The 57,083-nt window shown below is 53.2% G+C and carries 51 protein-coding genes, 1 tRNA gene and 4 pseudogenes (1 of these 56 running past the window's edge); 19 read left to right on the top strand and 37 right to left on the bottom strand.

The window, feature by feature from the left end; translation table 11 throughout:
- The 6 genes from ACK4IR_RS01260 to ACK4IR_RS01235 form a co-directional block, all read right to left on the bottom strand.
- Positions 1–705, bottom strand: partial view of a glycosyltransferase family 2 protein gene (locus tag ACK4IR_RS01260; RefSeq protein WP_409871537.1) — the 5' portion only. It extends 252 nt beyond the left edge of the window; the window shows 705 of its 957 coding nt (coding positions 1–705); its start codon is at positions 703–705; its stop codon lies off the left edge, out of view.
- A gap of 34 nt (positions 706–739) precedes the next feature.
- Positions 740–1,627 carry a glycosyltransferase family 2 protein gene (locus ACK4IR_RS01255; protein ID WP_409871535.1) on the bottom strand — a complete coding sequence of 296 codons (888 nt, stop codon included), beginning with the start codon at positions 1,625–1,627 and terminating at the stop codon, positions 740–742.
- A 25-nt stretch (positions 1,628–1,652) separates the two neighbouring features.
- Entirely contained in the window at positions 1,653–2,534 is an 882-nt protein-coding gene (locus tag ACK4IR_RS01250; RefSeq protein WP_409871533.1) for an alpha-1,2-fucosyltransferase, read from the bottom strand.
- A gap of 14 nt (positions 2,535–2,548) precedes the next feature.
- Positions 2,549–3,619: a glycosyltransferase family 10 domain-containing protein gene (locus tag ACK4IR_RS01245; RefSeq protein ID WP_409871530.1), complete on the bottom strand. Its 1,071-nt coding sequence runs from the start codon at positions 3,617–3,619 to the stop codon at positions 2,549–2,551.
- Positions 3,589–4,245 (bottom strand): FkbM family methyltransferase, encoded by a 657-nt coding sequence (locus ACK4IR_RS01240; protein WP_409871527.1) that lies wholly within the window; start codon positions 4,243–4,245, stop codon positions 3,589–3,591. Before ACK4IR_RS01240 ends, ACK4IR_RS01245 begins: the two co-directional genes overlap by 31 nt.
- Before the next feature lie 81 nt (positions 4,246–4,326).
- Entirely contained in the window at positions 4,327–5,109 is a 783-nt protein-coding gene (locus tag ACK4IR_RS01235; protein ID WP_409871525.1) for a TIGR00297 family protein, read from the bottom strand.
- 26 nt (positions 5,110–5,135) lie between these two features.
- Between ACK4IR_RS01235 and ACK4IR_RS01230 the strand changes: the two genes are divergently transcribed.
- Together ACK4IR_RS01230 and ftsZ are read left to right on the top strand one after the other, a co-directional pair.
- On the top strand, positions 5,136–5,978 hold the full coding sequence (locus ACK4IR_RS01230; protein WP_409871523.1) for a metal ABC transporter permease: 843 nt from the start codon (positions 5,136–5,138) through the stop codon (positions 5,976–5,978).
- 211 nt (positions 5,979–6,189) lie between these two features.
- Positions 6,190–7,314 carry a cell division protein FtsZ gene (gene ftsZ / locus ACK4IR_RS01225; RefSeq protein ID WP_409871704.1) on the top strand — a complete coding sequence of 375 codons (1,125 nt, stop codon included), beginning with the start codon at positions 6,190–6,192 and terminating at the stop codon, positions 7,312–7,314.
- A gap of 42 nt (positions 7,315–7,356) precedes the next feature.
- Here ftsZ and ACK4IR_RS01220 read toward each other — a convergent pair whose 3' ends face one another.
- The 3 genes and pseudogenes from ACK4IR_RS01220 to ACK4IR_RS01210 form a co-directional block, all read right to left on the bottom strand.
- Positions 7,357–8,217: an SDR family oxidoreductase gene (locus ACK4IR_RS01220; RefSeq protein WP_409871520.1), complete on the bottom strand. Its 861-nt coding sequence runs from the start codon at positions 8,215–8,217 to the stop codon at positions 7,357–7,359.
- A gap of 6 nt (positions 8,218–8,223) precedes the next feature.
- The gene (locus ACK4IR_RS01215; protein WP_409871517.1) at positions 8,224–9,057 is read right to left on the bottom strand and encodes an acyl-CoA desaturase; all 834 of its coding nucleotides are present in this window, start codon (positions 9,055–9,057) and stop codon (positions 8,224–8,226) included.
- Between the two features lie 62 nt (positions 9,058–9,119).
- Positions 9,120–9,584: pseudogene (locus tag ACK4IR_RS01210) on the bottom strand (RNA-guided endonuclease InsQ/TnpB family protein); the annotation flags it as partial.
- Between the two features lie 380 nt (positions 9,585–9,964).
- On the opposite strand from ACK4IR_RS01210, the gene ACK4IR_RS01205 reads away from it, so the two are divergent.
- Positions 9,965–10,162, top strand: a complete 198-nt coding sequence (locus ACK4IR_RS01205) for a DUF2949 domain-containing protein (RefSeq protein WP_409871515.1) — start codon at positions 9,965–9,967, stop codon at positions 10,160–10,162.
- Between the two features lie 29 nt (positions 10,163–10,191).
- On the opposite strand, the gene ACK4IR_RS01200 is transcribed toward ACK4IR_RS01205, so the two are convergent.
- From ACK4IR_RS01200 to ACK4IR_RS01180, 5 genes are all read right to left on the bottom strand, one after another.
- Positions 10,192–10,647 carry a hypothetical protein gene (locus ACK4IR_RS01200; RefSeq protein ID WP_409871512.1) on the bottom strand — a complete coding sequence of 152 codons (456 nt, stop codon included), beginning with the start codon at positions 10,645–10,647 and terminating at the stop codon, positions 10,192–10,194.
- A 102-nt stretch (positions 10,648–10,749) separates the two neighbouring features.
- Positions 10,750–11,745, bottom strand: a complete 996-nt coding sequence (gene cbiB / locus ACK4IR_RS01195) for an adenosylcobinamide-phosphate synthase CbiB (protein WP_409871510.1) — start codon at positions 11,743–11,745, stop codon at positions 10,750–10,752.
- 38 nt (positions 11,746–11,783) lie between these two features.
- Complete coding sequence (locus ACK4IR_RS01190) at positions 11,784–12,854, bottom strand: Fe(3+) ABC transporter substrate-binding protein (protein WP_409871507.1); 1,071 nt, start codon at positions 12,852–12,854, stop codon at positions 11,784–11,786.
- Between the two features lie 85 nt (positions 12,855–12,939).
- Positions 12,940–13,236 (bottom strand): hypothetical protein, encoded by a 297-nt coding sequence (locus ACK4IR_RS01185; protein WP_409871504.1) that lies wholly within the window; start codon positions 13,234–13,236, stop codon positions 12,940–12,942.
- An 89-nt stretch (positions 13,237–13,325) separates the two neighbouring features.
- Positions 13,326–13,658 (bottom strand): hypothetical protein, encoded by a 333-nt coding sequence (locus tag ACK4IR_RS01180; RefSeq protein WP_409871501.1) that lies wholly within the window; start codon positions 13,656–13,658, stop codon positions 13,326–13,328.
- 378 nt (positions 13,659–14,036) lie between these two features.
- Between ACK4IR_RS01180 and ACK4IR_RS01175 the strand changes: the two genes are divergently transcribed.
- Complete coding sequence (locus ACK4IR_RS01175; protein WP_409871500.1) at positions 14,037–15,545, top strand: pyruvate kinase; 1,509 nt, start codon at positions 14,037–14,039, stop codon at positions 15,543–15,545.
- A gap of 8 nt (positions 15,546–15,553) precedes the next feature.
- Here the strand turns inward: ACK4IR_RS01175 and ACK4IR_RS01170 are convergent, their stop codons facing one another.
- The 6 genes from ACK4IR_RS01170 to ACK4IR_RS01145 form a co-directional block, all read right to left on the bottom strand.
- Positions 15,554–16,792, bottom strand: a complete 1,239-nt coding sequence (locus ACK4IR_RS01170) for an efflux RND transporter periplasmic adaptor subunit (RefSeq protein WP_409871498.1) — start codon at positions 16,790–16,792, stop codon at positions 15,554–15,556.
- 40 nt (positions 16,793–16,832) lie between these two features.
- Positions 16,833–17,768 carry a DNA polymerase III subunit delta' gene (locus ACK4IR_RS01165; protein WP_409871495.1) on the bottom strand — a complete coding sequence of 312 codons (936 nt, stop codon included), beginning with the start codon at positions 17,766–17,768 and terminating at the stop codon, positions 16,833–16,835.
- Positions 17,765–20,488, bottom strand: a complete 2,724-nt coding sequence (locus ACK4IR_RS01160; RefSeq protein ID WP_409871492.1) for a CBS domain-containing protein — start codon at positions 20,486–20,488, stop codon at positions 17,765–17,767. The genes ACK4IR_RS01165 and ACK4IR_RS01160 overlap by 4 nt, the downstream gene beginning before the upstream one ends.
- Before the next feature lie 88 nt (positions 20,489–20,576).
- Complete coding sequence (locus ACK4IR_RS01155; protein WP_409871489.1) at positions 20,577–21,071, bottom strand: methyltransferase family protein; 495 nt, start codon at positions 21,069–21,071, stop codon at positions 20,577–20,579.
- 98 nt (positions 21,072–21,169) lie between these two features.
- On the bottom strand, positions 21,170–21,703 hold the full coding sequence (locus tag ACK4IR_RS01150) for a 4Fe-4S binding protein (RefSeq protein ID WP_409871486.1): 534 nt from the start codon (positions 21,701–21,703) through the stop codon (positions 21,170–21,172).
- Positions 21,704–21,808: 105 nt separating this feature from the next.
- Entirely contained in the window at positions 21,809–22,840 is a 1,032-nt protein-coding gene (locus tag ACK4IR_RS01145; RefSeq protein WP_409871484.1) for a D-alanine--D-alanine ligase family protein, read from the bottom strand.
- Positions 22,841–22,912: 72 nt separating this feature from the next.
- Between ACK4IR_RS01145 and ACK4IR_RS01140 the strand changes: the two genes are divergently transcribed.
- The 3 genes from ACK4IR_RS01140 (at position 22,913) to atpC (ending at position 25,268) form a co-directional block, all read left to right on the top strand.
- Positions 22,913–23,107, top strand: coding sequence for a DUF2862 domain-containing protein (locus ACK4IR_RS01140; RefSeq protein WP_409871481.1), 195 nt, complete (start codon positions 22,913–22,915; stop codon positions 23,105–23,107).
- Between the two features lie 228 nt (positions 23,108–23,335).
- Positions 23,336–24,784, top strand: a complete 1,449-nt coding sequence (atpD, locus tag ACK4IR_RS01135; RefSeq protein ID WP_409871478.1) for a F0F1 ATP synthase subunit beta — start codon at positions 23,336–23,338, stop codon at positions 24,782–24,784.
- 67 nt (positions 24,785–24,851) lie between these two features.
- Positions 24,852–25,268 (top strand): ATP synthase F1 subunit epsilon, encoded by a 417-nt coding sequence (gene atpC, locus ACK4IR_RS01130; RefSeq protein ID WP_409871475.1) that lies wholly within the window; start codon positions 24,852–24,854, stop codon positions 25,266–25,268.
- Positions 25,269–25,338: 70 nt separating this feature from the next.
- On the opposite strand, the gene prfB is transcribed toward atpC, so the two are convergent.
- Positions 25,339–26,452 (bottom strand): peptide chain release factor 2 gene (prfB, locus tag ACK4IR_RS01125; protein ID WP_409871472.1). Its coding sequence is split into 2 segments (ribosomal slippage): positions 25,339–26,376 and positions 26,378–26,452, totalling 1,113 coding nucleotides; the frame shifts between segments, so codons are not numbered across the junction.
- Positions 26,453–26,650: 198 nt separating this feature from the next.
- Between prfB and ftsH4 the strand changes: the two genes are divergently transcribed.
- Complete coding sequence (gene ftsH4, locus ACK4IR_RS01120) at positions 26,651–28,507, top strand: ATP-dependent zinc metalloprotease FtsH4 (protein ID WP_409871469.1); 1,857 nt, start codon at positions 26,651–26,653, stop codon at positions 28,505–28,507.
- 233 nt (positions 28,508–28,740) lie between these two features.
- On the opposite strand, the gene ACK4IR_RS01115 is transcribed toward ftsH4, so the two are convergent.
- Genes ACK4IR_RS01115 through ACK4IR_RS01105 form a run of 3 tightly spaced genes read right to left on the bottom strand, consistent with a single transcriptional unit; the run spans position 28,741 to position 31,923 of the window.
- A complete protein-coding gene (locus tag ACK4IR_RS01115; RefSeq protein WP_409871465.1) occupies positions 28,741–30,207 on the bottom strand; it encodes a TldD/PmbA family protein in 1,467 nt (488 codons plus the stop codon).
- Between the two features lie 52 nt (positions 30,208–30,259).
- Positions 30,260–30,565, bottom strand: coding sequence for a 50S ribosomal protein L25 (rplY, locus tag ACK4IR_RS01110; protein ID WP_409871463.1), 306 nt, complete (start codon positions 30,563–30,565; stop codon positions 30,260–30,262).
- 14 nt (positions 30,566–30,579) lie between these two features.
- Positions 30,580–31,923 (bottom strand): adenylosuccinate synthase, encoded by a 1,344-nt coding sequence (locus ACK4IR_RS01105; RefSeq protein ID WP_409871461.1) that lies wholly within the window; start codon positions 31,921–31,923, stop codon positions 30,580–30,582.
- Positions 31,924–32,065: 142 nt separating this feature from the next.
- Here ACK4IR_RS01105 and ACK4IR_RS01100 point away from each other — a divergent pair.
- From ACK4IR_RS01100 to dcm, 3 genes and pseudogenes are all read left to right on the top strand, one after another.
- Positions 32,066–32,137 (top strand) — tRNA-Thr (locus tag ACK4IR_RS01100).
- Positions 32,138–32,178: 41 nt separating this feature from the next.
- Positions 32,179–32,811, top strand: coding sequence for a Holliday junction branch migration protein RuvA (gene ruvA / locus ACK4IR_RS01095; RefSeq protein WP_409871458.1), 633 nt, complete (start codon positions 32,179–32,181; stop codon positions 32,809–32,811).
- Positions 32,812–32,851: 40 nt separating this feature from the next.
- Positions 32,852–33,631: pseudogene (dcm, locus tag ACK4IR_RS01090) on the top strand (DNA (cytosine-5-)-methyltransferase).
- Between the two features lie 332 nt (positions 33,632–33,963).
- Here dcm and ACK4IR_RS01085 read toward each other — a convergent pair.
- Positions 33,964–34,776 (bottom strand): hypothetical protein, encoded by an 813-nt coding sequence (locus tag ACK4IR_RS01085; protein ID WP_409871455.1) that lies wholly within the window; start codon positions 34,774–34,776, stop codon positions 33,964–33,966.
- Between the two features lie 292 nt (positions 34,777–35,068).
- Here ACK4IR_RS01085 and ACK4IR_RS01080 point away from each other — a divergent pair, with 292 nt between their 5' ends.
- A complete protein-coding gene (locus ACK4IR_RS01080) occupies positions 35,069–35,359 on the top strand; it encodes a YggT family protein (protein WP_149817300.1) in 291 nt (96 codons plus the stop codon).
- 40 nt (positions 35,360–35,399) lie between these two features.
- A complete protein-coding gene (gene mnmG, locus ACK4IR_RS01075; protein ID WP_409871452.1) occupies positions 35,400–37,313 on the top strand; it encodes a tRNA uridine-5-carboxymethylaminomethyl(34) synthesis enzyme MnmG in 1,914 nt (637 codons plus the stop codon).
- A gap of 206 nt (positions 37,314–37,519) precedes the next feature.
- On the opposite strand, the gene ACK4IR_RS01070 is transcribed toward mnmG, so the two are convergent.
- From ACK4IR_RS01070 to ACK4IR_RS01045, 6 genes are all read right to left on the bottom strand, one after another.
- Positions 37,520–38,602 (bottom strand): hypothetical protein, encoded by a 1,083-nt coding sequence (locus ACK4IR_RS01070; RefSeq protein ID WP_409871449.1) that lies wholly within the window; start codon positions 38,600–38,602, stop codon positions 37,520–37,522.
- Between the two features lie 182 nt (positions 38,603–38,784).
- On the bottom strand, positions 38,785–41,034 hold the full coding sequence (locus ACK4IR_RS01065) for a cation:proton antiporter (RefSeq protein WP_409871446.1): 2,250 nt from the start codon (positions 41,032–41,034) through the stop codon (positions 38,785–38,787).
- A 12-nt stretch (positions 41,035–41,046) separates the two neighbouring features.
- Positions 41,047–42,381 carry a glucose-6-phosphate dehydrogenase assembly protein OpcA gene (opcA, locus tag ACK4IR_RS01060; protein ID WP_409871443.1) on the bottom strand — a complete coding sequence of 445 codons (1,335 nt, stop codon included), beginning with the start codon at positions 42,379–42,381 and terminating at the stop codon, positions 41,047–41,049.
- 69 nt (positions 42,382–42,450) lie between these two features.
- Positions 42,451–43,980, bottom strand: coding sequence for a glucose-6-phosphate dehydrogenase (gene zwf / locus ACK4IR_RS01055; RefSeq protein ID WP_409871441.1), 1,530 nt, complete (start codon positions 43,978–43,980; stop codon positions 42,451–42,453).
- Positions 43,981–43,983: 3 nt separating this feature from the next.
- Complete coding sequence (gene fbp / locus ACK4IR_RS01050) at positions 43,984–45,030, bottom strand: class 1 fructose-bisphosphatase (protein ID WP_409871438.1); 1,047 nt, start codon at positions 45,028–45,030, stop codon at positions 43,984–43,986.
- Positions 45,031–45,107: 77 nt separating this feature from the next.
- Positions 45,108–46,118, bottom strand: a complete 1,011-nt coding sequence (locus ACK4IR_RS01045) for an isochorismatase (RefSeq protein ID WP_409871436.1) — start codon at positions 46,116–46,118, stop codon at positions 45,108–45,110.
- Between the two features lie 165 nt (positions 46,119–46,283).
- Here ACK4IR_RS01045 and ACK4IR_RS01040 point away from each other — a divergent pair, with 165 nt between their 5' ends.
- Genes ACK4IR_RS01040 through ACK4IR_RS01020 form a run of 5 tightly spaced genes read left to right on the top strand, consistent with a single transcriptional unit; the run spans position 46,284 to position 49,887 of the window.
- Complete coding sequence (locus ACK4IR_RS01040) at positions 46,284–46,892, top strand: hypothetical protein (protein WP_409871434.1); 609 nt, start codon at positions 46,284–46,286, stop codon at positions 46,890–46,892.
- A gap of 48 nt (positions 46,893–46,940) precedes the next feature.
- On the top strand, positions 46,941–48,182 hold the full coding sequence (locus ACK4IR_RS01035; RefSeq protein WP_409871431.1) for a hypothetical protein: 1,242 nt from the start codon (positions 46,941–46,943) through the stop codon (positions 48,180–48,182).
- Positions 48,183–48,196: 14 nt separating this feature from the next.
- Entirely contained in the window at positions 48,197–48,493 is a 297-nt protein-coding gene (locus ACK4IR_RS01030) for a hypothetical protein (RefSeq protein ID WP_409871428.1), read from the top strand.
- Positions 48,494–48,501: 8 nt separating this feature from the next.
- Positions 48,502–49,446 carry a branched-chain amino acid ABC transporter permease gene (locus ACK4IR_RS01025; protein WP_409871425.1) on the top strand — a complete coding sequence of 315 codons (945 nt, stop codon included), beginning with the start codon at positions 48,502–48,504 and terminating at the stop codon, positions 49,444–49,446.
- Between the two features lie 3 nt (positions 49,447–49,449).
- Positions 49,450–49,887, top strand: a complete 438-nt coding sequence (locus tag ACK4IR_RS01020; protein ID WP_409871423.1) for an ATP-binding protein — start codon at positions 49,450–49,452, stop codon at positions 49,885–49,887.
- 2 nt (positions 49,888–49,889) lie between these two features.
- Here ACK4IR_RS01020 and ACK4IR_RS01015 read toward each other — a convergent pair whose 3' ends face one another.
- From ACK4IR_RS01015 to ACK4IR_RS01000, 4 genes are all read right to left on the bottom strand, one after another.
- Positions 49,890–50,714 (bottom strand): FAD-binding domain-containing protein, encoded by an 825-nt coding sequence (locus tag ACK4IR_RS01015; protein ID WP_409871420.1) that lies wholly within the window; start codon positions 50,712–50,714, stop codon positions 49,890–49,892.
- 4 nt (positions 50,715–50,718) lie between these two features.
- Positions 50,719–51,447, bottom strand: coding sequence for a circadian clock KaiB family protein (locus ACK4IR_RS01010; protein ID WP_409871417.1), 729 nt, complete (start codon positions 51,445–51,447; stop codon positions 50,719–50,721).
- 4 nt (positions 51,448–51,451) lie between these two features.
- On the bottom strand, positions 51,452–52,807 hold the full coding sequence (locus tag ACK4IR_RS01005; RefSeq protein WP_409871415.1) for a type IV pilus twitching motility protein PilT: 1,356 nt from the start codon (positions 52,805–52,807) through the stop codon (positions 51,452–51,454).
- Between the two features lie 82 nt (positions 52,808–52,889).
- On the bottom strand, positions 52,890–53,873 hold the full coding sequence (locus tag ACK4IR_RS01000) for an AEC family transporter (protein ID WP_409871413.1): 984 nt from the start codon (positions 53,871–53,873) through the stop codon (positions 52,890–52,892).
- Between the two features lie 68 nt (positions 53,874–53,941).
- On the opposite strand from ACK4IR_RS01000, the pseudogene ACK4IR_RS00995 reads away from it, so the two are divergent.
- Positions 53,942–55,088 (top strand): annotated as a pseudogene (locus ACK4IR_RS00995) (MFS transporter).
- Here the strand turns inward: ACK4IR_RS00995 and ACK4IR_RS00990 are convergent.
- Entirely contained in the window at positions 55,072–56,886 is a 1,815-nt protein-coding gene (locus tag ACK4IR_RS00990) for an ABC transporter ATP-binding protein (protein WP_409871410.1), read from the bottom strand. The pseudogene ACK4IR_RS00995 and the gene ACK4IR_RS00990 overlap by 17 nt on opposite strands.
- A gap of 64 nt (positions 56,887–56,950) precedes the next feature.
- Positions 56,951–57,083, bottom strand: a pseudogene (locus ACK4IR_RS00985) (RNA-guided endonuclease TnpB family protein); the annotation flags it as partial.

Raw genomic sequence — 57,083 nt, 5'->3', positions numbered from 1 at the left:
CCCCATTTTCCCCCTTTCGATTTCTTTTTGGATCAGGGCAGGCACTTGACTGAGGGAAAAAGGAGGATGCCAGTGATAGCCCACAGCTTCAGGGCACTTCAGCAATCGTAAACCCAATTTCTTGAGGCGCACCCCGAGTTCTAAATCTTCCCAGCCGTAAAGCTGGAAGCGGGTATCGAATAGGCCTGCTTTTTCCAGCCAATGGCGGGCGATCGCCACATTCCCCGTGGCAAAATAAGCCGCCGAAAAATCGGTGACCTTATACGGCTCTGAGGTTGGTGCTTCAAAATTACAAGTATTAATCACACGACCATAGGAAAAAGCCGGAACTTGGGTAATATCCTCAATGCCAAGACGTTTTTTCTCTTTAGTTAAGCGCTTCACATGGGCCTCTAGGAAAGTTTCAGTCACCACTAAGTCACTATCAATAAAAACAATCCAGTCTCCCTTAGCTACTTGAAGCCCTAAGTTACGGGCAGCTGCAGGGCCAAGATGCGCCTGTTGCAACCACCGCACACAGGGAAATTCATCACGATGTACCTCAAGCCACTCGAGAGTGCTATCCGTGGAACCATCATCAACAATAATGACTTCATAGCCCTTGATGCCCAGCTCTGGATTCCACGTTTGACGGGCGATCGCTCGCACACACTTTTTGAGAATAGGCAAGCGATTATAGGTAGGAATCACAACACTAAAAAACATGGTCACTCCTAAAATGTAGCCTTGAGCAACTGCACTAGCTTGTTCTATCTAAAATCCAGCTCTGGAGACGATGGGAAAAAAGACGTAGGAGTGCATGGTGAAGAATTTTTTCTGCTTCTGTTCCTTTATAACACTGCTTTAACTCCCGCAGGAGTTGGAACGTTTTCCAAGGGTCTTTCTCCGCTTCTCGAGCCTCAGTTGATCCAAGGCCTAGCCTTGAACTCAGTAGTTGCTGCCAGTGGCGCGATCGAATCCGCTGACTATTTTGAGCTTGCTCCCGACGGTAAAATCTTGAGGTTTGTCTCCGGTGTACTCGATATTGAAGAAGCACCTCTGGGACATTCCCCATCTTAAACCCTGCTGCCCACCCTCGCTGCCACAGATCATAATCTTCCACCAATGGCCAATCAAAAGAGTACCTAAGCTCTTTAAATACTTTAGAGCGCCCCATCACAGATGGATGAGCAAAAGGAACACCAAATAATAATTCAACTTCACAACCTTTATGGGAAACGGGATACTTCCAGTTTCCTGTTGCTGCTCCAATTAACCGAACAAATGTTCCGCAGATATCCAACTGATGGTCTTGCAGAAAATTAAGCTGCTTTTCTAGTCTATTGCAGATAGATATATCATCTGAGTCCATTCTGGCAATGTATTCACCGCGTGCAGCTTGAATTGCTTCATTCAGAGTGTAAATCAGTCCTCGATTATCTCGGCTAATTAAATGAATACGAGAATCATTTTTTGCATATGCCGATAAAATCTCAAATGAATGATCTGAAGAACCATCATCAATGATAATAATTTCTAGCCGATTAAAGCTTTGATTAATTATAGATTGTACCGAAGCAGAAATATATTGAGCAGAATTAAAAACCGGTAAAATAACTGAAATAAGTGGATTTTGGCTCAGGTACATACAGAGAGAACATATAAGCTATGGGTTATATCCTAATCCAACTTTTTGGAATTAAGTCAGAATCATCTTTCTGAGATGAGGCAAACCACTTTTTAGGTGCAACTACAAGCTTATCACTACTGTTGTTCAACCAAGCCGCCCACCAGCTAAAGGTACTATTTGCAATAATGTGGTGACGACATAGGCTCATCAGTCGCATATCATTATAACTTTCTTGACCAGTGTTGCTTTCTACGTAATAAACAGGATAAGAAATTTTCAAGTTTGACTTTGCCCACTCGATTTCATCTGAAAAAACAAAGAATACAGGATCGCGCACAAATGCAGTGATATATTTAATGGCTCGATAATAATAGCCAAAGTCACAAACGCCATGAACCCTATGTGTCCTAGGATTTGAAACGTAGTCTCCACGGCGAATATGAAGACTAATTGAATGACACTGAGTAATCTTATCTGCCCATTGAGCATTTATTGCAGACATGGGTTGGCAAAACTTAAAATCTTCTCGTAAAACATCGGCACTTTCACTGAAGTATTTTTCTGACTGCCAGTAGCCTTGCAGGTAAGCTGTGCTAGGGATAGAGTGAATTTTCTCCCAATAGTGATAGTGAGGTTCAAGAATCAGTCGCCCTTTGCAGAGTACTGACAATTTAAGGTTGGCGATCGCTCTTCTAATTGGCGGCACTCCCCACCACCCTAAAACAGACTTCAAATCCTCAAGCGAGGCAACTGGAGCCTTGCAGCGGAACACGCGATGTAGCTCAAATCCTTGGTGAAGCTGATAGTTTTCAAAATCGGAAATATCTAGACGCAAAGGTACCTCTTTAGCAATGGATAAGGCTCTGCCCAAAGCATACTGAAACATCTGGTTTCCAAGGCCGCCGATAAGATTGATGATAATCATTATTCCGACTGCGACTATTGATGAATAGCGTTGATTTGAGCCAAAACGCTGCGAACAATGGTCTCCACAAAGCAAGCAATAGAAAATCGCTCTGCTTGAGGAGAGTGCAAAAAATCCCAAATCGCCTGCTGGTAGCCTCTGTAGGTTTCTTCTGTCATCATCCTGAGAAAGTCATACAAGGCTTCGTAAGAAGAAAAGTCTCTGCGGTCAATAAAACAGGCCTTAGGAATGTACTTAGTAATGTCTGGTGCCCCCCAATAGATCGGCACGTTTCCCGCGCAAAAGGCATCAAAAATTTTCTCTGTGATGTAGCCGCGAAAAATGGCGTTTTCATAGACGATCGAGAAGCGGGACTGCCTTAACACTTCGGCCTTTGTAGGTGCAATGCCCCGCCAAGACGGGAACGGCGAAAATGCTCTGCGAACCCAGCGTTTTTCTAGGGCGTGAATGATGCCCCCTACCACCGGCTGTCGGGCAGATTGATCCCAACCATAACCATACAAGGCAAAGTCTTGGGGTGCATAGCGCTCAAACCAGCGAATGGCTCTGACCCGCTCGTGGTAGAGATCTCGATGGGGTGCCCACCGAACCAGAGCTTTATTACTGTTAATTAAAACCACTAGCTGAGTACGCTGCCCATAGCCATCTACACCACCTGTGGCCTTCAACGGGTGAGGCAATTGAATTCGCTGAGCTTGTTTGATGGTTAGATCAGGATTCCAAGTAAACACACTTTGGTAGCGACGCAATAAGAACCGCTGTCCATTGGCTGGATAGATCAACGGATGTTCAGCGAGAATGACAAATTTTGGAGACTTGGAGCGCGCAGCTTGAACATTGAGATGGAGTTCAAAATCTGGATTGTCAGACCATTCATCGAGACCGACAAGTTCAACGCCTTGAGCACGAAACCCCTCCCGCAGGGCAACCCAAGGCTGTGTCAATCCATCTGGAGACCCATTAGGATCAAAAAATGCAACTGTGGGAATATCAGGATAGACAAAAAGACCAGTTAATCCTTGCTTCACCATTGAACGATTTTCTAGGTTGAAACTCAAATGCTCTTTAAGCGCCAGCTTTCCCAAACAAATTCATAATTCCACATTTCGATATGAGTTCTTGTTAACTGAGAGCGTAAGTCTTGACGCTTTTGCTCTGAATTTTCAACAAAATTATGAAACTGAATCTGAAGGTATCTTATGTTTTCTACTAAAGCAGAATCAATAAGCTTTTGTAATAGATCATACTCTCCTCCTTCAATGTTAATTTTCATCAAATCTACTTTTTCAATAGCAAGCTCCTTAAAAACAACAGCACAGTCCCGTAGTTCAGCTACTGCCTTTGATGCCTTTGAAGTTCTTTCATAAAAACTTGATGCATCCTCAGCAATGTAAATTTGAGAAACTTTGCTAGTGTCAGATAGTCCATAATTCAAGTTAGTAATCTTTTGATTACCAGCAAACCGTTCCTGACAAATATGATAGAAGGTCGAAACCGGTTCAAAAATGAAGACTCGGCAATTGAATTTTTCATGAATGAGAGCAGCAAAGTCTCCCTTGTATCCCCCCACATCTAGGACAATACTGTCTGGATCAAGTGGATAGTCAAGTCGCAGAGTGCTATCGCCTTTATCTCGAAACCAGCGACGAACCTCTCGCTGAAATGAGTTATGAATCAGCAATGAGTCAAGCCAATCTAAAATTTTTCTCATATTTGACAAAGTTTAATGATTGTTAATGGACAGGTTAAATCATAAAAACGAAAGTTAAACTCCTAGGTATCAATAGTCTGCTCACAAACCCACAAGAACAACTGCCATCGCTACTAATGCCCCCACAGTTGTATTAATCCCGTTAACAATTTCATTACTCAGCCAAGTGTAGCGTTCCTGAAGGGTAGCTCCCACAAGACTCTCGACAAGATTGGCCAGAAAAGCAGCAAGGATGCAACTGGGAAGGGCGATCGCCCCCATTAGACCCACACTCCAGCCTAGCACGGCAATCACAGTTGCTCCCCCAATCCCCGCCAAGGTTCCCTCAAGACTCACGGCGCCCTCTGTCCCTCGCGGCACCGGTTGCAGGGTGGTAATCAGAAAGGTGCGCCGGCCATAGGCTTTACCCACTTCGCTGGCACAGGTGTCTGAGAGCTTGGTGCTAAAACTGGCCACAAACCCCACTAAAAATAACTCCCGCCACTGGGGAAACAAAAGGGCAAGGAGGGCACAGACGGTTCCTGTAAAAGCAGAACCCCAGACGTTTTCCGGCCCGCGGGCGCCGCTGCGTCTTTCTGCAATGCCTGCGGCCTCTTTTTCCGCCATACCGATGCGGGTCACGGCTGAACCCACAAGGAAATAGACCATGACAATCAGATACCCCTGCCAGCCGAGGGTACCCCAAATCAGCACCCCTAAAAGCCATGCATGGAAGAGGCCTGCCGGAGTGAGTAAGTTTTGCCGCATCAGGAGGGCGATCGCCCCAAGGAAGGTGTTCAGCAAAACACCCATCCACCAAGGGTTCAGCAACAGGATGCCGTCCACGAGAACTACACTCCGAGAGTACTGGCAGTACTTTATCATAACTTTTGAGGCCTAGAGGACAACGGATGATCACTTGGCTACCGGAGCCGCTGCAACACGCTTTTATGGTCAAGGCGCTGGGGGTCAGTACCCTCGTAGGCTGTGTATGTGCGCTATTGTCGTGTTTTTTAACCCTGAAGGGCTGGGCTTTGATGGGGGATGCGGTGTCCCATGCGGTCTTACCCGGTGTGGTCTTGGCGTATTGGCTGGGGCTGCCTTTGGCCTTGGGAGCCTTTGCTTTTGGGCTGATAGCCGTGACTCTGATTGGGTTTATTCAGCAGCAAACGCGCGTTAAGGAAGATACAGTCATCGGTCTAGTCTTCAGCGGCTTTTTTGCCTTGGGGTTGGTCTTGCTCTCGAAAACCACCAGTAGTGTCGATCTGATGCATATTCTCTTCGGAAATGTTTTGGGGATTAGCGATCGCGACCTCTGGCAAACCGTGAGTGTAAGCTTCATAACCCTGATCACCATTGGCCTGCGGCATCGGGATTTCATCCTTTTTTGCTTTGACCCCACCCATGCCCGCACCATTGGCCTGAATACTACCCTGCTGTCCTATCTGCTTTTAGCGCTGCTGTCCCTAACCACCGTGGCCGCTCTACAAACGGTGGGCATTATTCTCGGGGTGGCAATGCTGATTACCCCAGGGGCAACGGCCTATTTGCTGAGCGATCGCTTTGGCGTAATGGTGCTCATTGCCCTTGCAGTGGGTGGTCTTGGCAGTTTACTGGGAACCTATATCAGTTACTATCTTGATGCGTCAACAGGTGGTTGTATTGTTGTCCTGCAAACATTAATCTTTTTGCTGGCGATGATTTTTGCGCCCAAGCATGGTCTCCTAGCCAAAGCCCGTTCTCCCCTAAGCTAGGTTTAAGAATTATTTTGTCGGGAGTAGCAGATGCCTTGGCTAGAGTTCATGATATAGTTGCGCCATATTTATCATGGGTGAAGATAGTTGCGTTATGGAGTCAGATCAACGGTCGCCTACAGAACCTGTTCCTCCTAAAGTTCCCACCTCCGTTGTTGCAGCAGAGGCAGGCATTGCATCGGGCGACAATGGCCATGGCGCACCAACCGATATGTTAAGGAGCTATGACAACTTGGTGGAAACTTCAGCAGCACGCATCAAGGTAATTGGTGTCGGTGGTGGCGGTGGCAATGCAGTTAACCGCATGATTGCCAGTAATGTGGCTGGTGTTGAATTTTGGTGCGTCAATACTGATGCTCAGGCGATCGCCCAATCCCAAGCCCACCGCTGCCTGCAAATTGGCCAAAAGCTGACCCGTGGTCTTGGCGCCGGTGGCAACCCCGCCATTGGCCAAAAAGCAGCTGAAGAATCCCGCGAAGACCTTGCTGCGGCACTCAAGGATGCCGACTTGATTTTCATTACCTGTGGCATGGGGGGTGGTACCGGCACTGGCGCTGCACCAATTGTGGCGGAAGTGGCCAAAGAACAGGGCGCCCTAACCGTTGCCGTTGTAACCCGTCCCTTTACCTTTGAGGGGCGTCGTCGCGCCAGTCAAGCGGACGAAGGAATCGAAGCTCTACAGAGTCGGGTGGATACTCTGATTGTGATCCCCAATGACAAGATTCTCTCAGTGATTTCAGAGCAAACCTCGGTTCAGGATGCGTTTCGAGTAGCTGATGATGTCCTGCGCCAAGGGGTGCAGGGGATTTCCGACATTATTAACCTGCCAGGGCTGATTAACGTTGATTTTGCCGATATTCGCTCGGTGATGGCTGATGCCGGTTCTGCCATGATGGGGATTGGTATTGCCTCTGGCAAGTCACGAGCCACTGAAGCTGCCGTCAGTGCGATTTCTTCGCCCCTACTGGAGGGGTCGATCGAGGGTGCCAAGGGTGTAGTCTTCAACATTACGGGGGGCACAGATCTCACCCTCCATGAGGTAAATGCCGCGGCAGAGGTAATCTACAATGTGGCCGATGCCAACGCTAACATCATCTTCGGTGCTGTGATTGATCCCCAAATGCAAGGGGAAGTTCAGGTCACTGTTATCGCCACAGGGTTTAGTGGTGAACCCATTAGCCGCACCCGCACTACAGCCAAAACAACACCCCTAACGAATCGTCCTCTAACGACAGCATCTCCCCCCCCTGAAGCGCCTATACCAGAACCGCAGGTTGAAGCCAAGCCCAAATTAGACATTCCAGAGTTTCTCCAGCGACGGCGACCAAACCCTTAGCGATGAAAGGTACCCATCTCTAAAAGGGGATGGTAGGTTACCTCAAAGACCTAATTCGCGGGCGATCGCTAACAACCCCTCGCGGTAGGAAGGATAGCGGAGTTGAACCCCTAAAACCTGCTTGATTTTGTCATTGCGCACGCGGCGGGATTCGCGCCAGAAAGACTGAGCCATGGGACTTAAGTTGGCAGCTTCCAAGGGGATAGGGGGAGGAGCCGGACGACCCAAAAGACGGTAGGCTTCGAGTAAAACAGGGAGCGACTCTGAAGGGTAATCATCACTGAGGTTATAAATTTCTCCGGGCGTCGGTTGTGCCAGCGATCGCTGCAGGGTTTGGACAATATCCGCCACATGAATACGGCAAAAGTAGTGCCCCGGTTTATCAATCAGTTGTACATTTCCCTTGAGAATGCGAGCGATGGGATTGCGCCCTTCTCCGGGGCCATAGATGCCGGGAAGTCGAAAGATATGGGTGGGCAAATTCGAGTTGAGAAAGGTTTGCTCAATTCTGACGCGGTGTTGTGAACGCAAATTTTGGGGATGGACGGGTGTGGTTTCATCTACCCAGCCCCCTTGGCGATCGCCATAGACCCCCGTTGTCGAAAGATAGCCAAACCAGTGCAGATTCAGTTTCTCTAACTGCGGCAACAGGGCCAGGGCAACCGCATCCTCCCCTTGGGAATTTGGGGGAATACTGTTGAGAACATGCGTCACTCCTTCAAGGGCTGCGGCTGCTAAGGGAGTCTGCACCTCTTCCCATGCAAAGGGGAAACAGGGAACGGCGCTCAGTTCTGGGGGCGGCTCCCCCCGCCGATTGGTGATAACCACGTCAATGCCTTGGGCTTGGAGCGATCGCGCCAACCACGTTCCCGTATAACCGCAACCGAGAATGAGAACCCGCATTGCGCTCTAGTCTTGGGAAGAGGCTGCCGGTGCCTCCACTAAACGCACTTTCGTGGCCAAACCCAACAATTGCAAAAAGCGAATCGTCAGCCACGTCAGATCCAATTCCCACCACTGCAAGCCATGGCGTGCCGAGTACTGATGGGCATGGTGGTTATTGTGCCAACCCTCACCAAAGGTTAACAGGGCTACCCACCAGCAATTGGTTGAGTGATCCGTGGTTTCAAATGTGCGATAGCCAAAGGTATGGGTGGCACTATTGACCAGCCAAGTGGTGTGATAGACCGTTACAAGGCGCACAAAAATGCCCCAAACCACAAATGGCCAGCCGCCCCACAAGTAAAGGACAATGGCCAAGACCACCTGAATTGGTAGGAAGTATTTATCAAGAAACTGATACACCGGATCCCCGGCAATATCCTTCGTGAAACGGGGAATCTCGGCCTCGGCCGGCACCTCCCGAAACATCCATTCAATGTGACTCCACCAAAAGCCCTTACGGGAATCGTGATGATCATTCGGTTGATCCGAGTAGAGATGGTGATGGCGGTGCAGCCCAACCCACCAAATCGGCCCCCCTTGCATTGAGAGTGTGCCACAAAAAACCAAGAAATACTCTAACCATTTCGGCACTTGGAAGCTGCGATGACTGACAAGACGATGCCAGCCAAGGGTAATCCCAATGCCAGCAGTCAACCAGTGAAGCACAAGCGCCAGCAGGACAGCTGGCCAGCTAAACATACTGGGTAAAAAACCTAGGAGGGCACCGAGGTGCACAAAAATAATAAAGGTGGCCGTAGGCCAAGCAATGGGGGGTTTGGCAACGGTGGCTTGGGTCATGAACACATCCGTAAAACAAATGAATAGGTTGCTGTTACCCGCTCTGTAAGACTTATACAAATCTATCCAGTCAAGTCAAATAGACTCAATCGTTTAGATTTGCTGCTTACTTCCTGCTTCATCGAAGTCTCAAGAGCGACGCTCTCAAGGGGGGTTACTTCTCCACAGGCTTCACTTCCCCCAGAGCTTGGGGTACTTACAAATTTCAACAGGTTGAGACTCGCATTCAAGTCTCTATCTATGGAAATGCCATAATGAGCACAGTTGTAAACTCGTTCTTTTAGCGGCATCTTTTGCCGATGTCCACAGTGAGAGCGTATTTGACTGGAGGTGTAAAACCTGTCAACGACAGTTAATTGACTCCCATACCAAGCAAATTTATACTCCAACTGCCGCCGAAATTCAAAGAAACCACAGTCGGCGATAGCGCTCGCCAATCTATGGTTTTTGAGCATCCCCGATACAGTCAGGTCTTCGATGATCACCTCGCCGTGGTTCTTGGCCAAGTAACTGTTGACCTTATGAAGGGCGTGAGAGATGCATAGTTTAGTCATAACGATTATCATACATGATAAAAGTATAGATATGTATAATTTTGAATAACTTATACATTACTGCTGCAAACCCTAGGCTGAGCTTGAACAACAACCATCAGACTTTAGTATAACGAGCTACGGTTGAGTATCTTTACTTAGAATGTTTTTCCTCAAGAAAAATGATTGAGCTTTTCCTGCTGTAAATTCCCTCTGGTGGGGGAAGTCTCTGGGAAGAGTGTCCCCGAAAATAGCAAGCATCATACTCAATCGCAGACTGATTATTTCGTTTTCTGTGGTTTTGTAACGAAATGTTGCATTTTCTCAGATTAATCCCTAAGATATAGGGTAAGGTGTGGTAGTTATTAGGAATCATGAAAACGCCACGTTGGACACGACTCATTGACTTCCTACAGCGGGAGATGGCACTGCCCACCGCTGCCATTGACTTCGGCCTCAAGCACTGCGATGAGCAGGTGAACCTGTTACCCGTTGTTCTCTGGCAGTATGGCTTGGTGAGCCTTGAGCAGCTTGACCGCATCTTTGATTGGCTAGAAACTAGTCAGTGCTAGTGGCGCTCTCAGAATTTCTTTATAAAAACTTAATGAATCACTGTTTCCTTAGCTACAAAGTCATAGTTCTGGGAAATTCCTAACTGCTGAGGCAAAGAGATTGGACTTTGCCACCCCACGGGTTGAATTGACAACAGGGGCGAAGGATTCTTGAACGTTCCCCAGAGATAAACTTTCTTACCCAGTAGCTCAGGGGGAACTGTAATTTTGTAACTACAACCATTATTACCGGCAGATGACAGAGTAGCGGTAGCACCACCCATTGGAAAGCCGCCGGGGGGATGCAGTGTGGCATTAATTACAATCTCACTGCACGAGATGGAAGGAGATTTATTGACCTTGCCGATAATCGTAGGGCGCAGCCGTACATCACTTGGGGGCTGCAATTGCGCAGTCTGGGTGGAAGCTAGAGGTACAGCACGGCTGATAGTGGGGCTGAGAGCAACAGCAAGGCAAGCGAGGAGTAAACCTTTTTGATTTAACATTTAGGTGTCCTTTGTGTGAGTGGAGAGAACAGTTTTCTCTAGCCCCTATGGGCTGAATACTCTTATCCTAGATGAGCTGACTAGGGTTTCCTGTGGTGGTTCTCACTTGCAATGGATGACACTCATCACTAAAGCTAGCCCCCCTGTAGTCATGAGAGTGATTAAATACAAGCAACGACTCAAACGAAGAGCAGCCATAACAGTGCTTTGATCAATCGGTTGCAGCGGTTCTCCCAAAAAGGGTTTCACTTTCACCGTGCCGTGATAGGTATTTGTGCCCCCCAGACGTACCCCAAAAGCGGCTGCATAGGCACACTCACTCCAACCGGAATTGGGACTGGGATCCTTGCGGGCATCCCGGCAACACCACTGCCAGACCCGCTGCCACTGTCCGGAACAGAGAGCCACCAGAAAGACGAGCAACCGACAGGGCAACCAAGTAAGAACATCATCAGTTTTGGCAGCAAACCAACCCCAGTGGGTATAGGGCGGCTCGCGGTAGCCAATCATGGAGTCCAAGGTACTGGCTGCTTTATAGGCCATGACAAGGGGAAGGGGCGTAAGGTGAGGCACCCAAAGGGTGGCGATCGCCCCATAAAAAAGCGGCGCCATCATGCCATCGGTGGCATTTTCACTCACAGTTTCCAGAACCGCCCGTAGAATCTCCGGCGCCTCTAGCTGGGCAGTCTCACGTCCCACATATTTGGCCAAGGACTGGCGTGCCTGCTCCAGATGGCCGGCCGCCAAAGGCTCAAGTACCTCCGTTGCCGCATCCCGTAAACTACGACCGGCAAAGCCACTGGCAGTGCCCACCACCGCAATTCCCCAACCCAAAAGAGGGGAAACGACCATGCCCAAGGTGACTAGTCCCCAACTGATGAGGGCAGACCCCGTGATTAAACTGAGCGCAAGTACTGCCCCCCCTAAGCGTTGTCCTCGGCGAGGCCAGCCTTGACCATAGTTCAACCGGTTGCTGACGAATTGGATATACGCTCCCATCCAGCGCACCGGATGCGGCCAACCCCACGGATCGCCAAGGCCAAAGTCAAGGAGGGCAGCAGCAACAAGAATGGTGTAGGCAACAAATTGGCAAGACACAGGATGGATTGAGGGGGGCGATCGCTCATTTTAGAGCTTTAGCGCCACCCCGCCCGATCCATAATCCGCAGCGCCTCGGCATTGTTACGGCCAAAAACGGCGGCATTGACAGTTTGGCCACGGAAGTTACCGAACTGTTTCACGATGGGATGCACAGGCACCCCGGCCCGCACCGGATATTCAAAGTTGGCCATGGCAAACATTTCCTGAGCCTTGGGACTCACCAAGTACTCCAAAAAGCGGATGGCTGCCTGACGATTGGGGGCACCCGCCACCACACCGCCGCCACAGATATTCACGTGGGCACCGCGATCGCGCTGATTGGGGAAAAACAAGCCCACTTTCTCAGCAACTGCCCGATCTTCTGCTTTATCTGAGGCAATTAAGCGTGCCAGATAGTAGTGATTTGCAATTGCAATGCTGCCAACACCCGCCGCACAGGCACGGATTTGTGCCGTATCGTTTCCTTCCGGCGGGCGGGCAAAGTTCTGAGCCAAGCCCCGTGCCCATTCCTCTGTTTTCTTGGCACCGTGAATAGCTAGCAGTGACCCCGTTAGGGATTGGTTATAGATATTGCTGGAACTGCGGGTGAGAATCTGCCGCCGCCACTTGGGATTAGCCAGATCCTCATAGGTGGAGAGTTGGTTCAGATTCACTTTGGATTTATCGTAAATGAGAACTCGCACCCGCCGCGAAAGGCCAAACCAGTGCCCTTGGGGTTCCCGTAAATTGGCCGGCACAAACCTGTTGAGCACCTTTGATTGAATCGGCTGCAAAATACCGGCTTGCTGTGCTCGCCACAGCCGACCTGCATCCACCGTAATTAATACATCGGCGGGGGTGCGACTCCCTTCGCTGCGAATCCGTTCAATCAGGGCATCGGCTTCTGCTTCAATGATGTTGACCCGAATCCCAGTCTGCTGCGTAAAACCATTGTAGAGGGCTTTATCGGTGTCGTAGTGCCGTGCCGAATAGACATTGATCACACCCCCGCCTTGACGTTCTTGAGCCGCGCTAGATTCCGTCTGTTGATTCCAGAGGTGGTGGGCGACATAAGCCGTCGCTGCGGCACCCATGCCCAGTAATACACGGCGACCTACTTTCTCCATAGTTGAGAATTGCTCCTAAGTTCAAGTCGAAAAATATTCTAAAACCAGAAGTTTGTATTTTGCAATTCCTTCTCAATAAGTAAATTTAGCCTTTGCCGTACCACCATTGGCGATCGCTTGGGCTTAACTCCAGCCAATAGAGCGTGATCACTATCATGGCGCCCGTTTCAATGTGACGAACCCAATAGCTGGGGTGCCCTTTTGTGGCACTATCGAGGACAAGCCGCCGGCCAATGCGCCGCCAACTGGGTTCTTTGCTGTGCCAAGCAATACGACAACAGGGCCAAGGCAACTGCTCGCGGTCAAAAAGGCGACAACAGGCACCGACCACTTCATAGCTAAAGGAATAGCCGGGACTGTAGAACTGAGTCCCACTCGCCAAAATAGGTGGCGGTTCTATTGCTAACGATGAGCTAATCAAGGGAATGTGCTAGCGTGCAGGCCAGCCTTTCAGTGTATCAGGAATTAAAGCTAGGGTTCCTGTGCTGCAATCAAAAGGGCACAGCAGCTAAAGCCGATAACAAGTGGAAACAAAGACTGAAGCCAGCCACTCAGGCCTGTGGCGGCTAAGGCGATCGCCAGTGCCAGCATTTGTAGGCGTCGTTGCTGCGGTGACAAGGGAATCGGCAGTTCAATGAATTGCAGCCCTTCAGTAGGCAAGGGCAAGGGCATCACCCCCCCTGGTGGAAATGCCCAATACTGATACTGCTCAATAAAAAGATCTGTCCAGCCGTGCTCTTGGCACCAGGCCACTGCGGACTCATAGGAGTATTTGAGTAACTGTAACGAGGAATAACGATCCATAGGGGCACTGGTAAGGGCAAGACAATCAACTTCTCTACTGAGAACATAACAGAACCGGGAAATCGGTTTGCAACGCTTTTAGTAACTCTTAATCCTTTGGCTTCAGAGAAAATTAAGATTCCCCTCAAGAAGTCGGTAGATATACTGAAAGATAGATAGAGTTGTGTCAGAAAGCACTATGGTTTATACACAACTGTTCGTTGCAGGCCGTTAATGTAAAGAAGTGTTTATTTATGTTTTGCAGTGAGGGGTATTGTTAAGCCATTAGTCAATGATTTTCAACAATCATTAAAATTCCTGCAAACCCTTATGAAATGTTGCTTTGTAGTCAGTCCAACCCAATCATGAAATCCCTTAAAAACTATCTAGGAGGCGGTCATGTTGCTGGAGGCACCGACGGTACCCGTTTCACCTATTGCCTTGCTCCATAGCCTGTTAGAACTGCGGCAGGAAATTATCAAGGAGGGAGAAGCCCGTTTTCAACAGTGGCAATCAAAAATTAAGCGATCCGAATTTATACCTAGTGCGCGCAATCTTGCCTACTATTTGGCCTTGCGCTGGCGGGATCTGCGGGCAATTCAAATGGCCTTGATGCCTTGGGGGTTATCGTCCTTGGGACGCATTGAGTCGCGGGTGCTCCCCAATTTGGATGCGGTGATCAATACCCTCGGCGCCCTTTGCCATACCCATGAGTCCCTGCCTGCGCGCCCGCCTTTAGATGCTTTTTTTGCGGGCGATCGCCAACTGCGCCACCAGACCGAGGAACTCTTTGGTTCCATTCGGGGCAAACGCCATGTCCGCATTATGGTGACATTACCCACTGAAGCGGGAACAGATCTCCAGTGGAGTGTGGCGCTCCTGCGCAAGGGCATGAACTGCGCCCGCATCAACTGTGCCCACGATGACCCCGCCACTTGGGAGGCAATGATTGGACACCTGCGAGCGGCCAGTCAGCTAACGGGTCAACCCTGTAAAATTCTCATGGATCTGGGCGGTCCCAAACCGCGCATTGCCGAGGTTTTTCCGGAAACAGTGCGTCTGCACAGAGGCGATCGCCTGCGGCTGGCGACGCAAATTTGCCCTGAAGGCGGAGAAATACCGCAATGCACTTGCTCATTGCCAGAAATTTTGCCCCAGCTAGAGGTAGGACAGCGGGTTTGGATTGACGATGGCCACATTGGCGGGCGCATTGTCAGCAAAGATGCCCAAGGGGTAGAACTCACCCTTACCCACTGCAAGGAAGGGCAGCGGCTGAAAGTGGCCAAGGGTTTGAACTTCCCCGACAGTGATTTGCGCCTGTGTCCTTTGACAGAGAGCGATCGCGAGCATCTGGCCTTTGCCTGTCGCCATGCCGATATCATTGGCTACTCCTACGTGCAGTCTGCCGAAGATATTGCCTTGCTGCAACAGGAGTTGGAACATTGTTGTGGCCATCGCGCCGACCAGATGGGCATCATTGCTAAAATTGAAACCCCGAAAGCCATTCGGGCACTGCCAGAAATGATTATCCAAGCAGCGGGTCGGCAGCCCTTTGGCGTCATGATTGCCCGAGGTGATCTCGCCGTTGAAATTGGCTACCAACGCTTGGCGGAAATGCAGGAGGAAATCCTCTGGCTCTGTGAAGCGGCGCATGTGCCTGTGGTTTGGGCTACCCAAGTCCTTGAAAACTTAGTGAAAAAAGGTGTGCCCTCCCGTGCGGAAATTACTGATGCAGCGATGGCGGAGCGGGCGGAGTGTGTCATGCTCAATAAAGGCCCCTATGTGGCACTGGCAGTGGATATCCTCGACGATGTCCTTGCCCGCATGGAAGCACACCAGCAGAAGAAAACCCCGCAACTGCGGGCATTGCACTCGTGGCAGCCCTACGAGACAATTGTGCACCAATAACGCTGCAATTAACTCTCAGAGAGGATACTGGGGCGAATTTTATCGCCGTTCCGTAAGGGGCGACCCGAACGGACGACATAGCGATCGCCGGGGTTCAACCCCCTGAGAATCTCCACCTTGCCCGCGCGCCGTTGGCCGAGAGTGACCGGGCGTTCTTGCACGCGATCGCCCACAACCACAAAAACGCTGCCTTGGCGTGAGGACAGTTGCCCCTCCTCAAAGCCACTAAGGGCGGACTGGGGAACCAGCAAGCGCGGCGCATTTACTCCTTGGAAGGCCACCCGTGCCAGCAAACCACTACCTAGGCGTTCATCTCGATTGTCAATCACCACTTCCACGGGAATCAGACGGGCAGCGGCAGCGGCAGGTGAAATCCGCGTAATGCGTCCTTCATAGGTGCGGTTGGGCACGGCATCAAACGTAACAGTGGCTCCTTGACCGGGGGCTAATCTGGCTAGTTCCCGTTCTGAGACTTCCACCACAACTTTGAGTTGACGCAGATCGCCAAGACGCAGTACTTCTCCCCCCGGTTGCAGCAGGTTGCCCACCTCTGTGAGTCGCTCTAGTACCACTCCATTCAGGGGCGATCGCAGGAGAGCTTGATTCAAGCGTGCCCGTGCCTGTTGGACAAAAGCGGTCTGGGCTTGCACTCGTCCCTGGGCAACAGCTACCCCCTGTTGAGCAGTCACCACTTCTGCTTCGCGAGAACGTAGTACCTGCCGTGCCCTTTGCGCCGTTGTTCGTGCTTGTTCTGCCACCTGTGCTGAGACGGCACCATCCCGTAGCAGGGTTTCAAGGCGGCGGGCATCGCTTTCCGCCTGTTGGAGGGTAAGACGGGCTTCCTCAACGGCTGTACGGGCACGATTGACGGCGGCTTGGGCTTGGATCACCTCGTTGCGGCGGGCAGCCAGTTCTGCCTCTGCTTGAAAGACGGCATTTTTGAGGACAACGGGATCCACCTCTGCCAGCAGTTGCCCCGATTGCACGCGATCGCCCACATCTACACCAAGGCGAATCACTTGACCTTCTACCTGCGATCGCACCATCACCTCACGAGAAGGGCGAGTGGTACCCGTGAGGATTGTACCAGCGTCTAATTGTGCCAAGCGTGCCACAGCCACATCGGCAGCGACCCCTTCCCTTTCTGGACGCGCGACTGCGGGTGATTCTAAGCGACTCATGGCTGACTGGCATCCCCCCAGGAGCAGCGCGATCGCGATCGCCCCCAGACATTGTTGCTTTGCCATGATTGATCCTGTCATCTTCCCAACTGCTGCCGATAGCCTATCACACCGACCCCAACCGCATCAGTAATACCTCCCAGACGAGGCGAGGCTGAACGTACTGCCGGAGATACTGGCGGGCACGCTCCAATTGCTGAAGCAGCACAACACACTGAGGGAATTCTCTCCCCTGCCAAAGTTGTTGCTGCATTAGACTGAGGAGCCAGAGTTGCCGTTCCACATCCAGTGCTTGAGTAATGTCCCGCGCCAATTCCAACGCCCTTTGCAGAGGTAGGGGGGCAGTCAACTGTTCACCAAGGTGGCGAAAGGCCGCGGGAATCTCTTGCCATGTTTGCCACGCTTGCAGAATTGCCCCCGGCGAGCCGGCTCCCAACGCCAAGAGGGCAGGAGTGACTTGAGGCCAAAAGTCAGGGGGCGCCACCCGTTTCAACACCTGTTCGACATCGCGACGGTTGAGGGGATAGAAAGGAATGTGCTGACAGCGGGAGACAATGGTATTCAACAGAGATGACGGATGAGGGGCAATGAGAATGAGGGTGGCACGCCCCGGCTCCTCAAGGGTTTTCAACAGGGCATTGGCCGCGGCTTCGTTGAGGGTTTCGGCTTGGGTTAAGACCACCAGCGATCGCGGGGCACGGATAGGGGGTTGGCTGAGGTGGCGACTGAGTTGGCGAATCTGCTCAAGGCGAATCTGGGGAGCACTGCGGGGAATCTCCTTATCGGCGGCAAGGAGTTGGCGACGGGTGTAGAGGGTGCCTTGGACGCTGTAGGTGGGTTCTAGCCAGAGGACATCGGGGTGGTTGCTGAGGTCACCCTCCTCGTTGAGAATTGCCTGCAGAAAACAGCGGGCCGTGAGGGCACGACCCACCCCTTCAGGCCCGGCAAAGAGATAGGCAGGGGCGAGTCGCCCGCGATTCAGGGCATGGGTCAACAGTTGCACAGCGGTTGGCTGACCGATGACGGAGCGAAACCAATTCATGACTTGGGAAAATGGGCTTCAACATAGGCAATGGCACTGGGGCGATCGCAAACGATGCCATCCAGCATCGCCGCTCGCAGGGCAAGGAGAATGTGCCGTAATTGCGGCCCACGGGCATAGCCCAACCGTTGCAGATCATGGCCATTGAGGGGCGGCTTTTGCAATCGCCACCGCCAGAGATACTCCCGCAGGAGGGTGACATCCCCTAAATCGGCCTCACTGCCCCTTGCCTGCTGCACCGCTGCCAACAGCACAATGACCGGTAGGGGTCGACTCTCTAGAAATTCACAGTAGCGACTGGGCGGTTGCCGGCGCTGCCGCAAGGTCTGCCATTCCGCTTGCAGGTTAGGAAACCTGTCCAGCCACTCACAGAGGGGCGCTGCCAGTTGCAGTTGCCGGGCGATCGCCCCTGCGGTGGGAACGGTCACAATCAATGCCAAGAGTTCTAGTTCCCAGAGGGGAAAGGTTTGCCACTCCCGCCGCTCAGGGATCTGGAGCCACCAGTCCCAAACCAATTTCAGGCGTACCTTGGCCGCCTCATCGAATCTCACTTGGCGATCCAAACACTCCAACGCACCCAGCTCCGCCAGCATGGTCAAGGCACGCTCACCGCCAAAGGCTTCGGTGGGGGCAAGGGGGAGTTCGAGGATGTAGCGCAGTTCATTGCGCAGCCGACTTTGCAGCGAAGGCCGTTTGGAGGGGGAGCGATCGCGGCTGATAAAGACACCGCTTGTCAGGGCATATTCAATGTACTGGCGGGTGTGCGGCTCGAGGTCAAAGCCAAGGCGCACGGCAAAACGCACCGCCCGAAAAATCCGCGTCGGGTCTTCTATAAAGCTATTGGGGTGAAGCACCCGAATCAAGCGCCGCTGCAAATCCTCCTGCCCGCCAAAGAAATCCAGAATCTCCCCATGGCGCGGCGGAGTCAGGCGCATGGCCAGGGCATTGATGGTAAAGTCGCGGCGGTAGAGATCTTGGCGAATCGAGCTGGCGGCCACTTCCGGATGGGCGGCGGGGTAGGGGTAAAATTCACTGCGGGCGGTGGCAATATCCACGGCAAACCCTGCCAGGGGGGAGGCCTTTGGCCAGTGAAGGGCGGCGGTTTGAAACTGACCGTAGATCTGGAGATCGGTCTCTGGGTAGAGGTGATGGAGTGCCTGGGCTAGGTGTACCCCGGCAGCCTCCTCCTGTTGCACCCCATCCACCACTAAATCAAACTCCCGCGTGGGTAAGTGGTGATTCCCTTGGGCGATCGCCAGCAGCAGATCCCGCACCGCACCGCCTACAAGGTACAGTTGCCAGCCGCGTTCCTTGGCGATCGCTGCTGCTTGTTGGAGCAGTGCCCACAGTTGCGCCGGCAGCCGCTGTTGCAAGGCCTCGTAAAGATTTAAGGTTGGCAAGGGGCACACCGTTTCCGTTTCGCGGCTGAGGGCATAGAGATGGCGCAGCACATCGGTGCGGGTGACAATCCCGACAAGGTCGCCCTGCTCATTGACGACCGGCAACCGTCCAATATCGTACTTCACCATTAGGGCTTGAATCTCCGGCAGCGGCGTTGTGGGGGAAACCGTGTGCACGGGGGCTTTCATATACCCTTTGACCGGGGCATGGGCAAAGCCGTGGTGCAGCGCCACATCCAAGTCCCGCCGTGAGATGATCCCCTGAAGTTGCCCCTCGGCACTCACAACCGACAGACCAGAGTGACCGTAGCGTAGCAAGACGCGGTGAGCCTCGGCAATGGGGGTTTCGGGGCGGACAGTTCGCACAGGTGAGGACATGAGTTCTGCCGCTGTTGGCGGACAGGGGATTTGTTCCCTGAGGCTCTCAAATAGCCCTTTGAGCAATGCCTCTGGCCGCTCTGTGGTCAGGGTGACGGCGGCAGCCTGGGCATGCCCTCCTCCTCCAAGGGGCGCCAGCAACCGAGCAACATTGACATGGGGAATTTGGCTGCGGGCAATAATGGCAAGATGATGTTGGCGATAGTGGTGCCCTAGCAGGATGGCATCGCACTCACCGAGATCCGCCAGTTGGGTGATTAACCGCGAGAGGCCGGGGAGATAGTCCGCCGTGCGCAGCAGTACCCAGCCTAGCCGGTAGCCCTGATGAACCGCCTGCTGAAGATTGGCCCATGCCTGCCACAAGTAGGGTTGCAGGTCGGCACCCAAGCCGGCCTCGGAATAGGTGGCGATCGCCCGCTGATTGGCCCCTTGGCTCAACAGCCAAGCCAAAGCCTGCACATCCCGCACCGTGGTTTGCTCAAAGGTCAGAGAACCCGTATCCGCATGAATCCCCAAGGCCAAGACCGTTGCCTCTGTGGGGGTAAGGGTAATCTTTTTCCCCTGCAACTGTTCACAAATAATTGTGCTGGTGGCTCCCACGGGTTCGAGCCACTGCTGCTGCGCCACAATATCCCCTGCCGTTTCCAAATGGTGGTCATAGAGGCCAATTTGCACCTGTGGCTGATCGAGCCATCCTGCTGCTTGCCCCAATTGGCGGCGCCACTGCGTATCCACGACCCAAATCTGCCGTAACTGACTGGGATCAACGGCTCTTGCCTCAATGAGGGGATATTCATCGCGGTGATAGGCCAAAAATTCTCCCACCTTGGGGTGGGTACCCCCGGTCAAGACAATTTTCGTTCCTAGATAAAGGCGTGTGAGACCAACGGCTGCCCCAAGGGTGTCAAAATCAGCAATTTGATGACAAAGGACAACATCCATCGGAATTTTCGTGAGGGAGCGGTAGTTGTGAGTGGCAGCTCCCTTTCTCCAGTCTGCGGCAAGTGGTGTTCCAGCAAAAGGACAAAAATCAGTAAAGTAGAGGAATCAGTTTTTTCACCGCCTGCCGATAGTCGGCATAGTCCTTAAACTTTTCTGACAGCCACTGCTCCTCTTGAGCGGCCTTGCGGTCAAAGAAAATCAAGAGGGCGATCGCCCCTAGCCCGTGGGAAAGACTCATTTGCCATACGCTGTAGGCTAATGCCAAGAAGATAACACTGCTATAGATGGGATGCCGCACCCAACCATAGACGCCTGTGGTCACTAACTGGCTGTCCTCCTTGGGATGGGGGAGGGGTGTCAAGTTGTTTCCCAGATTCAACAGACCCCTAATGCCGAGGCTCAGGCCAATAAGCCCCAATCCAAGGGTCAAGCCTAGGCGCACAGCAAAGGGTAGGATAACCACTCGTATTACCGGCAAGAGAATGAAGCCGATACTGAGTACCGTTTGACCAATGACCCAAAATTCTCCCCGCTGGTTGCGCCACCAGTCTTTGCTAAAGCCCCACTCTTGCAGTTTACTCACGTCGGTTGCTGTGCTCAGTGGATACTTTAATTCTAGTTAATGCCAATTCTAGTTAATGTAGTTAATGCCAATTCTAGTTAATGCCGGCGATCGCTCGCCTACTCCACGGGTGGCAACAATTTTGTTGGTTTGGCAGCGGCTTTCTTGGCTTTCGTTCGCCCACTGCCGAGCTTACCCAAAGACTCTTGGAGCGTTCCCATCGGACAAATCGCACACCACGCCCGCTGGTTAAAGATCACCCCCAAGAGAATCGCCACAATGGAGGTGACGACACACATATTGACAAAGAGGCCACCCACCGCCATCCAATTCCCCCATGCCAGCGTCATGCGAATGGCAAAGACGGTCATGATGAAGCTAAATACCGCCCAGCGGAAGCTCTGCTTTTTGAATAGTTTCGGATAGGGACGGTGGGGACTAAAGTGGTAGAGCACAATGTCTAGGAACGCACCACGCGGACAGAGGTTGCCACACCAATAGCGGTTGCGAAAATAGGCCAGCACGGGAATACCCAGCATCATGGCCAGCATGAGGTACCCTAGCCACGGATACCAGAGGCCGCCGATCGCAATTAGGAAGAATAGCCAAATCGTTGCCCATTGACTGGGCTTGCCCCTCAACACTTGCTTCATAACACACCCACCCTATAGTCTTATATGACTATAAAGTTATTTAATGAAGAAAGTCAAGGTCTGGATTCAGTGCCTTCATGACTCTTTACCTTACGGAGTGAATCGCTAACCGTGCCGCTCCAGCGCCAACTGCACCAAGCGATGGACTAATTCTGGAAAGGGCACACCACTGGCTGCCCACAGTTGCGGGTACATACTTAGGGATGTAAACCCCGGCAGCGTATTCACTTCGTTAATGAGCACTTCTCCAGTGCTGGGTACGTAGAAGAAATCGAAGCGGGCAAGGCCGGCCGCATCAAGGGCTTGAAAGGCCTGCAGGGACATGGTTTGGATCTGCTCACTCACCGCCGGGGGAATCTCCGCAGGGATGTGTAGTTGAGCGCGGCCATCGGTGTATTTGGTTTCGTAGTCGTAGAACTCACTGTTGTAGGTAATCTCCCCCACCACCGAGGCTTGGGGTTTGTCATTGCCGAGAACGGCGCACTCTAGCTCACGGGCGACCACCGCCGCTTCCACAATGATGCGGCGATCCAGTTCAGCAGCAGCCTCAAGGGCGGTTGTGAGTTGTTGGCGATTTTTGGCCTTGGAGATGCCCACCGAAGAGCCAAGGTTGGCGGGCTTTACAAAGCAGGGATAGCCCAGTTCCGTTTCAATGCGATCGCACAAGTGCTTGTAGCGACAGGGATCCGACCACAACTGATGGCGCTCCAGTGCCACATAGCGCACTTGGGGTAAGCCCACCGCGCCAAAGACCGTTTTCATGAGGATTTTGTCCATGCCAATGGCGGAGGCGGCCACCCCCGACCCCACATAGGGGCGTTGCATGAGTTCCAGCAGACCTTGAATCGTGCCATCTTCACCATTGGGGCCGTGGAGCATCGGAAACCACACATCCACGGTTTCGGCAACCGCAGGAAACTGCCACAGGGAGTCTTCAGGTGCTGCACCATCGGGGATGCCAACGCGGTCTGCGGCGCGCCAGCGGCCATCTTTTTGGATGTAGATGGAAATCACCTCATAGCGATCGCGATTGTCGCCTTCGGCAAAGGCCTGGGCGATCGCTGCCGCCGAGACCACCGAAACTTCATGCTCCCGTGAGCGACCTCCAAACAATAGCCCAACCCGCAGACGACCCATAGTGCAAACCCGTGTGAATGTGACGGTTTCTTGGTACGATTTTCAAGGATTATACAAAGTTTGGGAGTTGCTATGGACGTGGGGCAAAAAGTGCGCGTCTGTCGAATTCGCGATCGCGTCGCCCAAGAAGTTATTCAAAAACTTGGCCAAGTGGGGCAAATTACCGGTTTTAAGATGACCGATGGCAGTGGCGTTGGCGTCATTGTCACCTTTGACGATCGCTTCAGCACTTGGTTTTTTGAGGACGAGATTGAAGTCATTGGCTAATTCCTGCCCTGCCGCCTTTTTCGCAGTAACTGTGCTGGGTCAATGCGACCCCAAATTTGGATCCGACTGAATCCGATAGAAAAAGGCTGCATTAGTGGTACGTTGTATTGTGGTGCGCTTGCACCAAACGCTGCATTCCACTTTCAGTCTTGATCGTTGTGCCCCTTGGGGAGCGATCGCCCTCTGAAAAAACTCAAATGAATTTACCGAGACAGTAGGCAAACGTCCATGGTCACATCAGCAGAACGAACCAATGTAGGCTTTATTACTCAGGTCATTGGCCCTGTCGTTGACATTGAATTTCCTAGCGGCAAAATGCCCGCCATTTACAACGCCCTGCGGATTCAAGGCAAAAACGAAGCCGGCCTAGACGTGGCGGTTACCTGTGAAGTGCAACAACTCCTTGGCGATAACCGCGTCCGTGCCGTTGCCATGAGCAGCACCGATGGCTTAGTGCGTGGGATGGAAGTCGTGGACACCGGTGCCCCTATCAGCGTGCCGGTTGGGACGGCCACCCTAGGTCGCATCTTCAATGTGCTGGGTGAACCCGTGGACGAAAAAGGCGCTGTCAGTGCCACTGAAACCCTACCCATTCACCGTCCTGCCCCCAGCTTTACGCAACTGGAAACCAAGCCCTCGGTGTTTGAAACGGGCATCAAGGTGATTGACCTGCTCACCCCCTATCGCCGTGGCGGTAAAATTGGCCTCTTTGGCGGGGCTGGCGTCGGCAAAACCGTCATCATGATGGAACTTATTAACAACATCGCGACGCAGCACGGTGGGGTGTCGGTGTTTGCCGGCGTGGGCGAGCGCACCCGTGAAGGAAACGACCTCTACAACGAAATGATTGAATCGGGGGTCATTGACAAAGATGATCCGAGCAAATCGAAAATTGCTCTTGTGTACGGCCAAATGAACGAACCGCCGGGAGCGCGGATGCGGGTAGGTCTGTCGGGGCTGACGATGGCCGAATACTTCCGCGATGTCAACAAGCAAGATGTGCTGCTGTTTATTGATAACATCTTCCGCTTTGTGCAGGCTGGGTCGGAGGTGTCGGCACTGCTCGGTCGGATGCCCTCTGCGGTGGGATACCAGCCCACCCTCGGTACAGATGTGGGTGCCCTCCAAGAGCGGATTACCTCGACCACCGAGGGTTCGATTACCTCGATTCAAGCGGTCTATGTGCCTGCGGACGACTTGACTGACCCTGCGCCGGCAACGACCTTTGCCCACTTGGATGGGACAACTGTGCTTTCCCGTGGTCTAGCCGCAAAAGGGATTTACCCCGCTGTGGATCCCCTTGGCTCTACCTCCAATATGTTGCAGCCCGATATCGTGGGCCAGGAGCACTATCAAACGGCACGGGCTGTCCAGGCCACCCTCCAGCGCTACAAAGAGCTTCAGGACATTATCGCCATTTTGGGTCTCGATGAACTCTCTGAGGAAGACCGCCTCACGGTGGCACGGGCACGTAAAATTGAGCGCTTCCTGTCTCAGCCCTTCTTTGTGGCTGAGGTGTTCACCGGTGCGCCTGGCAAATACGTCACCCTCGAAGAAACCATCAAAGGCTTCCAGATGATCCTCAGCGGTGAGCTAGACGATCTGCCAGAGCAAGCCTTCTACATGGTGGGCAATATCGAAGAAGCCAAAGCTAAGGCTGAAAAACTAAAAGCCTAGGTTTCGCAGTTGTCAATACAGGGTGGGGCAACCCGCCCTTTGATCATTGAGTGACAAGGGAAACGTTATGGTGATGACTGTCCGGGTAATTGCACCCGATAAAACTGTTTGGGATGCCCCCGCTGAGGAAGTGATTTTGCCCAGCACCACAGGGCAATTGGGTATTCTTTCCAATCATGCCCCCCTCTTAACTGCTTTGGAAACCGGTGTGATGCGGGTGCGCCAAGACCGCGAATGGGTGGCGATCGCCCTCATGGGAGGCTTTGCCGAAGTGGAAAACAACGAAGTGACCATCCTTGTCAACGGTGCCGAGCGCGGAGACACAATTGACCTCGAAACAGCCAAAGCCGAATTTGCTGAGGCTCAAGCCGCCCTCGCCAAAGCCGAACAGGGTGAGTCGAAACAGGCCAAGATTCAGGCTACTCAAGCCTTTCGCCGTGCCCGTGCTCGCCTGCAGGCCGCAGGAGGTGTGGTTGAGATTTAGGTTTTTCCAATTTTTCCAATAAGTTAAGTAAAGCCTACAACCTCCCCCAATGCCCGGCGGGAGGTTTTTTTTAGCGGGTCCCGTCTGTTTGCTGCCGTAGGTAGGCTTGGATAAAGGGGTCGAGGTCACCATCCATCACCTCTTGGATGGCCGTGGTTTCCACCTCAGTCCGCAGGTCTTTGACCAGTTGATAGGGATGGAACACATAGTTGCGAATTTGGTTGCCCCAAGCTGCCTCAACGGCATCGCCACGAATCTCAGCAATTTCTTTTGCCTTTTGCTCTTGGGCAATCACCAGTAGCTTTGCTTTGAGAATGGCAAGGGCTTTTTCCTTGTTTTGTAGTTGCGATCGCTCTTGGGTGCAGCGGACAGCAATCCCCGTTGGTTTATGGACAATCCGCACCGCCGTTTCCACTTTGTTCACGTTTTGCCCCCCCTTACCGCCACTGCGGGAGGTGGTAATCTCTAAATCGCTGTCGGGAATCTCAACTGTTACGGATTGATCCAGTTCTGGCATCACATCCACACCGGCAAAGCTGGTTTGGCGTTTGCCATTGGCATTGAAGGGGGAAATGCGCACAAGGCGATGGGTACCCTTCTCAGAGCGCAAATAACCGTAGGCATAGCGGCCGCGAATCTCAAGGGTGGCGGACTTGATGCCGGCTTCCTCTCCCTCCGATAGCTCGGCCAGATGGGTTTGGTAGCCGTGGCGTTCTGCCCAGCGAGTGTACATCCTGAGCAACATTTCTGCCCAATCCTGAGCATCGGTACCGCCAGCACCGGCATTGATCGCCAGAATGGCGTTGTTTTTGTCGTAGGGGCCACTAAGGAGTTGTTCCAACTCCCAACGACTCAACTGGGCGTCTAAATCCTTGAGCAGCGTGGTTGCCTCAGTAACCAACCCCTCATCGGGTTCTAGCTCCAGCAATTCTAGAGCCGTTTCCACGTGTTCAATGGTTTTTTGCCACTGCTGGAGTTGGTTGAGGGTGTCTTTAGCGTCAGTTAACTGTTGGAGGGTGACTTGGGCAGTAGCTGGGTCATTCCAAAAATCCGGCTGCGCAGCAGTGTGCTCAAGGTCGTGAATCTTTGCACTTAAGGCTGCCGGGTCAAAGATAGTCCTGGGCTTGACCCAGGCGATCGCGCAATAAAGAAAAATCCCACTTGAGGGAACCTAAATCGGTCATTCTACCTTGCAAAACAATTAGATTCTCAAGAGCGATACCATTCCCATTGTAGCAAAGGCTTGACCGCCTCTCCAATGCTGCGAGCCAGTTCTCAACCAGCCGAGAACCAAAGTGAACGAATCTTAAAGTTCCCACCCTTGCCCTTCCTCCCTGCCAAGTGTCACCATGAACAATAAGTGAACGCCGGGAAGCATTCATATGGCCATCAAAGACTCGCCACAACCACCGCGCAGCCGCCAAATTGGCAATCTTTTGTTATTTTTGGGGGTAGGCTTTCTCCTGCTCAACCTGTTGTTTCCCCAGTGGTTTGCTCCGCGTCCGCCGCAAGTTCCCTACAGTGTGTTTATTCACCAAGTGGAGGAAGGGGAAGTCAGTCGGGTCTATATTAGCCAAAATGAGATTCTCTACCAACTCAAACCCGAAAGCGATCGCCCCGCCCAAGTGTTGGCCACCACCCCCATCTTTGACCTAGAATTGCCCAAGCGGCTGGAAGCTCAAGGGGTGGAATTTGCCGCTGCTCCCCCCCCCCGCAATAGTTGGTTGCTAAACGTCTTGGGTTGGGTCATTCCTCCCATTGTGTTTGTGCTCATCTTTCAATTTTTTGCCAGTCGCCAAGGGGGTGGGCCACAGGGCGTGCTCTCCATCAGTAAAAGCCGCGCCAAGGTTTACGTCGAGGGCGCCAGTACGAGCATTCGCTTTGACGATGTGGCCGGAGTTGAGGAAGCCAAAGCAGAACTCGTCGAGATTGTTGATTTCCTCAAAAATCCCCAGCGCTATATCCAAATTGGTGCCCGCATTCCCAAGGGGGTGCTCTTGGTGGGGCCACCGGGAACGGGAAAAACCCTCCTGGCCAAAGCCGTTGCCGGGGAAGCCAATGTGCCGTTCTTCTCTATTTCGGGTTCCGAGTTTGTCGAGCTGTTTGTGGGGGTGGGGTCTGCCCGCGTGCGGGATCTCTTTGAGCAGGCGAAAAAACAAGCCCCTTGTATTGTCTTTATTGATGAGTTGGATGCCATTGGCAAATCCCGTTCCAGTGCCGGCTTCTATGGCGGCAACGATGAGCGGGAGCAAACCCTTAACCAACTGCTGACGGAAATGGATGGCTTTGATGCCAGCGGGGCAACAGTGATTGTCCTTGCCGCAACGAACCGGCCGGAAACCCTTGATCCGGCTCTGTTGCGCCCCGGTCGGTTTGACCGCCAAGTGTTGGTGGATCGCCCCGATTTGAGTGGTCGGGAGGCAATTTTGAAAATCCATGCCAAAAAGGTGAAACTGGCGCCCGAGGTGGATTTGCACGCGATCGCCGCCCGTACACCGGGGTTTGCCGGTGCAGACTTGGCTAACCTAGTCAACGAAGCGGCTCTCCTAGCGGCTCGCAACCAGCGGGAAAGGGTGACCCAGCAGGACTTTGCCGAGGCCATTGAACGCATCGTGGCGGGTCTGGAAAAAAAAAGCCGGGTCCTCAGCGAGAAGGAGAAGAAAATCGTTGCCTACCACGAAGTGGGGCATGCCCTTGTGGGGTGTGCGCTGCCGGGCAGTGGTCGGGTGGAAAAAATCTCCATTGTGCCCCGTGGCATGGCCGCCTTGGGTTATACGTTGCAGTTGCCCACCGAGGATCGCTTTCTCCTTGATGAGCAGGAGTTGCGGGCGCAGATTGCCACCTTGCTGGGGGGGCGATCGGCAGAGGAAATTGTCTTTGGCACCATCACCACTGGGGCAGCCAATGATTTGCAACGGGCAACGGATTTGGCCGAGCGGATGGTGCGCAGCTACGGCATGAGCAAAGTCCTTGGCCCCCTTGCCTTTGAGCAGCAACAGTCCACCTTTCTGACAAGCAATGGCATGATGTTGCGGGCAGTGAGTGAGGAAACCGCTCAGGCCATCGATCGCGAGGTCAAGGAAATTGTCGAGGCAGCCCACCAGCAGGCGCTGAACATCCTCAAAGAAAACCGTGACCTTCTCGAAGCGATCGCCCAGAAACTCTTGGAAAAAGAAGTGATTGAGGGCGAAGAACTGCACGAACTACTGGCTCAAGTGAAAACTCCAACCACTGCCTAATGAAGGGCGTCTCAAAAACAGCAAAAAAAAGACCAGTGGATTACTGGTCATTCAGTCCAATGTTTTTGTCTCAGAAGAGAAGTTAAGGCGCACACAAGGTGGTGAGGTCAATCAAAAAGCTGCACTACCTCCGCTTCCCTTCTTCTTCCATGATAATGTAGCGAGAGTCACAAAAATTCACATATAAAATCTTTAGGTATTTCTACTCAAAACCATAACCGCAAGTAATCAGTTTAGCGGCCACCCACGGTAATGGCGTCCACTTTAATGTGGGGTTGACCGACAGTGACGTAGATACTACCGCTAATCGAGCCACAGAAACCGGGGGCAAGGGCAAGATCATTGGCAGACATGGAAATGCGCTGCATGATTTCTCGGGCTTCGCCGATCAAGGTAGCCCCTTTGAGGGGATGTTTGATTTGGCCATTTTCAATCCAGTAGGCCTCCTCAACGGCAAAGTTAAATTGACCTGTGGCACCAACGCTACCACCCCCCATACGTTTGCAGTAGATGCCACGATCCACAGAAGCTATCAAGTCCTCAACACTGTATTCACCGGGGGCAATGTAGGTATTGCGCATCCGCGAAGCGGCGGCATAGGTATAGCTTTGGCGGCGACCACTTCCTGTGCGGGGGTGCCCTGTGCGCATCGAACCGGCGCGATCGCTCAAGAAGTTTTTGAGGATGCCGTTTTCAATTAGCAACGTGCGCTGGGTCGGCATCCCTTCATCGTCCATCTCAATACTGCCAAAGGCACCGGCGGTAATGCCCTCATCCCAAGCGGTCAAGTTTTCATGGGCAATTTTCTGCCCCTTTTTATCGGCAAAGGGGGTCGTCCCCCGCTCAATTTGGGTGGTTTCCAAGAGGTGACCGCAGGCTTCATGGAAGATGACGCCGCCGAATTGATTGGCCATGATCACCGGGTAGGTGCCCGATTCTACGTAGTCGGCATAGAGCATCTTGCCGGCTGCTTCGGCAACGGTCTCGGCCAATGTTGCGTAGTCCCACTGGCGCAAAAAGGCGGGGTTAGCGGTATCGCCGTTGCGCTCAGCAATGGAGGCACGGTGTTCCCCGTCGGCACAGAGAACCGAGGCCATCGCCGACTGGGTGAGGCGAATATCGCGAGCAAAGGTGCCATCACTAGCAGCCACCATCACCTCTTGCCAATCGCGAAAATAACTGAGGCGCCGGGATTGCAGATGCTGCGTTTTCTGGCGCAGGAGATCGCTCCCCGCAAGCAGAATATCCGCCACCTCAGAAAGGGAACTACACTCGGCCAGCCAGGCTTCCTTACGGCTTTGGGCATAGTCCCGCAGCGGCTCCAGGTGGATTTCGGGCACGTAGGCTTGGGGAGCGGGTAAGAGCAAGCCCATTAAGCCAAGGGCTTTTTCCAGAGCCGCCTGCAGCCCCTTGAAGCTGAGGTCATTGGTGCTCACGTAGCAATCACCGGTACCGCGAAAAACGCGAATACCTGCCCCCAAACTGAAGCGAGGAGACACACTCGTGAGGCGATCGTCCTCCACCAGGGTACTGAGGTAATGGTTGCGCTCAAGGAAAATCTCGACAAAATCGGCGCCGGCTGCCCGCCCCAGTCCAAGGAGGGTGGCCAAGGGAGATTCCCAAGAGCCATCAAAGCGATCGCCTTGGGGGGAGTAGCTCAAGTGGGCAAGATCCGCAGAACGAAGGAGCGTGGCCGGCATTGTTAACAATCACTTAACATCTCCCCCAATATAGCAAATTCCCCCTCAAAACCTAGTTTTCAGCTTTGGCTAAAAAGGAGAGGTGATAGAGGGTATCCTTGGCGGGGTGGGTCTGCACCTCTTGGAGCACCACCGTTCCCTGCCACGGCAGATCGGGAACCGAAAGTTGAATCGGGGTTTTCTGGGGACGAGCATCGCGCACCAATAGTTCGGCAGCATGGCTATCCACCACCAGGGAAATCGAGGCTTCAAGGCTAGAACCGTAGAGGACGGCAGGGGTTTTGCCCTCGCGCCGTAGGGCATTGGGCTTGGCATCGGCAGGGCGTAGGTGCCCCTCAATAGCTAAGGAACGAGACATTGCTGCAACTCCAATTAAGATAAAACGGGATGGACTTGGGTACCATCATCTTTGAGGAGTGCCCGCTTGGGGCCATGGATCGGATCCTCAACAATGATGGTTTGGCTGCGCTCTGCTCCCAGCGAAACAATGGCGATGGGCACAGACATGATTTCAGCCAAAAACTTAAGATAGTTCAATGCCGCCTTAGGCAGGTCATCAAGGGAGCGGCAATGACGGGTGGATTGCTGCCACCCCGGCAGGGTTTCATAGATGGGACGACAGCGGGCAAATTTGAGGGCATTGCTGGGAAAGTGTTCGCAGCGCTCACCGTCAATATCGTAGGCGACACAGACTTTGATCTCCGGCAATTCATCTAAAACATCGAGCTTTGTAATTGCCAAACAATCAAGACCATTGATGCGCACAGCATAGCGGCCAATCACGGCATCAAACCAGCCACAGCGGCGCCGCCGACCGGTTGTGGTACCGAATTCAGCCCCCCGATCGCCCAAAAGTTCTCCCACCTCATCCAGCAGTTCTGTCGGAAACGGCCCCTCACCAACCCGGGTGGTATAGGCTTTGGCCACACCAATGACGCGGTCAATCATCGTCGGCCCAATTCCCGCACCGACACAGGCGCCCCCCGCGACGGGATTTGAAGAGGTGACATAGGGATACGTGCCGTGATCAAGGTCTAAGAGGGTACCTTGGGCGCCTTCAAAGAGAATGTTGCGCCGCCGGCGAATGGCCTCATCCAAAACGAGGGAACCATCAACAATGTGCGATCGTAGGCGCTCACCGTAGGCACAGTATTCTTCAATGATCGGCTGGGGTTCGAGGGGAGTCAGTCCATAGAGTTTTTCGAGGATCAGATTCTTTTGGGCGATCGCCCACTCCAGCTTGGCAGCCAACTGCTCTGCATCCAGCAGATCCAGCATCCGGATGCCCACGCGCTCCGACTTATCGGCGTAGGTGGGGCCAATTCCCCGTCCGGTCGTCCCAATGCGGCGTGCCCCCCGCCGTTCCTCAGCGGCAATATCCAACTGGCGATGGTAGGGCATCGTCACATGCGCTGTTTCTGCAATCAGCAGATTGTCCGTGCTCACCCCCAACCGTTCCAGTTGCTCCAGTTCCTCGATAAGCACCTTGGGATCCACCACCGTTCCTGCGCCAATGATGCACTGGGTATCGGGGTAGAGAATCCCGGAGGGAATCAGGTGCAACTTTAGGGTCTGATCCTTGACGACAATCGTATGACCTGCATTGACACCGCCCTGATAGCGGACTACCACATCGGCAGACTTGCTCAGGAGATCGGTGATTTTGCCTTTGCCTTCATCGCCCCACTGGGCACCAACAACGACGACGTTTGCCAAGTGATTTTCTTAACTCGTTAATTAACACAATCGTCTATTGTAACCCTTGGGGCAGATGCACACAAGCGCGCGATCGCAAAAATTTTTCCGCTGCCCCGCTTGTCCTCAGGGCGATCGTGCTACCATAAATAATGATTTGAATGCCGATGTAGCTCAGTGGTAGAGCACTCGATTCGTAATCGAGCGGTCGTGAGTTCGAATCTCATCATCGGCTTGGCTTAACCACTTCCAGCAGTCTGCGAGCAGAAACCTAGTGTGTTTGCCTACCTCAGAGGAACCGTTGTTGCTCATCAATTGGAGGGTAGTCATCGCTCTGCCCTGATCTTAGAGGTGAATGGCGTGGGTTATCACTTACTGGTCACATCCCATCTTTTGCAGCAATACCCACCAAGCTCTGAGGTGGTGCAGATTTTTACCCATCTCGCGGTTCGTGAGGATCAGATGCTCCTCTATGGCTTTGCCTCAGCAGCGGAGCGAGATCTCTTTCTGCGCTTGATCCGTGTCAATGGGGTTGGGCCACAGATGGCACTGTCGCTACTCGATACGCTCCCTCTGCCAGAATTAGTACAGGCAATTGTTAGTGGTAATACCCGTCGCCTCAGTCGCGCACCAGGGGTAGGCAATAAAACTGCTGAACGGATTGCCCTAGAACTCAAAGCCGCCCTCAGCGCTTGGCGACAGGAAACGGGGTTAACAACAGCTCCTTCTCGCCTGCCCACAGAGGCGATTCGTGAGGAACTGGAGTTGACTCTCTTGGCCTTGGGCTATAGCGATCGCGAGATTGAAGCCGCCCTCACTGCTGTTGGGCAAACGAGCACCCTTGCCAAGAATAGCGATCCAGAGGCATGGCTACGGGAAGCCATCACATGGCTGAGTGCCAATACATAGGCCTTAAAATGAATAAAGCTATATCCACTCCGAACTGTATATGCAGCAGCCAAACTTTATTGATCTCTTTGCCGGCATCGGTGGAATGCGGCTCGGTTTTACCCAAGCAGGCGGTTGTTGTGTTTTTAGCTCAGAGTGGAACAAGTTTGCCCGGATAAGCTATGCAGCGAATTTTGTGAAGTACCAGCAGGAGATATTACCCAAATCGCCTCGACGGAAATTCCCGACCATGACATCTTATTAGCAGGGTTTCCCTGTCAACCCTTTAGCATTGCGGGTGTGAGCAAGCACAATGCCCTAGGATTTCATCGTCGGCTTTAGGGAACCTCTGGAATTTACGTTCCCTCATCTACCCATTCAAAAACATCGAGTGAAAGATATTCTAGAACCCTCTGTGGATGCTAAGTATACGTTGAGCGATCGCCTGTGGCAGTATTTGCAGAATTATGCTAAATAGCATCGTGCTCGCGGGAATGGATTTGGCGATGGCCTCGTAGATTTGGAGGGAGTAACCCGAACATTAAGTGCAAGATATTACAAAGATGGTTCAGAAATTCTAATTCCCCAAGAGAATAACAATCCACGCCGCCTAACGCCACGGGAGTGTGCTCGCTTGATGGGGTTTCCAGACTCCTTCAAGATTGTAGTGAGTGATACAAGAGTCTATCAGCAGTTTGGTAATTCAGTCGTGGTACCACTGGTGAAAGTCATTGCTGATCAGATATTAAAATCCTTAATACCAGTTCTTTGTAAGGTTGAGACTAATAAGCAGGTCTCAAAGGGGACGGAAAGCAGAGTGCTCAATTTTCAGAGGAGGTAGTCATTCATCACCCACCCTTTATTAGCACCATCTTCAAATTGAATTGGTACTACACTTCAAAACTTGCCTATGACGGTTCTGGAGTGGTGAATCGGGATTCCAAAAACGATCCTCTGGCAAACGCTATAACTGCGATCTGAATGGCAGTCAAAACATCGCTGCCAGAGGGATTCTTCAGCTCACTTGCCAAAAGGACAGTGAGGAGTATGTGGGCAAACGTTCCCGATACTCGCCTAGAAGGTCGGTTTGTGTGTGTGATCTGTGGACTCTCACGTCTCAGGTTAGCATTGACACCACCACCTCGCCTCAGCAGGGGGTGTGAGCTTCATTCTCTAGGAAAACATGGGTAAGTGAGAATAGATGGCTGCCCACAGGGGACTCCAAGGCCCAAGATTGAGTACCAGAGCCGCGATCGCCACAGTGCTGCTGAGCCATGTCAGCCATTGGGCGTAGATATTTGCCCCTTGCTTCTGGGTTTGCAGGTGTTCAACGGTTTGCTGAAGCTCCTCGACTTCTTGATGGAGATCTGCAATCTCATGGTGTAACCCTTCAATTTCACGTTCCCGCTTGCTCACCGTGGCATGACAGGCCGCTAGCTCTGCCTCTTTTGCCCGACAGGTGGCCTCCATCGTGGTTAAAGAAGCGGTCAGTGTTGCCGTTTGACTGGCATATTCCTCTTCGAGGTTGCTACTGCGTTGATAGGCAGCTTCTAACTCTTGGCGATAGCGATCGCAATTGTCCCGTAAAGCTTCATTTTCTGCTTGGCTAGTGTTGAGGGCATTCGTCAATTCTGCCACCTGCCGGCGATAGCCACTCACTTGAGTTTGCAGTTGCTCTTGCTGCTCTTCTAGTTCTTGACAGCGATTTTGCAGTCGTTCTACTTCTGAGCGCAACTGCTCAATTTCTTGGCGCTGGCGATCGCGCTCCTGTTCGCTACGGGTGACCAGTTCCTTTAGCCCCTCAATGCGCTGGGCTTGCTCGCTGACAATTTGGTGCAGGCGATCGCACTCTTCCTTCAAGCGTTGGATAGGTCCTTTGTACTGCCGCTGTACCCAAGCCCGCAAAAACGATAGGCCAGAGAGGGTAAATCCAATCAGGGCATAGGTGCCCACCAGTGTATGACCCATGGCCGACATCTGTAACATACTGAACCCCTGAACTTCAGTTGAATGTCAATGAAAACGCCGCAATCCAGAATACAGCCCTTTTCCCAAGGATGGAACCTGCCCAAAACAGTCAAAGCCGCTGTCGGACAGTTCTCTATCTCGTTATCCTTTGGCGATCGCTCCCCTATGCAGGGGCAAAGCGATACCTTTATGGGAATAAATACAGAAACTTCTATTCCCTAGTCTAGCGAGGGAGAATAGCTGCTGGGGTTAGCTTTTTGCCAGCATTGGTACAATAAGGGGTGTACTTGAATTTGCAAGGGGAAGACCAATGACTGAGGCACCTGTATTGCCCATTCTGTTGATGGGGATTGCGAACTTTTTGCAGATTTACTTAATCGTACTGCTGATTCGCGTTCTGCTGTCGTGGTTTCCCAATATCAACTGGTACAATCCCCCCTTTTCGATTCTCAGTCAGTTAACGGATCCCTACCTAAATATCTTTCGTGGTCTGATTCCTCCCATCGGTGGCCTTGACTTTTCACCGATTATTGCCTTCTTCCTCTTGCAATTCATTGTCCAACTTCTATCGGGGTTCTCCAGCAGCGCCACGTTCTTCTAAATCATCGCCAAACCATTCAAACCATTAGGGTGCAATCGCCATGTCAACGCTGCCGCCGTTTCAGGATGAATTCGATGTCGTTGTGGTCGGTGCAGGTCACGCGGGTTGTGAAGCAGCCTTAGCAGCGGCACGGTTGGGCTGTCGTACTCTCTTGCTGACCCTTAACCTCGATAAAATTGCTTGGCAGCCCTGTAATCCCGCGGTGGGCGGCCCGGCAAAATCACAACTGGTGCACGAAGTGGATGCCCTAGGGGGCGAAATCGGCCGTGTAACCGATCGCACCTATCTGCAAAAGCGGCTCTTGAATGCCTCACGCGGGCCGGCCGTCTGGGCGTTGCGGGCACAAACCGACAAGCGGGAATACAGCGCCGTCATGAAGCAGGTGGTGGAAAATCAGCCCAACTTGCTCGTGCGGGAGGGGATGGTCACAGATTTAGTCCTCGATGCCAATGACACCGTGATTGGGGTGGAAACCTACTTTGGTGTCGCCTTCCGCTGTCAGGCGGTGATTCTGACGACGGGAACCTTCCTCGGCGGTCGCATTTGGGTAGGAAATAAATCCATGCCCGCCGGTCGCGCCGGTGAATTTGCTGCCGAAGGACTCTCCCAAACCTTAGCCCGTCTCGGCTTTGAAGTGGGTCGCCTGAAAACGGGAACCCCTGCACGGGTAGACCGGCGATCGGTGGACTACAGCAAAATGGAACCGCAACCGCCGGATGAGCAGCTGCGCTGGTTTAGCTTTGACCCCACAGCATGGGTGGAACGCCCCCAGATGAATTGCTATTTGACCCGCACTACGCCTGCTACCCACCAATTGATTCGCGAGAATTTGCACCTGACACCGGTCTATGGCGGTTGGGTAGAGGCCAAAGGCCCCCGCTACTGCCCCAGCATTGAGGATAAAATTGTCCGCTTTGCCGACAAGGAGAGCCATCAAATTTTTATTGAACCCGAAGGTCGTGACACCCCGGAACTCTACATCCAAGGATTTTCCACAGGGCTACCGGAACCCCTGCAACTACAACTGTTGCGCACGCTGCCGGGGCTAGAAAACTGTATCATGCTGCGTCCGGCCTATGCGGTGGAATACGACTACTTGCCGGCCACCCAGTGCTTCCCAACCCTAATGACCAAAAAAATTCAGGGGCTATTCTGCGCCGGGCAAATCAACGGCACCACCGGCTATGAGGAAGCAGCCGCCCAAGGCATTGTGGCCGGCATCAATGCGGCTCGCTTTGTTCAAGGGAAACCGATGATCACCTTCCCACGCCAGGAGAGCTACATTGGCACCCTCATTGATGATCTGTGTACCAAGGAACTGCGGGAACCCTATCGCATGCTCACCAGTCGATCGGAATATCGGTTGGTGTTGCGATCTGACAATGCTGACCAGCGGCTCACTCCCTTGGGGTATGAGATTGGCTTGGTGAGTGAAGCCCGGTGGCAGGTGTTTCAAGCCAAGCAACGGCGTCTTGCAGCGGAGACCCGGCGTCTGCAAACCACCCGCATTAAAGCCCACGATCCCGTGGGGGAAGCAATTGTTGCCGCAACAGGTCAAGCAATTAAGAGTGCCATTGCCCTGGATGAGCTGCTGCGGCGATCGGGGGTACACTACGACCTACTGGATCGCCACGGCCTTGGCAATCCCGACTTGACCCCCCAAGAGAAGGAGGCGGTGGAAATTGCCATTAAGTATGCAGGCTACATTGAACGGCAGCAACGGGAAATTGAGCAGATTGCTCGCCAAGAACAACGTCCGCTCCCTGCGGATTTAGATTACTTTGCGATCCCTACCCTTTCAATGGAGGCACGGGAAAAACTCAGTGCCATCCGCCCCCTCACCATTGGTCAAGCCAGCCGGATTGGTGGGGTAAATCCAGCGGACATCAATGCCCTCTTGGTCTATCTTCAGGTGCAACAGCAGCGACAATCTCTGGCGGCGGTGGGGGGCTAAAACGGCCTAGCCGGCTGGTTAGGCGAATTGGAGCTGGCCTATACTTAGCGGCAGCAGCAAACCATTTCGGTATGTGCCCCCTGAAGCTGCAAGTCTTATGGCAGGAACAAGATGCCCATCTTACGGTTTATTATCCATGGGGCGTGGCCTAGATAATCGTCAGACGTGGTGGATGACGTGATTGATAGTTTGGAGAGCTATTACATTTATTCAATTAATGGAATCAATTCTCTTTTCATTTCTTCAGCTGTTTTAATACAGTTAAATCCCCAAAAATAGTTACAAACTTCATACTGCTCGTCTGTCACTCTTAATGAATTATTGCAAAACAAATTAGTTAGATATGACAAAATAGATTGATATGTTTTTCTTTCTTTATAAGATTTTATTTCATTCTCTACCCTGATTTTCAAGGGAATGTTGACTAGAACATCTGCCGTGTGGGTTATCTGCTGTTCAAACAGCCAATGGGGTCTATTCATATAGATGCAGTACCCAATGTGAGTACCAATAGCGTTAGAAGCAGTGACATCTGACAACCAAATGATTGATTTAAGACGATTCAGAAAATTCCAATCATAAATATGACCTGCTGTTGTGCAATGAAACCCTGCATTGAGATAGAGTTCTATAATTTCAGGCTTACAATCTTTCCAGTAGAAGCAAATAAGTACCGATTCAAATTGATAATCTTTTGATACTCTTTTAAGCCATTCAATAGTTTGTAAATGATTGAATGAGGCTTTAATTAGATGGGTTGAGTGGGCGGGAAAAAATAGTAATGTTCTTCCAAGTTTTTTCTTGTAATTCTTAAGTTTTTCAACATCGATTAACTCTGCATAGTGTATATATGGTCCTATATTTAGTACTCTCGTCTCTGTGTACTTTGAAATAACTTCTTTCCTGAACTCACTAAATGTGATAATTGCTCTTGCATCTGGATCGTTGTCAGGTGCTCCAGAATCATCTAAATAGCAACCATGTTCAATAGGTGCCATCAGCTTTTTCTTAGGCTGGATACCAGCGTATTGCTTGATTGTTTTCGATATACCGTAGAGTGAGTTTTGTGAAAACTCTTCTGGAACTAAGTGATAGCAAATTCTCATCGGAATGTCTATTATATTAATATCTTGATCAAACTGAAGTATATCCGTATTCTTTTCTATATGGGGCAAGTACAAATAGGACTCAAGTTTCGTAATTGGGTTTCTTGCAGGAGCAATCAGAAACAGTTTAATAGACTTGATGGTCTTTTTGAAATTTTCTGAAAAAGTTTGACTTGAAAGCATAAATCTCTTTATCCCTGTTAGTAAAGAGGAATAATTACTCATTAGAAGTATAGATGTAAAAGCTAATTCTTGTCAATGGAAATCGAAATCTCACCAAAGGAAGGGTTACTCGTCCCTACCTACGTAACGCCTGAATTGCGAGGCTTCTAAAGAGATGTGTGCGTTGTTTTTTCTCTGTGGGTTTACGGTGGCAGGGGAGTCGATCGCGCTTGCAGTTGATCGCCAACGCGGTTTAGGGCATCTATAGGACCAGTGAGGAGGAGGCGATCGCCCGCCATTAAAGGACAATCCTCCTTGGGTTCCAATAGCAGCGTTCCCTCTCGCCGCAGGGCACGGATAGTCACCGTCTCAGGCAGGTTCAGATCGGCAATAGTGCGCTGTTGCTCACCCATCGCTTGAGGCAACATGATCCAGAGAAACGAGGTTTCTCCTTGGGGGACACCGACCCGGCCATTGATCAGGGCTTCACAGGCCGCAAATTCCGCCGTCTGACCAACAACGAGCAGGCGATCGCCCCCCTGAAGACAGGTGTCCCCACTGGGATAATCCACCTCAGTACCATCGGCGCGGACAATGGCCAGCAGAGTCACCCCCGTCAACTGTCGCAGTTGGATTTCTGCCAAGCTCATGCCCCGAATAGGCGAATTCTCAGGGAGTGTGATCCAGCGACTGTTCATATCCTGAGCTGCTTGCCGCAAAAGACGGGCAGTTCCCTCGGGTGGAGTATCGCCTCGCAAATTGGCGTAGTGGCCGTCACGCACCTGTTGTACCCGCTGCTGAATGTGGCGCTCACCCATGCCCAGCGTAAAGAACAGATGAGCCGCCAACTCCAGACTGGCTTCAAATTCGGGTTGCACCACCTCCCGTGCCCCTAGTTGATAGAGCAACTCAATGTCGCGATCGCTATTGGCACGGACAATGACATCCAGTTCCGGAGCAAACTCTAGGGCACGCTTGAGACAGAGGCGAGTACTCATACTATCCGAGAGGGCGATCGCCATCCCCAACGCTTGATCCACCCCTGCTTTGGCCAGAATTGTGGCACTGGCAGCATTGCCGTAAATGTAAGGGAGTCGCGCCTCTCGCACTTCGTTAATAACCGTTTCACTTTGTTCAATCACTAGGACGGGATAATTTTGTTTTTGCAGCAGTTTCACCACACTTTTGCCGACACGCCCATAGCCGCAGACAATCACATGGTTCCGCTGCGGCAACCCCGTTAAATCCATATCAAGAATTTCATCCTCCTTGAGGAGGCGGCGCAGCAGCGGCAGTTCCAACACCCTTGGCACCCATCTCAACAAAAAGGGGGTCACCAGCAAAGTCACCGCCGTAGTGCCGAGAGTCAGTAAGTAAACCGGTTGGGAGACCAACCCTAAGCCCCGCCCTGCCGTCAACAGCACAAAGGAAAATTCCCCAATCTGGGCAAGGCCAATCCCGGCTAGCAGGGAGGTTTTCCATGAGTAGCCAAAGAGCTTGACAATCGGTGTCGTGATCAGAAACTTGCCGAGGATCACCAAGCTGACCAATTCAATAATGCGATCCCAGTGCTGCCAGAGAAACACAGGATCAATGAGCATGCCGATTGAGGCAAAAAAGAGGGTGGTAAAGACATCGCGGATGGATTCCACATAGTCAAGCGTCTGATCGGCGTACTCCACCTCTGAGATCATCAGACCCGCAATAAAGGCACCAATCTCAATCGAAAGCCCCAAATACTGCGTCAGCAGGGCAATTCCCAAGCAGAGGGCAACGACACCCAAAAGGAACAGCTCGCGACTCTCCGTTTTTGCCAGTAACCGAAGCAGAGGGGGTAGCAACCACATACCGGCAGCGATCGCCCCCACGGCAATCAAAGCAATGGTCAATACTGCTTGGCCGAGGGCAAGTCCCAACTCCTCTGGCGGTTTATTCAGGGCAGGTAGAACTGCAATCATCAAGCCCACCGCCAGATCCTGCACAACCAGAATCCCCAGCATAATTTGCCCTTGGAGTGACTCCAGCTCATTGCGATCCATCAGGCTGCGCAGTACCACTGCAGTGGAAGAGAGGGAAAGGACAGCACCGAGAAAAATGCCCTGATTCGGTGAACCCACCCAGCCAACCCCAACCGAAATGAGCGTCGTGACAACAATGGTCAGGAGAATTTGCAGGGCACTGCCGCCTAAGCTCACCCCTTGGACTTTCTTAATTTCACCGAGGGAAAAGCTCACCCCCAGGGCAAAGAGTAAAAAGGCCACCCCCAGTTGAGCCAAGCCTTCCACTTGGGGGACTTCTTTGAGAAGCCCTAGCCCCGTTGGCCCCACCACCATACCGGCCAAAAGATAGCCCAAGAGGATCGGCTGTCGCAGCAGCGCTGCCAATACCCCCCCTACTGCCGCTGCCCCCAGTACCACACTGAGGTCAATGACCAAGCGAAAATCTTCTGTCATACCTCCCTAATGTTAGGGCATCAAGGCCAGCATCTGAGAGAGAATGGCAAAACTCTCGCTGTAGAGGAAGTCCTGTCCCCAGCGCTGAAGCTCCTGACTCAAAAGCACCTCAGCCGTCAGATCACTGAGGGGAGACACATGGTAGGTACGGCACAGTTGGGCACTGCCCCCTGCTTCCATGCGCATACAGCCACGGGTTTCGGAGCAAATGATTGTACAGCAATCGGCTTGGAGATTGGAGGAAGTGAGTTTCAAATCAATCAAATCCCCCAGCACGAGGCCGGGATCGCCGGTGGGAATCCCTGCCAACTCGGCTGTGATCAGCCGTTGATCGGAAGCCACGAGTTCCACATGATACACGTCATAGTCGCCGCACTCATGACGGATCTGGCGCGGCTGCCACTGAAGACGCGAAGCTAACCAGCCAAGGTACATTAAAGCTTGGGCGGGATTGCCTTTTTCGTAGTCAATGACCACCTGATCGATTTCCTTGATGGCCAAGCGGCGTTCGGGAGGATCAAAGGCTTCGGCGGCCAGTTCTTGCCATGCCCCCAGACGGCGCCAGTTCAAATCGGCAAGGGGAAGGTTCTGTTCCAACAGGGGAGCGATCGCCCGCAGGCCACGCAGCGGATCGAGAAATTCACTGGAATCGACAATGACGCGACTAAATTGCGGGGCAAGGGTTTGAAATAACTCAAAGTTGTTGAACAAGTCCCCCTTCCACCACAAAAAGCGGGGTAGCTCGCGAATGATTAAAGACTGCAACAGGGGTTCCACCCGCTGGAAGGCGCGATGGGTGCCTTTGAGGGTAATGTATTCACAGCAGACGAGGGAACTGCGCACCTTTTTGTTAATGGGGCAGTAGGCGGCCACCTGCGCCGTAATTCCCGTATCTTCGCCAAGGGTAGGGCACAGGGCAATCACCCGACAGGGGTTTTGGCTGGCGATCGCATCGGCAAGGCCGCTACCGCGCATATCCACCGCCGGGCGATCGCTCCGCCGCGTCCCTTGGGCATATTCCTCTTGCAGGGCCTGCCGCAGTTGCGGTGTAATGCGACCCGTCAAGGGCAAGTTGTGATTCTTCTCAGCCGCGCGAATCGCCGACTGCATGCGGGGGCCAAGAATGCCATCAATGGGCCCTGTGTAGTAGCCCAAGGCTGCGAGCAATTGTTGGGTATCATCCGCCTCATAAACGACTAGGGTAAAGGTGGTTGCCCGCACTGCTGCTGGAGCGGTGCCATCCCCGCCGTGGCTGAGCCAAATTTGCCGCAAACTTTGCTCAATATCATCAAGGGAGACATCTAGGGGATCCTGTAGTGCTACGAGGGGAGTGGATTCAGTTGCCATACCTAGGTACCTAATTTTTTTCGTCAGGGTGTGCAGGAGTTCGGCCTTGATTCCCATGATGGGCAAACATTAGAGTCGCCGCCACCGCCGCCCATCGGCATTAATCAGGGCTTCTGCGACATCGGGATCCCATGTTCCGGCTTCATAGGTGGGAATCGTGTCTGGATCTGTGGGGGCATCCCAAGCACTGAGAACCGGCATCACCACCCGCCAAGCAGCTTCCACCTCATCCGCCCGCGTAAAGAGGGTTTGATCCCCCAGCATGCAGTCCAGCAGGAGCCGTGCATAGGCATCCGCCGTCGCCATCCCAAAGGAGGAGCCGTAGCTAAAGTCCATTTCCACCGTGCGCGTGCGCAGATCCGCACCGGGCATCTTGGCTTCAAAGCGCAGGGCAATGCCCTCATTGGGTTGGATGCGCATTGTCAGGATGTTGGGATTGGTTTGGCGCGCCGCCGACTGGAAAATTAGCAGGGGCACATCACGAAACTGGATCGAGATTTCCGTAACCTTTTTGGCTAGGCGTTTACCCGTGCGCAAATAAAAGGGCACTCCCTGCCAGCGCCAGTTATCAATGACCAGTTTCAGTGCCACATAGGTAGGGGTGGTGGAGGTGGGACTCACCCCCGGTTCTTGGCGATAGCCCACAACAGGTTTGCCCTTCATCCAGCCCGCTCGGTATTGGCCGCGCACGGCACAGGCATCAAGATTATCCAGATCTGCTAAACGGGTGGCTTGGAGAACCTTCACCTTTTCGTTGCGCAGACTATCGGCATCGAGGGCATTGGGAGGTTCCATGGCGGTCAAGGCCAACAGCTGAAGGATGTGATTTTGCACCATGTCCCGCAGGGCACCGGCGGTTTCATAGTAGCCGGCGCGGTCTTCGACGCCGACGGTTTCGGCAACGGTAATCTGCACGTGATCTACGTACTGGCGGTTCCACAGGGGTTCAAAGATGGCATTGGCAAAGCGAAAGACCATTAGGTTTTGGACGGTTTCTTTGCCGAGGTAGTGGTCAATGCGATAGACTTGCTCCTCTTTGCACACCGACTGCACCACCCCATTGAGCACTTGGGCAGAGGTGAGATCGCGGCCAAAGGGCTTTTCAATCACGAGGCGATGTTTTTGGGGATCACTCAATAGGCCTGCTGCCCCCAGTTGTTGAATGGCCTCGACGAAAAAGTTCGGTGAGACGGCAAGATAAAAGACGCGGTTGCCGCGAGTTTGGCGTTTTTCGTCCAGCTCGGCCAGAAGCGTTTTCAGCTTGGTGTAGGCGGCAGGATCGTCCATATTGCCGGAGCAGTAAAACAGGCCTTGGGCAAATTCCTGCCACAGGGGTTCTGCTTGAATGCCGCTGCCGAATTCCTCAACCCCTCGGCGCAGGTGCTCACGAAAGTAGTCATCACTCCAGTCGCGCCGCGCCACCCCCACAATGGTGAGTTCTGGGGGCAAACGGCGTTCCAGTTTCAGTTGATAGAGGGAGGGAATGAGCTTGCGCTGCGTGAGATCGCCACTGGCACCGAAGATCACAAGAATCAGTGGCTCTGGGGTGCGCTCTTGGCGTAATCCGACCCGCAGGGGATTGTCAAAGAGGGTTACCATGGCTTACACCTGTGTCACGGTGGGGGTGGCAGGGGCTTGCCGAATAAAGGATTCCACAAGGGCAACGTTCTCAGGACTGCCGATAATGAGGGGGGTGCGCATGTGCAGATGATCGGGCACGACATCGAGCAGCGGTTGGGTGCCGGTGCTGGCTTTGCCGCCGGCCTGTTCCACCAAGAAGGCGATCGGTGCTGCTTCGTAGAGCAGACGCAACTTCCCCGCCGGATTTTTTTGCGTCCCCGGATAGAGAAAGACCCCTCCCTGCATGAGGATGCGGTGAATATCGCCGACAAGGGCACCACTGTAGCGGGCGCTGTAGCCGGCTTGGCGATGGACATGGCGAATGTAGTTGCGAATGGACTCTTCCCATGCCCAGAAGTTGCCTTCATTGACGCTGTAGATGGGGCCACTGGCGGGAATTTGCAGGTTCTCGATCGCCAGAATAAACTCGCCGAGGCTGGGGTCAAGGACAAACACATGGGTACCCTTGCCCATGGAATAGACCAGCATGGTGCTGGGGCCATAGAGAATGTAGCCGGCGGCAATTTGCTTGTGGCCATCTTGGAGAAGATCGGCAGCGGTGCCGTCTAGATCGGTGCCCTCTTGGCGGCGAATTGCAAAGATGGATCCCACATTCAGGTTGATGTCCACATTGGAGGAACCATCTAGGGGGTCGTAGAGAAGAGTGTAGCGGCCAATGGGGCAATTTTCTGGAATGTAGTAGGGCTTCTCCATTTCCTCAGAGGCGAGGCGACATACCAAGCCACTCTGCTTAAAGGCGGCAATAAAAACCTCATTGGCATAGACATCCATTTTTTTGACATCCTCGCCTTGGATATTCACACCACCCGTAAAGCCCAGTACCCCCTCCATGAGACCTGCTCGACTCAAACGGCGGGCAATGAGCTTACCTGCAAGGGCAATGCGATTCATCAGGGCACTGAGGTCTTGGGCATCGGCGTCAAAGCGTTGCAGTTGCTGGAGTACGTGGCGAGATAGGGTCAAACAATCGCGATCGAGGGCTTGCTCGTGGGCGGTGTAGTCGGTCATTGCCCCTCCCTAGTGAGGATGCATCTAGCCCCGATCCTAAACCGTCTCTTTTCAGAAGTGGTGAGTCTTTAGATCAACTAAAGATTCCAAGGAGCAGTGGTCGTGGTGATGCGGTGCATGCCGGCAGCGGCAAACTCGGCAAAGGTTGCATCGGCAGCTTCACTAAAGTCCACCACCCCCGCCACCCTCACCGGGGACATACAGTCCTCAAGGAGATAGACCCGCTGCGCCAGCCGAGGATCGCGCCGTTGAATTTCAGCGAGCAGGTCGGCCACCGTCCAAGCAACACAGTGACTTTTGGCTTGACCGGCAATGATCAGGCGATCGCCTGCCAGCAGATGCTCAATCAAAGCTGTATTCACCGACACCAAAGGACGTCCTTGGGGATCGTGGCTCACCTCCGGCCGCAGCACCGAATAATTTTCGGTGAGGGGATGACTCCCCTTGAGTTCAATGCGGGCTGGCTGCTGACGCGCCACCGTGTGAAAGAAACAGGCCTCCTCCACCGCAGACACCAAGGCATGACCAATCCCCCCCAGCATCGAGTGGTAGGGCCAAATCGTCAGGGGAAATTTGCCGCTGGCGGCTAGCCGGGTCACATAGTAGCGGGCATAGGCCTGCAAACTCTCTGGATCGCTCATGCCAAGCGAAGTCAACAGGTGGGGATTCGGTTGCCAACGTCCCTTTTCCACATCCTCGACGGTAATGGTGGTCAGCGGGGGTGGCGGTTCGCCGTGGGCATCCACCCAAAAGAGGGAATGGAAAATTTGAGCGGCGGTGTGGGTGTCGAGAGTAACGATAATCTCACTAATCTGGGCAAGGTGGGTATAGATAAAGCGGCAAAGGCGTTGATTGTCTGCCACCGCACCCTGAACAAATAGCTCAAACTCTGGCAAGCAAAACGTGTTTTGCACATCAATGAGCAGCAGAATCGTGCGCTGCTGATCTTCACTGGCGGGAGGAATTTGGTACTGCTGTGCCCATTGGCGAGCTTGGGCTGCCCGTTCTTGGTAGGGAACGCGCCACACCTGCGCAACTTTAGCAGGGTCAAAGAAGTCGGGAATGGGCAGTTCTGCTCCTGTCGTCATGACTCGCTCCTAGAGCGGCTAGGCTAGAAAATCGTACTCAATGATACAAATGTTAATTTTTAATAAATAGTTAAAGGTATCAGAAATTCTACGGATGAGCAACCATTGATAACCTCTATAAAATTTATAGTTAGTCAAAGCTTAACTTTTCTCAGGAGGAAGCAAGTGTTAGTGCGCACGCTCAAGAGTGTTTTAGAGCAGCACATTGCCGGCCTGCCGGGCGTATTGGCTGTTCTAGTTGGCCGCATGACCGATGGAGCCACCATTGCCGAAATTAACTACAGTGATACTTACCTTGAAAATGACTCTCTTAGCTCCCTCGGTGCCTATGCCAGCGATCTGCTGCGAGCCAATAACCGCGTGTGCCAAGTGGTGGATCCTGCCTCAGAGGCAGACTATTTGTTAGCGGGTTCGGCAGACGTGCGCCTCGTGATCAAAGCCTTTAACAAGACTCCCTACTTTGTCCTGTTTCTCACCAAAAGTAGCACGAACCTGAAGCTGGTCTTTGAGCGCATTAAGGCGATCTTGGCGGATGGGAAGCCACTGCTGCCTCCTGTACAGGACAACACCACCTCTGTTGCTCAACTGCTGCTCAGTTATGCCCGTCGCTATGCCCCAGATCCCAACTTTGTGACGCTGCGGCTGTCGTTGAAAACGGGTTTGCACCGCGAGCGGTTGGAAAAAGGCCAGTTAGATGAGCGGGAACTGCGCATTCTCTACAAGGGCGTGGCCGATATTTTGGGGGTGGAACGTCTCCCTGTTGCGCTTCCCTAGTGCTGTTGAATTGCCCTTAATTAGAAACTCAAGAAAAAATTCGTAGCTATGTTTGAGCATCTGTGCATTGATCGCCCTCGGAAGCTGGTGGCCTTTTTTAATGAGCCGATGATTTTCCACTGCCACCACTACAATCTGTTTCTCCAGCAGACGATTGAAGACCCCGACTGGATTGATGGGGTGAGTATCCTACAGACTTCTGCCCAAGAGATTTTCTATAGTGTGCTCACCAATGCCTTCAATACCTTGGGACTGCAAACAGCAGCAGAACGCTTGGCCACCGCAGCGCAAATTTTTAGCTTTTTGGGCTTTGGCCGCCTCAACTTTGAGGTAACAGAACAGGGAGGTGAGGTGGAATTGACCCACTCCCACTATGCCGAGGGCTGGCTAGGGAAATACGGTGAGCAGGTCAACCGTACCAAGCCCATTGATCACTTGGCGGTGGGTTATGTGGCGGCAGCCCTCGATGCCGCCTTTGCAGCCTTGGGCACCTATGTGGCCGAAGAAACCAGTTGTATGGCTGTGACGCGGCAAGATCACTGCATCATCCATGTAACTAAGGCAGCGGTGCCCCGCGCCCTGACCCCCAGTCCCCAGATGGGTAAGTTGATTGATCAACCCGTCCCGCTGCCAAAAGCAGAAACGAGTGTGGACTATGATGCGGTGAACGAAGCCCTCTGGGGGCTGCCCCTCGAAGGGGATGCGAATGGTCAGATTCGCGCATTTAATGTGCTGCTGACACGGATGCCGGCCAACTACTACACCCGCATTCAGTACCGTTTCCTTGATGAGCTACAAAAGGTGGATCCGCAGCTACTGGAAGTGGGGCAAGCCTTGATTCGAGAATCGGGTCATGTCTGTGTCTTTTACACCTTTGGCAATATCATGGAATCTTTGGAGTGGGAAACGGTGGTTGGCCCCATGTTGAAAACCGATACCGATTGGATTCACGGGGGCTACGCTGTTGCCAGTAGTTTGGGGTGGGGGCGTTGGCAAGCCCTAGAGGTGGTCAGGAATGAATCCTGCCGCGTGGCGATTGATGGCAACTATGAAACGAACTACTTTTTGGCCTCCTATCCCGACGCTGCCCAACCGGCCTGCTATTTTGCCCAAGGGGCGGTGCCTGCCATGATGAACATTGTCTATAACGGACGCATTCAACAGAAACCTGTTTTGGATGAGGCCTTTTACAATCGTCTTTTTCAGCGGGGCGGTGTGTTTCAAGGGGTAGAGGTGAAGGCACGGGAGAAGGGCGATCCTTGGTGTGAATTCTATGCCCAACGCCTATAGGTCAGTTCCAAAGGATGTCCCTTCAACTTTCTAAACGGCGAGAATGTGGCGGCATATGGGTGGTGGATGTGGATTTGGGGCGATCGCCCACGGCAGAGGAACTCACCACCCTTGCCCAACGCTATGGCGGTCGCTGTCGCCGGTTTCAACAGTTGGTGTGGTTAGATCTTCCTAGCGGTCGGATTACGGCTTCACTGCGGCTGTCGCGTTTGACGATTCGCCTTAGGGATAAGACCCTTGAAGCGGCGATTATTGCCGAGTTGCAGCAGCTTGTGGAACGAAGCGTGCCGGCCGATGCGGTGGATCTCTAGCATTGGCTATGTCGGGTTGGCTTGGCACCTACGATTTTCTGATTGTTTCGATGACCTTGGGGGCGCTGTTGGCACTATCGCTCTATTTGCCCCTGATGAGTGGTCAGCTCTCCCTTGCGAGCCCGGCCTTTTATGCCATTGGTGGCTATATTGCCGCACTGCTCTCGACCCGTGTTTTTGCAGGCCTGAATCCCTATCCGGTGCCCTTGGTGCTAGGGGAGATGGTGTTGGCGGCTCTTGTCTGTGGTTTGGTGGGATGGAGCCTAGGGGTGCCCGTGCTGCGCTTGCGGGGCATTTATTTTACGATTGCGACGATCGCTTTCTCGGAGGTGCTGCGGGTGTTGACTCTGAATCTGGAGATCACCGGGGGGGCGATCGGGATCTTTGGCATTGCTCAACCCTTTAGGACGCCCTTGGGCTATTTGTGGCTGACGCTGCCTTTGTTGATTGGGGTGGCGATCGCCATTGGTCGTTTGGAACAGACCCGTGCGGGTAAGGCGATGCAGGCCATTCGTGCTGATGAATTGGTGGCACAGACCCTCGGCATGGATACCACGCGCTACAAGGTCTTGGGCTTTGTCTTGGGGGCTATTCTGGCGGGGGTAGCAGGAGTTTTGGCTGCTCATCTTTTGAATACGTGGAATCCGCGTCAGGGCACGTTTGATACGGGGGTGCTGGCACTGACGGCGGTGCTGGTGGGCGGCAATCGTACTTTTGTGGGGGCGATCGCTGGCGGTATGCTCTTTACAGCCTTACCGGAACTGCTGCGGGGACTCGCCGATCAACCCTATTTGCCCACGGCAGTAGCGACCTTTTGCCGCGATGGGCGTCTGATGCTCTATGGGTTGCTCATCCTCTTGGGTACGCGCTTTTTTCCTAAGGGACTCTGTTACCCCCCCAACTGGCGATCGCTCTGGGGCACTCTATCCAGAAAGAACGCAAGGACAACTTAGCTTATGACGCCTCCCCCGCCAACGGTTTCCCTGACATTGACCAGTGACCTGACCCAACTGGAGGCTCTCTTGGCGTGGTTCAATCAGTACCGCCCAGCAAGGCTGCCCATTGAAGAGTGGTTGAAATTAGAACTGGCCCTTGCAGAGGGGTTCACCAATGCGGTGCGCCATGCCCATCGCGATCGCCCCACGGATACCCCGATTCGCATTGATCTCTTCCTTGGGGAGACTCAAATTGAATTGCGCATTTGGGATCAGGGTGACCCCTTTGATCTGGTGGCCAAGCTGCAAACGCTGCCTACCCAAATTCCTCTCGATGCCGAAGGGGGACGGGGACTGCGTTTGTTGGCAACGATTACAGATGAACTGGCCTATCAGCGTGTAGCGGGGGGAGGTAACTGTTTGATTTTGCGCAAACTCCTCAAGCCTATCCCTCAATAACGCTACTTGTGGGGAAAAAGACGCGCCTCCAGTTCCTCATAGGTGGCCTCAAAGGGACAGCAACTGGCCATGGCACAGCGGCGACAGTATTTACCCTCGCTATAGTGTTCGAGGTTTTGGCGGTTAAAAAAGTAGGGCTTGTGGCTAAAGGTACTGGCGACCCACTGCCACGAGAGGTTATTGCTCGCCGGATCCCCATCGAGGAGATGCTGCAAAAACCAAGCGGCTCCTGCTTGCCAGCGCACACGGCACCAATGGACTACGTAGGCGGCGAGCCACAGGCGGGCATGATTGTGCAAGTACCCCGTTCGTTGCAGATCGCGGCTAAAGGCATCCATGCAGGCCAACCCTGTGTCCGCGGCAATGAGTGCAGGGGGTAGATCGGTTGCATAGTCTGCTGCTTGCCAGCCGGTTTTATAGGGTTCGATGTCCTGCCACAGGCGATCGCCCCAACGGGCATAGAGGCGCTGCCAATAGTCTCGCCACGCCAGTTGTTGCAGTAAGGCTTCCGCTTGATGGGGATGAGCTACCACTTCGCGCAGGCGATCGCGCACCGCCGCCAAACCGATGACCCCGTGGCGCAGATAGGCCGACAGGCCGGTGACGGCCCCGGATAAGAAGTTGCGACTTTTACCATAGCGCTGCGGCTGAATTTTGGCCAGTCGTTCCTGAGCTGCCGCTAGGCCACCACGGGTTTCACTGACCGCCTCATCCTCTCCCACCACATCGGCAAAGACTTGGCGCAGATAGGGCACATAGGCATCCCGCTTGCCCTCAATTCTTGCCACAGCAGCGGCAGCCAGCAGCTCTTTAGCAGAACTCGTCATTGCTCTACGGATTCAACAACCGTTGCAGGCGATCGCGATGATCCAAGTGTCCCACAACCCGGCGCACCGGCTGGGGATAAACCCGCACCAAGGTAGGGGTGGCTTGGACTTGATCTTCTTCTGCCAACTCCGGCTGCTTGGTGACATCCACCACCTTGAGGGTATAGGGCACTTTAAGGGAGCGACTCAGCAGATCGTGAAGATTTTTCAGGGCAACTTCGGTGGCATGGGTTTCCCCGCTGACATATAGGCGAAAGACATAGCGATCGGGTTCTGAAGGACGTGGCGCAAAACTGCTCAGGGGCGTGGCTTCCTGCAAATCATAGACAAGCTGGTGATGCTCCCACAGTTGGGGAAAGGTGCTGCGATAGGCCGCTAGGGCTTGCACATCGCAGGGATGCTGTGGATCTTGGATCAACTGCCAAGGTAAAGCAGGCTGATGCGGAGGAGCAAACAGGGCATTCAACAGGGGGCGATAGGGCCACGCCAAGGGATAGACCTCCGCCGCCACCCGCAGACATTGCTGCTCCTCGTCAAACCAGTAATCCACCGCCGCTGTGTAGCAGGGGGACAGGAAAAGGGGCGGCTCCTCCAAATCCAAGAGTTGTTGCAGAGCCTGACAGAGCGAGCGGTGCCACTGTCCCTGCTTGGAGGGGTCACGGCAAAAGACCACATCCTCCCCCGGTGTCAGGAGCGCCAACCCCTTGTATAAGACAGGCTTGAAGCCAACCATTTCCCTAGACACGACCCCGTAGAATTTGCGCCATTTCGTTGGGTTTGGGGGAGTTTTCGATCGCTGTTTCTTCGTCAATGCGTCCCGCCTCATAGAGTTCGTAGAGGCACTGGTTCATTGTGCACATGCCGTCATAGCGACATTGGGGAATAATTGCCTCGATTTCCTCCACCTCACCCCGCAAAATGTAATCTTTGATGGCATCGGTGTTGATCATGATTTCATGAATCGCTGCCCGCTTGCCATCGGTGGTGCGCACAAGAGCCTGGGCAATGACTGCCACCAAGGATTCCGCCACCTGCATCCGCATGGGGCCTTGTTCATCGGGGTTGTAGAGGTTGAGGATCCGCTCAATTGTTTTCACCGCACTGTTGGTGTGCAAGGTGCCAAAGACCAAGTGACCCGTTTGCGCTGCTTTGAGGGCTGTATTCACCGTCTCGCGATCGCGCATCTCCCCAATCAGAATAATATCGGGGTCTTCCCGCAACGACGCCTTCAGGGCATTGTCAAACTTCAGCGTATGGATACCCACTTCCCGCTGGCGGATTAGCGCACGGCGACTTTGGTGGACAAACTCAATCGGATCTTCAATGGAGATAATGTGCTTCGGCATTTCGCTATTGATATAGTCCACCATAGCAGCTAGCGTCGTGGATTTCCCGGAGCCGGTAGGCCCGGTCACCAAAATCAGACCCTTGTGGTAGTGGCAGAGATCTTTGAAGACCGGTGGCAGATTCAACTGCTCCAGCGTCAGAATTTTCACAGGAATTAAGCGCAGCACCATGGCGGGGCCTTTTAAGGCAACAAAGATGTTGATCCGCACCCGGCACAGCCCCTCGTACTGGTAGGCACCATCGTATTCAAGATGGGTGCGAAACTGCTCAATTTGTTGGGGGGTGAGCATTTCATTGAGCCAATAGTTAAAGGTTTCCTCGTCGGTCACCGGATGGTTGGTCATCTCAATGCGCCCGCGATCGCGAAAGCGTGGCGCTTCCCCAACCCCAACGTGAATATCGGAATAGCCGTGTTCAAAGGCCTCCCGTACCAGTTGTTCCATCGTGGGGCCAGAAATACGCGCGGCTGGTGTCGGCATCGGTTGGGTCGGTACCGCCTGTTGGGGCATTCCCGGCTGCGGCGGCATCGGTCGTGGGGGCATCCCCGGTTGCGGTGGCATCGGTCGAGGCGGCATTCCCGGTTGGGGGGGCATCCCTTGGGGAGGTGGGGGAGGTGCAGGACGGGGGGGCGCCATTCCGGGTTGGGGGGGCATCGGCGGAACACCCGCACCCATCGGCGGACGAGGGGGCGCCATCGGGGGTGAATTGGGAATACGGGGCGGAGGAGAACTTTGGGGATTGGTCATAGGAAGACTCGTGAGAGGGCTAAGAATGGACAGGTATTTTCAGTGTGCCACTGTTCTTGAAAAAGGAGAGCAAGCGTTAGCGCTATGTTAAAAGTTGACGACACAGGAATACCCACAGCGGTAACACCACCACAAAGCTCAGGATACTTAAGGCAATGGCTGCCGGGGGGATTTCAGTATTGAGTTCATATTCCTCCGCCAAAATCAAAGCAGCAAAAGCTGTCGGTGTACCGGCCATAATCGCGATCGCCAGCAACGTATCCCCCCGCAAGCCTAAACCATAGGCGATCGCCAGCATCGTCAGCGGCAGTAACAGCGTCTTCACTAGCATAGGCAACAACGCCATGCGAAAGCTCTGCCAGCCGGGGAGCCGACTGAGGCGAATTCCTGTGAGAACAAAGACAAAGGGAATCACCCAGTGTATATCCATCTCACACAACTTCTCGATCGCGTCGGGAAAGGAAAGATCATGGGTAGCCAAGCCCACCATTGATGCCCAAAGGGTCGGCACGGTTGGAATCACCGCCAAGGCTCGCCACCAAGGTTGATCCTTGCCCTTACCGTAGTACTGACCTAGAAATGAACCTAAGCCGTAGGTACCCAAGGCATTTTGGGTAATGGCGTAGAAGGTTGCCCAGGGTAGTGCTGGAGCACTTAAAAGCGGAATCGAAACTCCCAAGCCCACAAAGCCCGTGTTGCCGAGAATACTGGCAATTAAATAGCTCCCTTGACAGCGGCGACGTTCTCCTTCGGGAACTGTACTTTTCAGGAAGGGGGGTGTGTATTGGAGCCACTGCGGTTGAAAGTAGCGCTGCTGCCAATGGTACAGGCCTTGGGCAAGGAGATAGCCAACAAGGAGCGCCCCAAAGGCCAGCACCGGTGCTAACCAAATTAACCCTGCAAAGTTGGTCTGCCGCACCAAAGCAAAAATTTGAATGGGCACCCCGACCCAATAGAGGCCACGTCCCAACCATTGGGGAATCACTGCCGGTAACCAACGCCCACAGATAAACCCCAGACTCGTCCAAATGACTAAGGGGCTAGCTGCGCTGAGTGCATCCGCCATGGCGATCGCCCGTTACCAATTCCTCACCACTATACTGTGAACATTCTGGCAAGGAGAAGTTCAGCGTGTTGGGCAAAAAAGGGTCAGCCTTGGGTTTTGTCATCCTATTGGGACTCGTCTCCCTTTGTGCCGATGCCACCTACGAAGGGGCACGCAGTCTCACAGGAGTCTATGTTAGGGGTTTTAGGCGCCAGTGGTACCGTGGTCGGCTTGGTGGCGGGTCTGGGGGAATTCATTGGCTATGGTCTGCGCCTAGGAATTGGCTATGTGAGCGATCGCACCCGTGCCTATTGGCGGATCACCACCTTGGGTTACGCCATCAATACCTTGGCCGTGCCCCTCATGGCCTTGGCCAATCGTTGGGAACTCCTAGCGGGATTCATGATTGCTGAGCGTACTGGCAAAGCGATTCGTACACCCCCCCGCGATGTTTTGCTCTCCTATGGCGCTAGCCAAGTGGATCACGGCTTTGGCTTTGGTCTCCATGAGGCTATGGATCAAATGGGTGCCGTCATTGGGCCGCTGCTGGTGGCCGGCGTCTTTGCCCTGACACAACACTATCAATGGAGTTTTGCCGTCCTCGCCATTCCTGCCCTGATGGGTTTGGTCGTTTTGTTGGTGACGCAGCAGCGGTATCCAGAGCCACGGGAGTTTGAAACTGTGCTTCCAGACCTGAATACCAAGCGACTGCCGCGGTTGTTTTGGGTTTATCTGTTGGCGGTGGCCTTGCTGGGGGCAGGGTATGTGGATTTTCCCTTGATTGCCTTTCATTTACAGCAGGGAGACAGTCTGCAAACCGGTCAAATTCCGCTTCTCTATGCCTTGGCGATGGGGGTTGACGCCGTTGCTGCCCTGCTCTTTGGTTACCTCCTAGATCGTATGGGCATCCTAGCCTTGATCCTTGCGATCGTGCTTTCGGTCGGCTTTGCCCCCTTGGTCTTCCTCACGTCTGCGGCAATGTGGGGCATTGGGATGGGTGCCCAAGACTCCATTGTGCGGGCAATTGTTGCCAATCTCGTTCCCCCCGAACGCCGGGGATCCGCCTATGGGATTTTCAGCACCGGCTATGGCCTCGCTTGGTTTCTGGGGAGTTTGCTCATGGGGATGCTCTACGATCGCTCCTTGGGGCTATTGGTGTTGGCATCGGTGGTGCTGCAACTGCTGGGGCTGCCGCTGTTGTTGTGGATTCGGCAAGGGACTAGGCATCCTGCCTAGGAGCTTTCTCCTCCGTTAATGCCTGCAACCGATAGAGATGGGCATATACGCCATTGCGAGCCAACAGTTCACTGTGGGCGCCCTGCTCCACTAGTTGTCCCCGTTTGAGCACAAAAATGCGATCCACATGGCGGATCGTAGCGAGGCGGTGGGCAATGATAATCGCCGTTCGATTCACCAAGAGGCGGTTCAAGGCCTCCTGAATCATTGCCTCTGTACCCACATCCAAATTGGCGGTTGCCTCATCAAGGACAAGGATTTTGGGATTGCGAATCGCCACCCGCGCAAAGGCCAACAGTTGCCGCTGTCCTGCCGACAGATTCGTGCCCCGCTGCCGCAGGGGGGTATCATAGCCTTGGGGCAACTGCTCAATAAAGTCGGCAATGTTCATTTCGGCGGCTACTCGTTGAATGTCGCCAAGGGTGTAGTCATCACCAAGGGCAATGTTGCTTTTGACATCCCCAGAGAAAAGAAAGCTGTCCTGCAAGATCACGCCAATGTTCTGTCGCAATTCTGCTTGGGTGAATTCGCGCACATTGCGACCACCAACGAGGACTTCACCTCGCGTAGGATCATAGAGGCGACAGAGCAAGCGAATAATCGAACTTTTGCCCGCGCCCGTGGGACCCACAATCGCCACCTTCTCACCAGCATGGATTTGAAAGGAAAGTTGCTTGAGGACATAGTCTTCGTCTTTGTAGGCCAGCCAAACATCGCGAAACTCAACGGCAACGGCTGTATTTTCTGCCTTGGGCAAAGGCAAAAAGGTGCGATCGGGATCCTGAATTTCAATAGGTTCTGAGAGTAAATCGTGGATGCGCTCAATGGCGGTTAAGCCTGCTTGCACCGTGGTAAATTTCTCCGCCAACTGCCGCAATGGATCAAACACCCGCTGGGAAAAGAGGATAAACGTGGCTAAGGTACCAAAGTCAATCGTGCGCTGCTCCACCAAGGCGCCCCCCAGCCAGAGAACCCCAGCGATCGCCACAAAGGCAATCCACTCCAACGTCGCTGATACCGCCGAATCATAGAAAATCGTCCGATCCACCTCTTTGATGTAGCGTTGATTGCGCCGCCGAAACAGTTGGCTATTAAAGGCCTCACGGCGAAACAGTTGCACCACCGTAATCCCAACGATGTTTTCCTGAAGATCGGCATTCAAGAGCGACAGTTCCTCGCGGGATTTATAGTTGGCCACGCGATAGCGATGTTGAAAATAGATAATCAGGGCGGTGATCGGCAGCACCAGAGCCAGCAGCAGCGTTGCCAGCAGGTGGTCAATGAAAAACATCGTCAGGATGACCACCAGCATCGAGAAGACATCGCTAAGAACCCCCACCGCTCCGGTGGCAAATACATCCCCTAGAGCATCCACATCACTGGTCAAACGGGTAATGAGCTTGCCGACGGGGGTGCGGTCAAAAAAGCGGGAGGACAATCGCAGCACATGGTCAAAGAGGTCGTGGCGAATATCGGCTGTAATGTTTTGGCCGATTTTTTGGATCCAGTACCCTTGCACTGCCTGTACCCCAAATCGCAGCACCACCGTCACCAGCAGAGCGATGCTCAGTAGATCAATCCCTTGGGTCAGGCTCAAGGCCTTCAAAAAGCCGTAGGTACTCTCTTCTCCCTTGAGGAAGGCGATCGCCTGACCAATGATGATGGGTTGCAGTGCCGCCGCTGCCGCCAAGGGAATCAAGAGCAAACCACTTCCCACCAATCCCCAGCGATAGGGCTTAAGGTAAGGAATCAGTCGCTGCAAAAGTTGCCAATCTGTGGAGCGTGTTGCCGCTGTCATGCTCTGCTGAAACTTCTGAACATCTTTTTCCGCTCTGCAAGACTTATCAAACCTATACAGTCAAGTCAAAAACAGTTGATTGACTCCCATACCAAGCACACTTATACTCCAACTGCCGGTGAAATTCAAAGAAACCACAGTCGGCGATAGCGCTCGCCAATCTATGGTTTTTGAGCATCCCCGATACAGTCAGGTCT

Origin of the sequence: Thermosynechococcus sp. (genome assembly GCF_046299635.1) — a bacterium.
Lineage (GTDB): Bacteria > Cyanobacteriota > Cyanobacteriia > Thermosynechococcales > Thermosynechococcaceae > Thermosynechococcus.
The sequence above is the reverse complement of the archived record's forward strand: the minus strand, read 5'-3'. Positions and strand labels throughout refer to the sequence as shown.

What these genes read in the sequence shown, in the direction of transcription:
- ACK4IR_RS01255 (WP_409871535.1), bottom strand. Translation starts at nt 1,627, where the DNA reads ATGTACCTGAGCCAAAATCCACTTATTTCAGTTATTTTACCGGTTTTT.
- ACK4IR_RS01250 (WP_409871533.1), bottom strand. Translation starts at nt 2,534, where the DNA reads ATGATTATCATCAATCTTATCGGCGGCCTTGGAAACCAGATGTTTCAG.
- ACK4IR_RS01240 (WP_409871527.1), bottom strand. Translation starts at nt 4,245, where the DNA reads ATGAGAAAAATTTTAGATTGGCTTGACTCATTGCTGATTCATAACTCA.
- ACK4IR_RS01235 (WP_409871525.1), bottom strand. Translation starts at nt 5,109, where the DNA reads ATGATAAAGTACTGCCAGTACTCTCGGAGTGTAGTTCTCGTGGACGGC.
- ACK4IR_RS01230 (WP_409871523.1), top strand. Translation starts at nt 5,136, where the DNA reads ATGATCACTTGGCTACCGGAGCCGCTGCAACACGCTTTTATGGTCAAG.
- ftsZ (WP_409871704.1), top strand. Translation starts at nt 6,190, where the DNA reads ATGTTAAGGAGCTATGACAACTTGGTGGAAACTTCAGCAGCACGCATC.
- ACK4IR_RS01220 (WP_409871520.1), bottom strand. Translation starts at nt 8,217, where the DNA reads ATGCGGGTTCTCATTCTCGGTTGCGGTTATACGGGAACGTGGTTGGCG.
- ACK4IR_RS01215 (WP_409871517.1), bottom strand. Translation starts at nt 9,057, where the DNA reads ATGACCCAAGCCACCGTTGCCAAACCCCCCATTGCTTGGCCTACGGCC.
- ACK4IR_RS01205 (WP_409871515.1), top strand. Translation starts at nt 9,965, where the DNA reads ATGAAAACGCCACGTTGGACACGACTCATTGACTTCCTACAGCGGGAG.
- ACK4IR_RS01200 (WP_409871512.1), bottom strand. Translation starts at nt 10,647, where the DNA reads ATGTTAAATCAAAAAGGTTTACTCCTCGCTTGCCTTGCTGTTGCTCTC.
- ACK4IR_RS01190 (WP_409871507.1), bottom strand. Translation starts at nt 12,854, where the DNA reads ATGGAGAAAGTAGGTCGCCGTGTATTACTGGGCATGGGTGCCGCAGCG.
- ACK4IR_RS01180 (WP_409871501.1), bottom strand. Translation starts at nt 13,658, where the DNA reads ATGGATCGTTATTCCTCGTTACAGTTACTCAAATACTCCTATGAGTCC.
- ACK4IR_RS01175 (WP_409871500.1), top strand. Translation starts at nt 14,037, where the DNA reads ATGTTGCTGGAGGCACCGACGGTACCCGTTTCACCTATTGCCTTGCTC.
- ACK4IR_RS01170 (WP_409871498.1), bottom strand. Translation starts at nt 16,792, where the DNA reads ATGGCAAAGCAACAATGTCTGGGGGCGATCGCGATCGCGCTGCTCCTG.
- ACK4IR_RS01165 (WP_409871495.1), bottom strand. Translation starts at nt 17,768, where the DNA reads ATGAATTGGTTTCGCTCCGTCATCGGTCAGCCAACCGCTGTGCAACTG.
- ACK4IR_RS01160 (WP_409871492.1), bottom strand. Translation starts at nt 20,488, where the DNA reads ATGGATGTTGTCCTTTGTCATCAAATTGCTGATTTTGACACCCTTGGG.
- ACK4IR_RS01150 (WP_409871486.1), bottom strand. Translation starts at nt 21,703, where the DNA reads ATGAAGCAAGTGTTGAGGGGCAAGCCCAGTCAATGGGCAACGATTTGG.
- ACK4IR_RS01145 (WP_409871484.1), bottom strand. Translation starts at nt 22,840, where the DNA reads ATGGGTCGTCTGCGGGTTGGGCTATTGTTTGGAGGTCGCTCACGGGAG.
- ACK4IR_RS01140 (WP_409871481.1), top strand. Translation starts at nt 22,913, where the DNA reads ATGGACGTGGGGCAAAAAGTGCGCGTCTGTCGAATTCGCGATCGCGTC.
- atpD (WP_409871478.1), top strand. Translation starts at nt 23,336, where the DNA reads ATGGTCACATCAGCAGAACGAACCAATGTAGGCTTTATTACTCAGGTC.
- atpC (WP_409871475.1), top strand. Translation starts at nt 24,852, where the DNA reads ATGGTGATGACTGTCCGGGTAATTGCACCCGATAAAACTGTTTGGGAT.
- ftsH4 (WP_409871469.1), top strand. Translation starts at nt 26,651, where the DNA reads ATGGCCATCAAAGACTCGCCACAACCACCGCGCAGCCGCCAAATTGGC.
- ACK4IR_RS01115 (WP_409871465.1), bottom strand. Translation starts at nt 30,207, where the DNA reads ATGCCGGCCACGCTCCTTCGTTCTGCGGATCTTGCCCACTTGAGCTAC.
- rplY (WP_409871463.1), bottom strand. Translation starts at nt 30,565, where the DNA reads ATGTCTCGTTCCTTAGCTATTGAGGGGCACCTACGCCCTGCCGATGCC.
- ACK4IR_RS01085 (WP_409871455.1), bottom strand. Translation starts at nt 34,776, where the DNA reads ATGTTACAGATGTCGGCCATGGGTCATACACTGGTGGGCACCTATGCC.
- ACK4IR_RS01080 (WP_149817300.1), top strand. Translation starts at nt 35,069, where the DNA reads ATGACTGAGGCACCTGTATTGCCCATTCTGTTGATGGGGATTGCGAAC.
- mnmG (WP_409871452.1), top strand. Translation starts at nt 35,400, where the DNA reads ATGTCAACGCTGCCGCCGTTTCAGGATGAATTCGATGTCGTTGTGGTC.
- ACK4IR_RS01070 (WP_409871449.1), bottom strand. Translation starts at nt 38,602, where the DNA reads ATGCTTTCAAGTCAAACTTTTTCAGAAAATTTCAAAAAGACCATCAAG.
- ACK4IR_RS01065 (WP_409871446.1), bottom strand. Translation starts at nt 41,034, where the DNA reads ATGACAGAAGATTTTCGCTTGGTCATTGACCTCAGTGTGGTACTGGGG.
- opcA (WP_409871443.1), bottom strand. Translation starts at nt 42,381, where the DNA reads ATGGCAACTGAATCCACTCCCCTCGTAGCACTACAGGATCCCCTAGAT.
- zwf (WP_409871441.1), bottom strand. Translation starts at nt 43,980, where the DNA reads ATGGTAACCCTCTTTGACAATCCCCTGCGGGTCGGATTACGCCAAGAG.
- fbp (WP_409871438.1), bottom strand. Translation starts at nt 45,030, where the DNA reads ATGACCGACTACACCGCCCACGAGCAAGCCCTCGATCGCGATTGTTTG.
- ACK4IR_RS01045 (WP_409871436.1), bottom strand. Translation starts at nt 46,118, where the DNA reads ATGACGACAGGAGCAGAACTGCCCATTCCCGACTTCTTTGACCCTGCT.
- ACK4IR_RS01035 (WP_409871431.1), top strand. Translation starts at nt 46,941, where the DNA reads ATGTTTGAGCATCTGTGCATTGATCGCCCTCGGAAGCTGGTGGCCTTT.
- ACK4IR_RS01030 (WP_409871428.1), top strand. Translation starts at nt 48,197, where the DNA reads ATGTCCCTTCAACTTTCTAAACGGCGAGAATGTGGCGGCATATGGGTG.
- ACK4IR_RS01025 (WP_409871425.1), top strand. Translation starts at nt 48,502, where the DNA reads ATGTCGGGTTGGCTTGGCACCTACGATTTTCTGATTGTTTCGATGACC.
- ACK4IR_RS01020 (WP_409871423.1), top strand. Translation starts at nt 49,450, where the DNA reads ATGACGCCTCCCCCGCCAACGGTTTCCCTGACATTGACCAGTGACCTG.
- ACK4IR_RS01015 (WP_409871420.1), bottom strand. Translation starts at nt 50,714, where the DNA reads ATGACGAGTTCTGCTAAAGAGCTGCTGGCTGCCGCTGCTGTGGCAAGA.
- ACK4IR_RS01010 (WP_409871417.1), bottom strand. Translation starts at nt 51,447, where the DNA reads ATGGTTGGCTTCAAGCCTGTCTTATACAAGGGGTTGGCGCTCCTGACA.
- ACK4IR_RS01005 (WP_409871415.1), bottom strand. Translation starts at nt 52,807, where the DNA reads ATGACCAATCCCCAAAGTTCTCCTCCGCCCCGTATTCCCAATTCACCC.
- ACK4IR_RS01000 (WP_409871413.1), bottom strand. Translation starts at nt 53,873, where the DNA reads ATGGCGGATGCACTCAGCGCAGCTAGCCCCTTAGTCATTTGGACGAGT.
- ACK4IR_RS00990 (WP_409871410.1), bottom strand. Translation starts at nt 56,886, where the DNA reads ATGACAGCGGCAACACGCTCCACAGATTGGCAACTTTTGCAGCGACTG.